The organism is Sphingobium sp. SA916 (genome assembly GCF_002894065.1).
Classification (GTDB): Bacteria; Pseudomonadota; Alphaproteobacteria; order Sphingomonadales; family Sphingomonadaceae; genus Sphingobium; species Sphingobium fuliginis.
In genome coordinates this window covers 57672-113070 of the sequence record NZ_LXYF01000023.1, presented here as the reverse complement: position 1 = coordinate 113070, position 55399 = coordinate 57672, and the positions used below count along the sequence as shown (strand labels likewise).

Here is a 55399-nt window from a genome sequence, read left to right as displayed (position 1 = left end):
CCTTCCTCCCGCGCGGCGCGGCGGGCGAATTCCTTGGCGTCGGCCGGATCGACCTGGATCACGCCGTCCAGCAACTGGGTGTGGAGGTTGGCGGGGATGAAGCCCGCGCCGATCCCCTGAATCGGGTGAGGACCGGGCTGGCCGCCGCTGATGACATGGGACAGGGTCGGTTCGACCGCATAGACCTTCAGATGGGGCCAGAGCTGCTTGAGCACCTGCGCGACGCCGGTGATGTGGCCGCCGGTGCCGACGCCGGTAATCAGCGCGTCAAGCGGCGAGTCGGCAAAGTCCGTGGCGATTTCCTGCGCCGTGGTGCGGACATGCACGTCGATATTGGCGGGGTTCTCGAACTGTTGCGGCATCCAGGAACCGGGGGTCTGCTCGACCAGTTCCAGCGCACGCTCGATCGCGCCCTTCATGCCCTTTTCGCGCGGCGTCAGGTCGAAGCTGGCGCCATAGGCCAGCATCAGCCGGCGGCGTTCCAGGCTCATGCTCTCGGGCATGACCAGGATCAGCCTGTAGCCCTTGACCGCCGCGACCATGGCCAGGCCGACGCCGGTATTGCCGGATGTCGGTTCGATGATGGTGCCGCCGGGCTTGAGATCGCCCGACGCCTCCGCCGCCTCGATCATCGACAGGGCGATTCGGTCCTTGATCGACCCGCCGGGGTTGGACCGTTCGGACTTGATCCACACCTCTGCATCACCGAACAGCCGGTTGACGCGGATATGCGGCGTGTTGCCGATGGTTTCCAAGATACTGGATGCCTTCATTGCACTTTCTCCTGCGTGGGCTCGGCCGCCCTTGTTTCGGGTGGGTCGAAGGTACGGGCAAGGCGGAGTTCTGGAAAGAGCTTCGCCCAGATAAGGGTTATCACGATGGCGCCGATCCCGCCGCCGATCACCGCCGCGACCGGCCCGACCAGCGCGGCGAGGAAGCCGGACTCCGCCTCGCCCAGTTCGTTGGAGGCGGAAATGGTGAGCTGCGACAGGCTGGATACGCGGCCGCGCATCTCGTCGGGGGTGTGAAGCTGGATCAGCGACTGGCGGACATAGACGGACACCATGTCGGCCGATCCCAGCAGGATCAGCGCGCCGATGCCGACTTCCGGCGCGATGGCGCGGGGCAGGAAGGCGGTCGAGCCGAAGACGATCGTGGCGATGCCGAAGAGGATGACGGCGCCCAGCATCTTGAGTCCGACTTCCGTCTTCATCGGCCGGAAGGAGAAGAAAAGGGCGGTGACCCCCGCGCCGATGCCGGGGGAAGCGGCGAGATGGCCGAGGCCGGCCGAACCCACATGCAATATGTCGCGGGCATAGACCGGCAGCAGCGCCGTCGCGCCCGCCAGCAGCACCGCGAACAGGTCGAGCGTGATGGTCGCCAGAACCAGCCGGTTGGTGCGGACATAGGTGAGGCCGTCGATCATCTGGCGCACCGGGTGCCGGCTGGTGTCGCGCGGCGGCTGAGGCACCGGGCCGATCAGCATCATGCAGAGCAGGGCGACCGTAAACAGGCCCGACGCCAGTGCGTAGGCCCCCCAGGGCTGCATCGCATAGGCATAGCCGCCCAGCGCCGGGCCCGCGATCATGCCCGCCTGCCACACGACGCTGGAAATGGCGATGGCGTTGGGCAGCAGTTCGCGCGGGACCAGATTGGGGGCGAGCGCGCTATAGGCCGGGCCATTGAATGCACGCGCGACGCCGACCAGGGCGGCGATGCCGAAGATCAGCGGCAGGCTGACCCAGCCCTCATAGGTGGCGAAGGCGAGGACGGCCGACGCCAGCACCAGCAGCAGCAGGGTGAAACGGGTGATCAGGCGCCGGTCGAAATGGTCGGCCACCCATCCCGTCACGGGCGTCAGGAAGAAGAGGGGCAGGAACTGCGCCAGCCCGATCAGGCCGAGCTGGGCCGAGGCGGCGGCGGTGCTCATCGTTTCGCGGGCGACATTATAGGCCTGCCAGCCCAATATGATCATCATGCTATATTGCGCCAGAACCGTCGCCAGCCGCCCCAGCAGATAGGCCCGGAAATTGCCGAAGCGCAGGGGATGGGCGGGAACCGGGGGGCTAAGCATGCGCCCTCCTTAGCGCCTGCACAATGATCCTCGCAACCGCGGCGGTAGAGAAAAGGCGCAGCAATATTTGGGGCGGTGATGGTCTGGCTTTAGAGGAGATCGGGCCTGTTCCCCATGCGCTTGGGCATGGCGGCTTTCGGCTGGGCAGGCTTTCCGTGTCGGTGGGGGCGAACCCTATCGATCCGGCTGCAACAGGATGCCGCTTACCGATCCATTGCGCACCGAGCAGACGAAGGGCACCGACCGCCGGCCGTCGAACGGACCGACTTCGCCTTCCACTTCCCAACCGGTGGACATGGTGCTGGCGGCGATCCGTCCCAGGACCTTCGCGCCCGGTCCTGCCTCTTCCCGCGCCTTGGCCGCGCAGGCATTGCGGGCTGCCGTGGCGGTCTGGATCGGGCCGTAGCCGGGCGACACATAGGGTTGACGCTTGGCATCGCGTTCGGCCTGACGGTCGCGGGCGATGTCGCTGGCGATGGCGGCGTCCGTGGCGCGGCGCAGGTCGCGATAATCCTGCGCATGGGTGGGCAGGGCAGGCGCCAGACCCAGGGTGCAGATGGCCAGGGTGAAGATGATCCTCTTTCGCATGGCATGTCTCCCCTCTTATTTGAACAGGCTGCCCAATATGCCGCGCACCAGTTGCCCCGCAATGCCGCCGGACCTGCGGCTGGACCCGCCGAAGACCGCCCGGCCGATTTCATTGGCGACCTGACGCCCGACGGACGAGGCGGCGGAGCGGGTCGCGGACTGGATCGCCTTGTCGAAGGAGGAGGGCCTCGCGGCTTCGCGGGCGGCGGCGGCTTCCTGCCGCGCCTGTTCCTTTAGCTGGGCCTCGCGCTGCTTGGCCTCTATTTTGGCCTGGGCGGCGGCCGCCTTGTCCGCTTCGGCCTGCGCCTTGGCGGCCTGCGCGGCGGCGGCGGCGGCCTGACCCCGGGCGGCGAGGATTTCCTCGGCCGACTCCCGATCGACGGTCGCGTCATATTTGCCCGCGCAGGGGGATATGGACTGGATGATCGCCCGTTCCCTGGCATCAAGCGGGCCCAGGCGCGACCGGGGCGGGGCGATCAACGTGCGCTGGACGATGCCGGGCGAGCCGTCCTCCTGCAGCAGCGACACCAGCGCCTCGCCCACCTTGAGTTCGGTGATCGCGGTTTCGACGTTCAGGTCCGGATTGACGCGGAAGGTTTCCGCCGCCGCCTTGATCGCCTTCTGGTCGCGGGGGGTGAAGGCGCGCAGGGCGTGCTGGACCCGATTGCCAAGCTGGCCCGCCACATCTTCCGGAATGTCGATCGGGTTCTGCGTCACGAAATAGACGCCGACGCCCTTGGAACGGATCAGTCGCACCACCTGTTCGATCTTGTCGGTCAGCGCCTTGGGCGCATCGTCGAAGAGGAGATGCGCCTCGTCGAAGAAGAAGACGAGGACCGGCTTGTCCGGGTCGCCCACCTCGGGCAGCGTCTCGAACAGTTCGGAGAGCAGCCAGAGCAGGAAGGTGGCGTAGAGCTTGGGGCTCTGCATCAGCCTGTCGGCGGCGAGGACGTTCACATAGCCGCGCCCCTTCTCATCGACCTTCAGCATGTCGTGAATGTCGAGCGCGGGTTCCCCGAAGAAATGGTCGCCGCCCTGGCTTTCGAGCTGGAGCAACTGCCGCTGGATCGCGCCGACGCTGGCCTTGGTCACATTGCCGTAGCGCGCGGACAGGCTGTCGGCATTTTCCGCGCAATAAGCCAGCATCGCCTGCAGGTCGCCCAGGTCGAGCAGCAGCAGCCCTTCCTCATCGGCATATTTGAAGGCGATGGAGAGCACGCCCTCCTGCGTTTCGTTGAGGTCCATCAGCCGGGAGAGCAGCAGCGGCCCCATCTCGCTGACGGTGGTGCGGACGGGATGGCCCTGCTCGCCATACAAGTCCCAGAAGATGGCGGGATTGTCGGCATAGCTGTAATTGTCGAGGCCGATCTCCCTGGCCCGCGCCACCAGCTTGTCCGCATTTTTGGCGGTGGGGGAGCCGGCCATGGCAATGCCCGCCAGGTCGCCCTTCACATCGGCGAGGAAGACGGGCACGCCCAGCGCGGAGAAGCTTTCGGCTATGCCCTGGAGCGTCACGGTCTTGCCCGTACCGGTCGCGCCGGCGATCAGGCCATGGCGATTGGCCCGGCGCAGGTTCAGCGTCTGGGGGATGCCGCCGTCCTTGTCGGGCGCGCCAAGGCCGATGAAAATGCCGTCGCTCATCTCGCGTCATTCTCCCAAAAAGGTGACGGGCCGCGCCCACCGGAGTCTGCCGACGCCTTTGTAGAGGCGAGGCAGGGCTTCCGGCAAGCGCGACCCGTAACGATCGGCTGGTTTTCAGCTCTGGGCCTGTCGTGCGGCGCGCGCGCTTATTTGTCGCGCAGCCGCACCGGCAGGAACACGGCGGGCTGGCCGCGCCGCAGCACCTGGAGCAGGATCGCGCTGCGGCCCTGCGCCGACACCGCCTTCACCTGCGCGTCGAGGTCCGCCTGGGTCGCGACGGGCCGGTTGTTCGCGGTGATGATGACGTCGCCGCGGCGCAGGCCCTTGGCGCCTGCATCGGTCGAGCCGTCGACGGCGGTGATCACGATACCCCGCGTATCGGCGGCGATGCCGAGCTGGCGGATGATGGTCGAGGTCAGCGGAATGGCCGAAATGCCCAGCGATTGCTGGCTGGCCTGGCCATTATTGGAGGGGTTCTCCTGCTGCTGGCTGAAATCCTCATCCTGGCTCTGGGCGAAGGCGTTGAGTTCGTCTTCGGACGGGCGTTCGCCCACGACGGCCGTCACCGTCTGTCGCTGCCCATTGCGCAGCAGCACGATCGGCACGCGTCCGCCGATCGGCTGGTTGGCGACGATGGACGAGAGATTCTGGTCCGGCGTCACTTCCTGGCCGGCGACGCTGACGATCACGTCGCCCGCCTTGATCCCGGCCTTGTCGGCGCCCTTGCCGGGCTCCACGCCCTGCACGAATTCGCCGCGATTCTTGGCGAGGCCAAGGGAATCGGCCAGATCCTCGCCCAGCGGGCTGATCTGGATGCCCAGATAGCCGCGCTTGACGGCCTGGCCCTTGCGCAGCGTGTCGACGATGGGCGCCGCCTGTTCCGACGGGATGGCGAAGCCGATGCCGACATTGCCGCCCGAGGGCGAAAGGATCTGGCTGTTGATGCCGATCACATTGCCGCGCATGTCGAACATCGGGCCGCCGCTATTGCCCTGGTTGATCGAGGCGTCGGTCTGGATGAACTTGTCGTAGGTGCCGCCGGTGCCGCGATGCACGGCGGAAATGATGCCGGCCGTCACCGTGCCGGACAGGGCGAAGGGATTGCCGATGGCGATCACCCAGTCGCCCACGCGCGCCTTGGTGCTGTCCCCGAACTTCACGAAGGGCAGGGCTTTCCTCGGCTCGATCTTGAGCACGGCGATGTCGGTGGCGGGATCGCGGCCCACCAGCTTGGCGGGATATTCCTCGCTATTGGTCAGCGTGACGGTGATGGAATCGACGCTGGCCCCTTCCGCGCCGGCGGACACCACATGGTTGTTGGTGACGATATAGCCGTCGGCGGAGATGATGAAGCCCGACCCCAGCGATTGCGCCTGACGGGTCTGCGGCCTTCCGCCCGGAGCGCCGAACAGGTCGCCAAAGGGCGTGCCGGCGAAGGGATTCTGCACCTGCACGCGCTGCTTGGTGGAAATGTTGACCACGGCCGGTTGCAGCTTCTCGACCATGTCGGCCAGGCTTGCCGGGGCGCCGGCGGGGGCGGCGGCCTGCATGCCTTCATTCTGCGCGACCTGCGCGCCGACATTGGAACTGGTCGTGACGGCGATGGCCGTGCCGCCGAGCAGCAGGGCGCCGGTAATGGCATAAGCGTAACGCACTCGTGACGGTCCTCTCATGAACTTGCGAAGGAAAGGCGGGACTCTGCGATGAGCGGGATGCGCCGTCTTGCCTTAACCCTCATTGAATGACGCTGGTTCCGTAATGAAATCAACGCCCCTGGAACTGCTTCAGGAAATCATTGTCGCGGGAGAGGACCATGGTGGTCGACCCCTGCCGGTCCGGAGCGAAAGTATAGCGATAGGCCTGCATGGCGCGATAGAAATCGTAGAACTGGGCGTCCTTGCCGAAGCTTTCCGAATAGATGCGGGCGGCGTTGGCGTCCGCCTCCGCGCGGATGATCTGCGCCTGCTTGGCGCCCTGAGCGCGGATGGTGAGCGCTTCCTGTTCCCGCGCCGTGCGCATGCGGGTGAAGGCGCTTTCCAGCGGCGCGCCGTCGGGCAGGTCGGCCCGCTTGATCCGCACATCGACGATCTGCGCGCCATATTGCCGGGCGACGCGGTTCAGGCCCGCCTCGATATTGTCCATCACTTGGCCCCGCTCGGGGGAGAGCAGCGCCGCGAAGGGCCGCTTGCCCAGTTCGTTGCGCAGCGCGGAGCCCAATATCGGGCGCAGGGCGTCCGACACCCGCTCCTCGCTGCCCGCCGCGATATACATGCGCAGCGGATCGACGATGCGGTAACGGGCGAAGGCGTCGACCTGAAGCCGGAGCTGGTCGGTGGACAGCACCTGCTGCCGCTCCATCTCCACCGACAGGACGCGCTTGTCGATCCAGACGATCTGGTCGATGAACGGCCAGCGCAGGATGATCCCCGCGCCCGTCTTGCCGAAATCCTCGTTGGGGCGATAGCGGTTGATGATCTTCTTGGGATCGCCGAAGCGCACGATCACACCCTGCTTGGTTTCAGGCACGATGGCGATGGTGCTGCCGATCAGCAGCAGCGCGGCGATGGCCAGCAGCGCCAGCGCGACGGGATGGCGGACGAGGTTCTGCATCACTGGCCCTCCACGGTCGCGCTGCCCTGCGCGGTGCCGCCCTGCGCCCGGCGTTTGAGTTCGGGAAGGGGCAGATAGGGCGTGACATTGCCGCTTTCGACGATGGTCTTGTCGACGTTCGACAGGACACCCTCCATGGTTTCATAATACATGCGGCGGCGGGTGACGTCGGGCGCGAGCCTGTACTGCTCATAGACCTTGTCGAAGGCGGCGGCTTCGCCCTGCGCCTTGGCGGTCACCTGCTGCGCGGCGGCGCGGGCTTCGTTGAGATAGGTCTGGGCCGTCTGCTGCGCCGCGGACACCGCCTTGAACGCATCGTTGACGGCGGTCGGCGGATCGGCCTGCTTGATGGCGACGCCCTGCACGCGGATGCCCGAGCGGTAGCCGTCCAATATCTCCTGCATCCGTTGTTCGACCTGCTGCTCGATCTCCGTGCGGCCGGCGCCCAGCGCATCCTCCAGGCTGACGCTGGCGACGACGGAGCGCATCGCGCTTTCGGCGACTTCGCGCACCGATGAGTCAGGGTCGGAAAGCTGGAACAGGTAGAGTTCCGGGCTGCGGATGTTCCAGCGCACGGAATAGGCGAGGTCGATGATGTTCTGGTCGCCGGTCAGGACCAGATTCTCGCTCTCCGCCCGCGTCGAGCCGATGTCGATGGTGCGGATTTCCTCGACGTCGACGGTCGTCACATTTTCCAGCGGGGCAGGCAGCGTCAGGCTGATGCCGGGGGAGAGGGTGCGGCTGTATTTGCCCAGCAGGGTGACGACGCCGCGTTCCTGCGGGCCGACGCGGTGGAAGCAGGTCAGGACCAGCCACAGCACCACCAATATGCCGATGGCGGCCGGCCACAGCGCCTTGCCGGATGGGCGGGGCGGCAGATTGCCGAAGCCGCCACCCCCCTGGCCAAAGCTTTCCTTGCTGCGGCGGAGCAGTTCCTCGATCGCGGAAGGGCCCTTGGCGCCGGGGCGTCCCGGCTGGGTCCACGGGTTGCGCGGCCCGTCGCTGCCCTTGCCTTCGCCGCCCTTGCCCTGGCCGTCATTGCCGTCCGGACCGTCGCTCTTGCCGCCCCACGGACCCTGGGCCATGGCGCTCGCTATGCCCGGCATCCACCCGAAAAATCTCTTCATGCCTTCTCTATAGGTAGGCTCTCCGGCGAAAAACAGTGCCCTTCGCAACGATTATTGTTTCGAATGATGTCGATGGCCAAGAAAAACGGCGGCCTGCCGGTTTCGCCGGACGGGGAAAGTCCCTAGATGGCCTGCCATGACCCAGCTTGAAGATTTCGCCGCTCGCCTCAAAACGCTGACCGACGGCCGCGCCAGCGCGCCGCGCCTCAAGGACGGGGTGATGTCGCTGGTGCTGGACGTGGCGGGCCTGTCGTCCGATCAGCGCGACGCCGTGGCCGCCGCGATCCGGGAGGGCGCGCTGACCGTGCCCGGGGTCGAGGATGTGCGCATCGCCATGACGGCCGAGCGCAGGCCGCTGAAGATCGTCGCCGTCGCATCGGGCAAGGGCGGGGTGGGCAAATCCACGCTGTCGGCCAATCTCGCCGTCGCGCTGCAAAGGCTGGGGGTGAAGGTCGGGCTGGTCGACGCCGATATTTACGGCCCGTCGCAGGCGCGGCTGATGGCCAGCGAGGACAGGAAGCCGCAGGCGAAGGACAAGCAGCTCATCCCGGTGCAGAGCCCCTTTGGCGTTCCGATGCTTTCCATGGGCCATCTGGTCGAGCCGGGCAAGGCGCTCGCCTGGCGCGGGCCGATGGCGGGCAATGCGCTGGCCCAGCTGATCGAGGCGGATTGGGGCGATGCGGAGCTGCTGATCGTCGACATGCCGCCGGGCACGGGCGACGTGCAGCTGTCGATGGTGCAGAAGCACAAGCCGGCCGGCACCGTCATCGTCTCCACGCCGCAGGACCTGGCGCTGATCGACGCGGTACGCGCGGTGAGCCTGTTCGAGCAGACGCAGGTGCCGATGATCGGCCTGGTCGAGAATATGGCGGGCTATGCCTGCCCCCATTGCGGGGAAGTGTCGGACCCCTTCGGTCAGGGCGGCGCGGAAGCGGCCGCCGGGGAAATGGGGATGCCCTTCCTTGGCCGGATACCGCTCGCCATCGACATTCGCCGCCGGTCCGATGCGGGCGATCCTCCGGCGGCGGGGGACGACGCGCATGGTGTGGCTTTCCGCACGATTGCGGAGAAGGTCGTTGCGTGGCTGCGGGGTGGGCGCTGACGTCTTCACCCTGTTCCTTCTTTCGTCGTCCGGGCGATAGCCGGACCTTGTGAGACTACTCCATGCCCTATCGCCTGAGATCCCGGCTTCCGTGGGGATGAAGGGGTTGGAGGGAACGGCTTGCGCCTCTCCAGCGTCCTTCCCATGTCTCGCGAATATGGAGGACCCCTCATGCCGCTTACCGATGCGCAGGATATAGCCGATCTGTTGAACGAAACCCGCACCATAGCGCTGGTCGGCATCTCCGACCGGCCCGACCGGCCGAGCTATGGCGTGATGAAGACCCTTCAGGATCACGGCTATCGCGTGCTGCCCGTCAATCCGCAGATCGCGGGCGAGCATGTCCATGGCGAATTCGTCTGGGCCAGCCTGTCCGACATCGGCGTGCCGATCGACATGGTCGACATCTTCCGCCGCAGCGACGCCGCGGGGGAGGTAGTGGACAATGCCATAGCGGCAGGGGCCAAGGCGGTCTGGATGCAGTTGGCCGTGGTCGATGAGGCCGCGGCGGCACGGGCCGAGGCGGCCGGGCTCAAGGTGGTGATGGATCGCTGCCCCGCCATCGAGATACGCCGGCTCCAGCTCAGGCCCGTCGCCTGAACCTTCGGGCGCAATAGGGCTTTGCAGAGCTTCCAAGCCTCTCTATCAGCAATGGCATGGGGCGCGCACCGCGGAAGCAGGGTCAGCAGACGAAAAAGGGTTTGGACCGGCGCACCCTGCTGGTCGGCGGGGGCGCCACGGTGGGGCTGCTGCTGGCATGGGCCATATGGCCGCGCTCCTATCGCGCCAGTCTCAACACCGCGCCGGGCGAGACCGCGTTCAACGCTTTCCTGAAGATCGACCGGTCTGGCCAGGTCGTCGTCATCGTGCCCCAGACCGAGATGGGGCAGGGGGTCACGACCCTTCTGCCGCAGATACTGGCCGACGAACTGGGCGCGGACTGGCGGACCGTCGGCGTGCAGAGCGCGCCGATCGGGCCGCTCTACGCCAATATCCTGCTGGCGCGCGAATGGCTGGCCAATGACTGGAGCCGGCTGGCGGGCGAGGCGGGCGAATGGACCATCGATCAATATGCGACCCGCCGCGCCCTGATGCTGACGGGCGCGGGCACGTCGGTGCCGATGTTCCACCAGCCCTATCGGGAGGCGGGCGCGGCGGCGCGGGTGCTGCTGTGCAAGGCGGCGGCGGCGCGCTGGGACGTCGCCTGGGAAAGCTGCGACATCCAGAACGGCATCATTTCCGACGGCGGGCAGCGCCGGTTGAAGCTGGGCGAGGTGGTGGAGGATGCCGCGACCTTCGACCTGCCCGAGATATTGCCCTTCCGCCAGGCGGAGGTGGACCGGCTGGCGGGGCAGGAGCTTCCCCGGCTGGACACCCCGTCCAAGATCGACGGCAGCCATAATTTCGCCGCCGACATCCGCCTGCCCGACATGGTCTTCGCCTCCATCCGGCAGGGGCCGATCGGGGATGCCGTGCTGAAAAGCGTCAACGAGGGCGCGGCGAAATCCGTCACCGGCTTCCTGAAGCTGGTGCGGCGGGACCGGTGGGTCGCGGCGGTCGCCAGCAACTGGTGGGCGGCGAACAAGGCGCTCGATCTGGCCGATCCGGTCTTTACGCTTTCCGGCAGGCCGGTGGACAGCGCCGGGATGGAGGCGGCGCTGGAGCAGGCCTTTTCCGGTTCCGGCGAACGGCTTTATGCGCAGGGCGATCTGCAGCCGCTGTTCGGGGATGCGACCATCCTTGCCAGCGAATATCGGGTGCGGCCGGGCCTGCATCTGGCGCTGGAGCCGATGTGCGCCACCGCCCGGATCGGCGAGGACAGCGCGGAAATATGGATGGCGACGCAGGCGCCCGGCCTGGCCCGCGCCGCCATCGCCCGCGCGCTGGGGCTGTCGGCGGAAGCGGTGACGCTCTACCCGCTGCACGCCGGCGGAGGCTATGGCCGCCGCATGGATTTCGAGGCCGGCGTGCAGGCCGCGCTCCTCTCCCGCGAGATGGGGCGGCCGGTGCAACTGCTCTGGTCGCGGCTGGAGGATGTGATCCAGGACAGGCCCGGCGCCCCCGCCCATGCGCGCATGGCGGGCAAGCTGGGCCGCAACGGCGCGATCGAAGGCTGGTCCGCGAAGGTCGCCGCCCCCTGCGCCCTGACCCAGACATGGGCGCGCATCGCCCATGGCAAGCTGCCGCACGAGGCCGGCGCCGATGCGTCAGGCACGTCCACCCGGCTGGCGGTGGCGGGCATGGAGCTGCCCTATGCGGTGCCCAACTGGGCGGTTGATCACTTCCCCGCCGATGTCGGCCTGCCGCTGGGGTTCGCACGTGGCAACGCGCATCTGCACGGCGCCTTCTTCACCGAAAGTTTCATGGACGAGTTGGCGCATCAGGCGCAGATGGAGGCGATGTCCTTTCGTATCCAGATGCTGGGCGGCAATCCCCGGCTAGCGCATTGCCTGACCACCGTCGGCGCCATGGGCGGCTGGCAGGGCGGCATAGAAGGAAGCGGGCAGGGACTGGCGGCGCATGTGATGAACGGCGCCTTCATCGCCGTCATGGTGGAGGCGGGCATGGCGGAGGGCAAGTTGCAGGTCTCACGGATCGTCGCCGCGGTGGACGGCGGGGATCAGGTCAATCCGGACATTGCCCGGCAGCAGGTCGAAAGCGGCCTGATCCATGGGCTGGCATTCGCCATGGGGGCATCCGTCCCCTATGCGAAGGGCATGCCGACGCGGGCGATGCTGGGCCGCATGGGCCTGCCGCGGCTGGGCGATGTCGGGGAAGTGACGGTCGAACTGATCCGTAGCACCGCGCCTCCCGCCGGGCTGACAGACCTGGGCGCGCCGCTGGTGGCGCCCGCCGTCGCCAATGCGCTGTTCACCACGGCGGGGCGGCGTTTCCGCACCCTGCCCCTGCTGATGGAAGGGTGAAATTCTTGGGCAAGATCGGCCTTCTCATCATCAATCTGGGCACGCCCGACGGTCCCGACCCGGCATCGGTGCGGCGCTATCTGGCCGAATTCCTTTCCGACCGGCGCGTCGTGGAAATTCCGCAACTGCTGTGGCAGCCGATCCTGCGCGGCCCGATCCTGCTCACCCGTCCGAAGAAATCCGCCCATGCCTATCGGCAGGTGTGGATGAAGGAGGGATCGCCGCTCGCCGTCTATACGCGCGACGCCGCCCGCGGGCTTCAGGAGCGGATGGGCGCTGGCGTTATGGTCGATTGGGCGATGCGCTATGGCAATCCGGCGATCGGCGCGCGGCTGGAGGCGATGGTCGCCGCAGGGTGCGACCGCATCCTGCTGGCTCCGCTCTATCCCCAATATTGCGCGGCGACGACGGCCACCGCGCTCGATGCCGCCTATGCGGCGCTGGCGAAGATGCGGGCGCAGCCGGCGATCCGCACGCTGCCGCCCTATCATGCCGATCCCGCCTATATCGAGGCGCTGCGCGCATCGACCCAGGCGCAGCTCGCCACGCTGGATTTCGCGCCGGACCTGCTGATCGCCAGTTTCCACGGCATGCCGGAGCGAACGCGGCAATTGGGCGATCCCTATCGCGACCAGTGCGTCGAAAGCGCAAGGCTGCTGGGCGAGGCGCTGGGGCGGGAGGTCCGGGTCACTTTCCAATCGCGTTTCGGCCCCGCGAAATGGCTGGGCCCGGCAACCGATGCGGTGCTGCGGCAGCTCCCTTCGGAAAATGTCCGGAATGTTGCCGTCCTGACCCCCGGCTTCTCGGCGGATTGCCTGGAAACCCTAGAGGAAATCGCCATTCGCGGCAAAGAGGATTTTATCGCTTCCGGTGGCAATAATTTTGTCCATTTGAGTTGTTTGAACGCCTCCCCGGACGCTATGAATCTGTACGAGACTCTGGCCCGTCGCGAACTGGCCGGCTGGTTGGAGAGGTAAGTTTCGTCCCGTCAATATTCTTTGAGGAGAGCCACTATGAGCAAGGTTGCAGTCGTCACGGGCGGAACGCGTGGAATTGGCGAGGCGATCAGCCTGGCGCTCAAGGAGATGGGGTTCACGGTCGCCGCCAACTATGCCGGCAACGACGCCAAGGCGCAGGCCTTTTCGGACAAGACGGGCATAGCGTCCTTCAAATGGGACGTGGGCGATCACCAGGCCTGTCTGGACGGTTGCGCGCAGGTGGCCGAGGCGCTGGGGCCGATCGACGTCGTCGTCAACAATGCGGGCATCACCCGCGACGGCGTGCTGGCGAAAATGAGCTTCGACGACTGGAACGAGGTGATGCGCATCAATCTGGGCGGTTGCTTCAACATGGCCAAGGCGACCTTCGGCGGGATGCGGGAGCGCGGCTGGGGCCGTTTCGTCAATATCGGATCGATCAACGGGCAGGCGGGCCAATATGGCCAGGTCAACTATGCGGCCGCCAAGTCCGGCATCCATGGCTTCACCAAGGCGCTGGCGCAGGAAGGCGCGAAATATGGCGTCACCGTCAATGCGATCGCGCCGGGCTATATCGACACCGACATGGTCGCGGCGGTGCCGCAGGCGGTGCTGGAAAAGATCGTCGCCAAGATCCCGGTCGGCCGTCTGGGCCATGCCGATGAGATCGCCCGCGGCGTCGCCTTCTTCTGCAGCGAGGAGGCGGGCTTCGTGACCGGCAGCACGCTGTCGATCAACGGCGGCCAGCATATGTACTGATGGAAGGCGAGGGGCCTTCCATTGACGCTTCGGCGCCGGCGGCATCGCCCTTCGCTCCGCCCGTCAAGCGCAGCGTGACGATTGCGGGCCATCAGACCGCGATCAGCCTGGAACCGATATTCTGGCAAGCCCTGCGCGCGGCCGCCCTGCGGGAGGGTTTGCCCGTCAACGCCTTGATCGCGCGCATTGATGTCGCGCGCATGGCGGCGGCCGATCCGCCCAATCTGGCGAGCGCGATAAGATGCTGGCTTTTCAACGATAATATACAATCATAAAATAATAATTACTCGCAATAGCGTTGACTCTGCGAACAAGTCGCAATAGCAGACCCCTCAAGGTTCAAGAAAGGGGTTCTGTTTCCATGTCCAAAGCACTGTCACGACCGTCCTTCCTGGCGCTGAGTTGCGTCGGCGCAATCGCCTTTGCCTCGTCCGCGCAGGCGCAGGCGCAGGATGCTGCGCAGGGCGCCAAGCTTGGCGGGATGACGGTCACCGACACGGCGATCGACGAATCGCCGATCAAGGTCGAAAAGGCAGAATCGCCCAAATATACCCGGCCGCTGCTCGATACGCCGCAGACCATCACGGTGATCGGCAAGGAAACCATCCAGCAGCAGAACCTGCTGACGCTGCGCGACGTGCTGTCGACCGTTCCCGGCATCACCTTCGGCGCGGGCGAGGGCGGCTTCGGCTATGGCGACCGCATCATCCTGCGCGGGCAGGACGCGAAGAACGACGTCACGGTCGACGGCGTGCGTTCCGGCGCGTTCCTGAACCGCAACGAAGTCTATAATATCGAGCAGGTCGAAGTCACCAACGGCGCCAATTCGGTCATGAACGGCGGCGGTTCGGTCGCTGGCACGATCAACCTGGTGACGAAGCGTCCGCTGGCCGAGGACAAGACGATCCTGAACGCCGGGATCGGCACGGACAATTATTATCGGGCGACCATCGACGCGAACAAGCGCGTCAACGACCTGATCGCCGTGCGCCTCAACGCCGTCTATCACCGCAACGATGTGCCGGGCCGCGATGTCGAGGATTATGAGCGCTGGGGCGTGGCGCCCGCGATCACCATCGGCATCGACAGCCCCACCAGTCTGACGCTGCAGGGCGAATATCTGGATGACAGGGCGATGCCGCAATATGGCATCCGCTACTTCCCGGCGCTGGGGGGCATCGTCGACCAGTTCGACCGGTCGGGCTATTACGGCTTCGCCAATCTCGACCGCCAGGACAGCAAGACCAAGTCGCTGCAGGCGATCTTCAGCCATGCCTTCAGCGATACGGTCAAGGTCCGCAACCTGACGCGGTACGAACATATCCGCCAGGATACGGTGACCAGCCAGCCGAACGGCGTCTTCTGCCTCGACAACGGAACGGCGGGCGGCTTCAATCCGGACACCGGCGGCGCATGCACCCAGCGCATCGGCACGACCGCCGCCGGCGAAACGCTCACCATTCCGGTCGGCTATTATCTGCCGATCGGCGGCCGCGGCAACCAGCGCTTCATCACCAATGAAACCGCCTATAACCAGATCGACCTCAGCGCCGATTTCGACACCGGCGGCATCGGCCATACGCTGGTCGTCGGCGGTTCGGCCCTGTGGGAGCGCTACGACCAGTTGCAGGGCAGCCTGGGCCGCAGCGCCAACGGCTTCGATCCCTATGCCGCGCCTTTCACCGCGCCTGCCACCGGCGCCGGCGCCGCCAATCCGGCCTATAATGCCGCCGCCAGCCTTGGTTTCTACCTGCCGCTGGTGAATATCGCCGATCCGTCGTCCGGCATCGTCGGCCCTGCGGCCACCACCGGCCTGGCCCGCGTCTATGGCAGCAACAATTATGTCGGGCCGGTCAACTTCATCCTGGGCACGCATAATGTCGGGGAACAGACCAGCTATGCCGCCTATCTGTTCGATACGATGAAGTTCACCGACTGGTTCGAGATCAACGGCGGCGTCCGCTATGAGAAGGTCAAGGGCTTCAACCGCACCTTCACCTACAACACGACGGGCGGTTCGGCGCAGCTTGGCCAGATCAGCACGGTCGGCACTCGGCTGGAGGTGGACGACAATCTCTTTTCCTTCCGCATCGGCGCGGTCGTGAAGCCGACGCCGGACACCAGCCTTTATGTCGCTTTCGGCAACTCCAAGCTGCCGTCCAAATCGTCGGTCGACGGAAGCTGCACCGCGGACAATGCCGCGGGCGGCAGCGGCACCTGCAATGTCAGGCCGGAAACCACGAAGAATTACGAGATCGGCGCCAAGGCCGACCTGTTCGACAAGCAGTTGCTGCTGACCCTGGCGCTGTTCCGCAACGACCGCAACCAGATCAAGGTGGTGTCGGGCGATCCGTTGCTGCGCGATCAGGCGACGGATGGCCGCCAGCGGGTGGAGGGCGTGTCCTTCGGCGCGTCGGGCAACATCACCAGCAACTGGACGATTTCCGCCAACTACATGTACCTCAAGAGCAAGATCAAGCAGGGCGTTTCCGACTATTGCCTCGCTCATCCGGGCGCGACGGACCCGGCCGCCGGCACATGCGCCAACAGCACGACCTTCCTTGATCCGACGGCTGGTTACGCGCTGACCAATACCCCGAAGCATTCGGGCAGTCTGTTCACGACCTACCGCTTCGGCTTCGGCCTGGAACTGGGCTATGGCCTGACCTATCAGGGCAGCTTCCTGCTGAACCAGCCGTCGCTCGCCCAACTGGTCGCCAACAGCTATGTCGGCTACCGGGTGCCAAGCTACACGATCCACCGTTTTATGGCCTCCTACCCGATCACGGAGAATCTGAAGGCGCAGGTGAATGTGCAGAACTTCACCAATGAGAAATATGTGACGACGGTGCGCAACAACATCAATAACAGCTGGGCGCAGCCTGCCCCGACCCGGTCGGCGGTGTTCAGCCTCAACTATATGTTCTGACCGATCCCTATCCCCCGGCGCTCGTCCCTTGCCGGGGGAAACGGGCGGGTGGCGATGCACTCCTATCCTCCTCGGGTCGCCACCCGTCTGGTCCCATGGTAAAGATGCGATTGAGTAGCATTAGGATTCGCGTTATGGACCGGTTTCGCCGGCAGGGCGGCAAAGGGGATCTGGCATGCTTCGCGTAGCAGATGGATATGTTGAAGAGGCGGCGGATGACGCGATCGTCCCATCCCCCGCCGTTCCGCTCTCCGTCCCCAGCGCACCCGTTCGATTCGAGACTGCTCCCGCCCGCTACGGCGCGCGGCGTGGGCCGAACGTTCCAGCCATTCTTGTCATCGTCCTGCTTCATGCCGTCCTTATCGCTGCGCTGGTCCAGGTCCGGCATCATGTGCAGCGCGTGCGGGAGGCGCGCCTGTCGGTCGTGAACCTCATGCCACCGCCTCCTCCGCCTCCATCCGCGGAGGCCCCGCCACCCCCGCCGCAGACCAAGATCGTCGCGCCGCCGCCACTGGTGAAAGTGCCCCTGCCGCCGGCGCCGGCCGTGGCGACCACGCCCGAGATCGTGCCGCCTGCGCCGCCTGCTCCTCCCGTCGCGCTTTCCTCACCCCCCGCGCCGCCCGCCGCATCCATGGGATCGAGCCTGGTCCAGGGCGGCGACCTGGGCGCGCAGATGATCGCCGGCAAGCCGCCCCGCTATCCGGTGGAGAGCCGTCGCAGGCGCGAACAGGGGACCGTCGTTCTGGCTCTGACGCTGGGTCTGGATGGCGCGGTGGAGAACCTCTCCATCGCGCAGAGCAGCGGTTTTCCCCGGCTCGACAATGCGGCGCGCGACGCGGTGCGCGGCTGGCGCTGGAAACCCGTGATGCGCGATGGCCAGGCCGTCCGGGTCAAGGGCGTGGTCGAAATTCCCTTCGTCCTGCGCGGCGGGGCGGAGTGACTGCAATGGGCCGCTTCCGCTTCATCCGTGCCTGTCCAGGTTCATCGGCATGCTGACCGTCATCCCCGAACTGCTGGATGGCCAGGCCGTCGCCCGGGTCCGCGCGCTGATCGACGCGGCGCAGTGGGTCGACGGCAATGTCACCTCCGGCCACCAGTCCGCGCTCGCCAAGCGCAACCTGCAACTGCCGGAGGATTGCGGCGAGGCGAAGCAGGCAGGGCAGATCGTGCTGGATGCTCTGGGCCGCTCGCCCCTGTTCATTGCCGCCGCGTTGCCGCTCAAGGTCTTCCCGCCGCTGTTCAACAGCTATGCGGGCGGTCAGGCCTTCGGCACCCATGTGGACAATGCAGTGCGGATGCAGGCCGGCACCGGCTTTCGCGTGCGCTCGGACCTGTCGATCACCGTCTTCCTGGAGGAGCCCGGCAGCTATGACGGCGGCGAACTGACGGTCGAGACCAATTTCGGCGTGCAGCAGGTGAAGCTGCCGGCCGGCCATGCGGTGCTCTATCCGTCATCGTCGCTGCATCGGGTGGAACCGGTGACGCGGGGGCGTCGGGTGGCCAGCTTCTTCTGGCTACAATCCATGGTGCGGGACGATGCCGCGCGGCAGATGCTCTTCGATCTCGACAGCAGCGTTCAGGCGCTGGCGGGCGAACTGGGCCATGACAATGCGCAGGTCATCCGGTTGACCGGCGTGTATCACAATCTGCTGCGGCGATGGGCCGACGCGTGATCTGGTGGGATGTTGGGCAATGGCGGACGTCAATGCTTCCCCTCCCCTTCAGGGGAGGGGACTGAGAGGTGGGGGCGTGCCCCACGGGAAAAGTTGACCTGTAAAGGCACGCCCCCACCCCAACCCCTCCCCTTAAGGGGAGGGGCTTAATGGCAAGAAACCACCCAACCCGTCTTTCACTCCCGCCCGGCGCGGATTGCCGCGCCGCCGGCAAAAGGGGTGATCGCGACCAGCAGCAGGGACGCTGCGCCCAGGAACTTGAGCGCTGCGCCGCTTCCGTCCCCCAGCGTCCCGGCGCCGAAGATCAGCAGCGGCACGGCGAGCGGCAGGGCCAGCAGTCCGGCGAGCGCCCCGCTGGAGCGCAGGCCTGCCGTCAGCGTCGCCACCAGCAGCCCCAGCGCCGCAAGGGCGGGCGTGCCGATCAGCAATCCGGCTTCCAGCAAGCCTATGGTCGCCCCGTCCAGCTTCAACAGTGCGGCGGCGGGCAGGGTGGCGATCATCAGCGCCGGGCCGAAGCCCAGCCAATGGGCGATCAGCCGGGCGAGCACGACCGTCTCCTCCCCGATCCCGCGCAGGGCTATCTGATCGAGAACGCCCGCATCCCGATCCGGCGCCACCAGCCGGTCCACGGGCAAAAGACTGGCCAGCAACGCCGCGATCCACAGCATGCCGCCGCCGCTCCGCTGCAGCAGCGCCGCGTCCGGCCCCACGGCAAAGGGATAGAGGCTGGCCACCAGCAACAGGAAGGCGACCGGCAGCCACAGCCCGGCGGATTGCCAGGACTGCCGCAAATCCCGCGCCGCGAGCGTCAGGAGGATGGTCATGCCTCCTCCTCCGCCCATGCATGGTCCTGCATCGCCACAATCACCGGCGTCGCCAGCGGCAGCGGCTGGTGCGACGCCGCCACGACGATCCCGCCCTTGGCCAGATGCCCCGCAACCGCCTTTCCGAGCAGGTCCAGTGCCGCTTCGTCCAGCCCGTTGCCCGGCTCGTCCAGCAGCCAGATCGGCGCGCCGCTGGCGATCACCCGAGCCAGCGCAGCCCGCTTGCGCTGCCCGGTCGACAGCATGCGCACCGGCACCTGGCGGAGGGGCTCCAGCGCCATTGCCGCCATCGCCGCGTCCAGCGCGTCCGACGCCGCTGCATCCAGCCGCGTCCAGAAACGGAGCGCCGCTTCGAGCGGTTGCTCCATGTCCAGCGCCAGCCGCTCGTCCGCCAGCGCGATCCGGCCATGGCGATCGACCGTCCCCGCCGTTGCCCGCAGCAGCCCGGCGCAAATCCGCATCAGGCTGGACTTGCCGATGCCGTTCGGCCCCTTCAGCAAGGCGCTGCCGCCCGGCTCCATCGCCAGGTCGACGCCGCGGAACAGCAGCCGCCCGCCGCGCGCGCAGGCGACGCCCGACAGGTGCAATCCCGCCCGGCTCATAGAGTGACCATGTCCTCCAGCACATGCATGTCGAGGTCGGACAGGCCGAAATGATGGCCGATCTCATGCACGACGACATGGGTGATCAGCATGTCGAGCGGCACGCCGGTTTCCACCCATTCGTCCAGCAGCGGGCGGCGGAAAAGATGGACCGTCGGCGGCAGGTCTCCGCTCTGCGCCGCTTCCCCGACGGGCCGGCCGGTGTAAAGGCCGGTCAGGCCGAAGGGATCGTCGATCTCCATTTCCTTGAGCACCTGCGGATCGGCAAATTCCTCGACAAACAGCACGACATTCGACAGGTGCGAACGAAACGGTTCCGGCAGGCGCGACAGGGCCGCCAGCGCCAGGCTTTCTATATCCTCGCGCGTCGGCGCAAATCGGGGCTGTTGACCGGCATCGTCCATGGGAGAGACATAAAGCATGTTCCGAATCGTCTGCAAACCGCCGACGCTTGGGAAAATGAGTTAACGCCGCCAGGAATCGGCCGGGCAAGGGACGGGAAAGACAGATGATCGCGAAACTGGATGGGGAGGAACGCGCGCTGGCGCTGAGGAATCTGCCGGAATGGGCGCCGGTGCAGGATCCGGACGGCATCCGCCGCCTTTTCACCTTCAAGGATTTCAACGCCGCCTTCGGCTTCATGACGCAGGTGGCGCTGCTTGCGGAAAAGGCGGATCATCATCCCGAATGGTCGAATGTCTACAACCGCGTCGACATCCTGCTCACCACCCATGATGCCGGCGGCCTGTCGCGCCGGGACATCGAACTCGCCGCCCAGATCGACGCCCTTTCATAAGGCCCTATTGCGACGCATTTCCTTCGATCCGGTCATCATAGCCGCTGAGCGCCGAGATGACCGCCGGGACATGGGCATAGCGGTGGCGCAGCAGCGCCAGCCGCGCATCGGTGCCGGTGCAGAGCGCCGCGATATTGTCCTGCAAATAGGCCAGCCGCTCCGGATCATAGGCTTCCTCGCCCCGGAAATGGTCGCAACTGTCGCGGTCGACCATGTAGCGCGTCACCTCATCGGGAAAGGGCTGGATGTCGGCCGCGCCGTCCGATGGCGGCAGGTCGGGGACATAGGGGGGCGGCGGGATGTTGACCACCGAAGGCTTCATCGGCAGCAGCCGCAATGGCACGGCGCTCGTCGGGCCGGCGTCCGCCTGCCGTCCGGCGCCTTTTCCGTCAGGGCGCGAAGGCGCGGCAGCGAGGGCGGAAGATGCGGGAAGCGTCTCCGCCGCCTCTTCCCGGCGCAAAGGCATGTCGGGTAGCGCGAGGGAACCGAGGGCGTCACGCGGCTCGCCGGGCCGTTCCCCCGCCTTTGCGCTCGTCTGTCCATCGGAGCCAGGAGAACAACCGGCGACCAGTGCCAGCACCAGCATCGGAAACAGCGTCTTGCCTGCGTTCACCCGATCTCCTCTCTCAAGCTGGCGATCAGGTCGGCGGCATGGTCCAGCCGCTCCTCCTCTTCATCCAGAATCGCCATGAAAGCGGTTCGCCTATATTGATGCACCGCTTCCTGGGAAAGACGGCTTGCCGCGGGACATGCAGAAATCACGATGTCCAGCAGCCGCTCCACCCCATGAAGCCGCCCCCACAGATAGTCGTTCTCCCGATAGGCGCGGCTGAAGAAAGCGCCGAAATTATTGAATTCTACGCCTTTCAGCGTCGCTTCCGCCCCGCCGGAGCGGATCGCGCTGCAATCCTCCGGCGAGATGCGGTCGACCTTGACCGGATCATATTCGTCCATCCCATGCCCTTGCAGCAGCGGCAGGGTGGCGATGTCGTAGAAGGGGAAGCCGAGATAGGCGAGCAGCATGGTCCGACGCGCCGCCCTGGGCAGCGCCGCCAGGGCATCGGCCAGCATCATGTCCGCCGCTTCGTCCCGTTCGCGAAGGCCGCGTAGCTGCGCCACCGCCTCCAGCGCTGCGCCGGGATCATTGGGGACTTCGCGCGCCGCCGCCTTGATTTCCCCATTGTAGAAGTCGGCGCCCTCGCATTCGGTATAGTGCGACAGGGCGGCGTAGATGGCGTCGTGCATCTTCTGGATGACGGCGTCGTCCGCGGCGCCCTCCACCTCCAGCGTTTCGGCCAGACGCCGGGCGAGGAAGCGCAGGCGGCGAATGCGGAAGGGCAGGTCATGCTGGCGAAAGAAGCCGACCGGGGCGGATGCGGGTCCGACATCCTCCGTCAACTGGTCCGCGCCGATCGACCTGACATGGCCCCATAGCGCCTGGCGGTAGCTTTCGCGCATCAGCGGGCTTTCCTCCCCGCTCAGGTGGAACAGCAGGTGGGCCAGGTCCTCGACGATGCCGGACAGCTTGAGGTGGCCGTAAGCGGGGAAGGCGAAGCCGGCGGAACTGGCGGCCCGTTGCTGGGCCTTGCTGCGCCAGGCGGACAGCCGCGCCGGCGTCGGTCGATCCAGGAACAGCATGCCGCCGATGGCGCTTTCGACCTCCGCCTCTATGCCGGGCCGCAGAGCGGTCAAGATGCGCGCCATGCGCCGGATGCGGGCGCTGTGCCGGTCTATGGCGTCCAGATTGTCGCGGATCGGCTGTTCGCGGGGAATGTCGCTGAGCGCGCCGAAAATGGTGCGGAAGAAGCCCGGCAGCGGCGCATCCTCGCCCGATGAGGCTTCCTCCGCCTCGCCGTGGCGGTTGAGCTGGATCGAGCGATGGCCGGGCTTGGGATCGATATAGACGAAGCGCCGGTCGACCTCCCGCCGGGAGGGGCGGTTCCTGAGCGCGCCGATGGCCTGGGCGAACGGGGCGTTGGCCAGCACCGAGCCGTCGATCAGCACCGCGTCCTCGGCGCGTCCGCGCGCCGCATGGCGGGGAAGGGCGCGCGCCAGAAAGCCGTCCCGCGTCGGCCAGGCGCGATGGCGGCGTTTCAGCACCCGGTCCAGCTCGCGCACGGTGAAGGGCGGAAAGGCGCCGGGAAAGCTGGCCGTGGCGCGGGCGGCGAAGACCAGTTCGGCGGGATCGGCAAGGTTGCGCTGTCCATGTCCGCGGGCGCGAAAGCCGATGGACAGCCGATGTTCCGTTTCCACCACCTGTGGGGGGCTGTTGAGGTTCAGGCTCTGCGGATGCCCTTCGAAATCCGTGACGGTGACGAACAGGTCCAGCGGATGGCCGGGCGGCAGCAGCGCCGGGCCGCGCCCGGTCGCCTCCATCGCGTCGAAGGCGTCCAGGATCATGGCCGTGAAGATTTCCCCGCCGAAGGGAGGCTCGAACCAGCGGGAGCGGATGAAGTGCGACAGCTTGTGCCGAACCTCCTCCCGCGTATCGGGGGCGACGGTGCGCTCGACCGTGTCTCCCGGATGCCGCGCCGCCATCCACACAAGCGGCGTCGCCCAGAATTTGGTGATCCGCCGGGCGGGGCGGGCATCGGGATCGAGCAGCTTTTCGACATCGGCATTGTCGAGCCACATATCGGTCAGCGGGTCCAGCGACTGGCCAGTCTCTATCGCCTGCGCCAGGAAGATGCCGTTGATGCCGCCGGCGCTGGCCCCTGCGATGATGTCGGGCATCACCCGCAATTTGACGCCGCAGGCCGTTTCCAGATCCTCCAGCAGCTTGCGATAGACCGCCTCGCTGCTGTTGCCGGACGGCACGCCGTCATGGAACGCCCGGCTGGCCCGGGCCAGATGCCAGATCTCCTTGGTGATGCCGTGCATGTAGACGGCCAGGCTGATCCCACCATAGCAGACCAGTGCGAGCCTGAGTTCCCGCTCTTTCATGGGGTTGAGAGTTGCAGAGCAAGGGGGGCTTGTCGAGGGGGCGCAGATGGACAGGCGCGTTTGCGCAAAGGGTTCGGTGCTCCCGCCCTCGCAGGAACATGATGGAGCTTCGCCGTCACCCCAGCTTGAATTCCGCCCAGATGGGCAGATGGTCGGACGCCTTTCGCGCCCCCGCGCTTTCATGCACGCCGCAATCGACCAGCTTCAACTGCCCGCAATGCATGATCCGGTCGAGCCGCGCCACAGGCCGTCGCGCATGGAAGGAACGGCCGCAGGGCGCGAAGCTGTAATGCCGCGCGAAATCCGCCAGGCACCCCCGTTCCGCGCTCCATTCGTTGAGGTCGCCCATCAGCACCGTCGGCATGGCGTCGCGCTGCCCTGCCGCGTGGATCACGGCGGCGGCCTGCTTGCGCCGCCAGAGCCCGGACAGGTCCAGATGCATGCCGAAGATGCGAAGATGCGTCTTGCCCAACCTGACCTCCGCCATGGTCGCGCCGCGCGGCTCCAGGCAGGGGAGGTGCAGAACGTCGTGCGCGCCGATCTCCACATCCTTGCGCACCAATATGGCGTTGCCGTGCCAGCCCATCGAATCGACCTGCACGTTGAGCGGCACCGGCTTATAGGGGCTGATGCTCTCCAGCAGCCAGGGCGGCAGCGCCGCCGAGCGGACGCCGAAGCGCCGGTCGGCCTCCTGCAGGGCGATGATGTCGGAGTCCAGTTCGTTCAGCACGTCGATCACCCGCTCGGGAACCCGGCGGCGGTCGGTGCCTATGGCCTTGCGGATATTGTAGCTCGCGACGCGAATGGTCTTCATGGCGAAACAATGCGCCACAGCGCGCCCGGTTTCCATGGCAAGATGCAAAGAGGATTTGTGTTCCGCATATGTTCTGATATGCGTGCCGCATGGCCAAGGCAAAGCGAAAATTCGTCTGTCAGCAATGCGGCACCGTTTCGGGCCGGTGGCAGGGGCAGTGCGACGATTGCGGCGAATGGAACAGCATTGTCGAGGAAGCGGCCGAAACGGTCTTTTCCGCCCGCCACGACCTGCATAGCGGCGGCAGGGCGCTGACGCTGGTGGGGCTGGACGACAAGGTCGAACTGCCGCCCCGCACCACCACCGGCATTGCGGAGTTCGATCGGGCGCTGGGCGGCGGCATCGTATCCGGTTCCGCCACGCTGATCGGCGGCGATCCGGGCATAGGCAAGTCGACCCTGCTGTTGCAGGCGGCCGCGCGCATTGCGTCGGCCGGGCACAGCGTCGCCTATATCAGCGGCGAGGAAGCGTCGGATCAGGTGCGCCTGCGCGCGCAGCGGCTGGGGCTTGGCAATGCGCCCGTGCAGCTTGCCAGCGCCACTTCCGTGCGCGACATACTGACGACGCTGGGGGAGGGCGCGCCGCCCGCGCTGCTGATCATCGATTCGATCCAGACGATGCACAGCGACCTGATCGAGGGCGCGCCCGGCACGGTGAGCCAGGTGCGCGCGTCCAGCCAGGAACTGATCCGCTTCGCCAAGCAGCGCGGCACCGCCCTGATCCTTGTCGGCCATGTGACCAAGGACGGCAGCATCGCGGGGCCCCGCGTGCTGGAGCATATGGTCGATACGGTGCTGAGCTTCGAGGGAGAGCGCAGCCACCAATATCGCATCCTGCGCGCGATCAAGAACCGCTTCGGCGGCACGGACGAGATCGGCGTGTTCGCGATGGTGGCCGAGGGGCTGGAGGAGGTCGCCAATCCGTCCGCCCTGTTCCTGACCCATCGCGACGAGAATGTGACCGGCGCCACCGTCTTTCCGGCGCTGGAAGGGACGCGCCCGGTGCTGGTGGAGATCCAGGCGCTGGTCGTCCGCCTTTCGAGCGGGGCCACGCCCCGCCGGGCTGTCGTGGGTTGGGACAGCGGGCGGCTGGCCATGGTGCTGGCCGTGCTGGAGGCGCGCTGCGGCCTCAGCTTTTCGACCTGCGAAGTCTATCTGAACGTCGCGGGCGGCTATCGCCTGTCGGACCCGGCGGCCGACTTGGCGGTCGCGGCCGCGCTGATGTCGGCGTTGTCGGAGCGGCCGGTGCCCCCCGATGTCGTCCTGTTCGGGGAAATCGCCTTGTCCGGCGAAATCCGCCCGGTGGCCCATGCCCCGTTGCGGTTGCGCGAGGCGGCCAAGCTCGGTTTCAACCGCGCTTTCGTTCCCGCCGCCGTGGCCGATGGGGTCAAGGGCATTTCGGTCAGCGGTTATCGCGCCCTTGCGCAACTTGTTGACCAGATGCTCGGCCGCGGATAGCCAACAGCGCGATGAACGCGATCGACATTCTCGTCCTGCTGCTGATCGGCGGCTGCGCCATTTTCGGCCTGATGCGCGGTTTCGTGCAGGAAACCCTGTCGCTGATCGCCTGGGTGCTGGCGATTTTCGCGATCCGCCTTTTCCACGCTTCGGCAACGGAACTGGCGGCGCCCTTCGTCGGCAGCACCAGCGGCGCGGCGGTGCTTGCCTTCGCCTTGGTGTTCGGCATCACCTTCGGCGCGGGCAAGCTGCTGGCTCACGCCATCGGCCGGCGCACGCGGCAGTCGGTGCTGGGGCCCGTCGATCGGGTGCTGGGCGCGGGCTTCGGCGCGGTCAAGGGGCTGATCGGCGCGACGCTGGTCTTTCTGGCGTTCAGCCTGGTTTACGACACCTTCTACGGCAGCGGCGCGCGGCGGCCGGATTGGCTGTCCGATGCGCGGACCTATCCGCTGCTGAACGCCAGCGGTCAGGCGATCAGCGAATTCGTGGCGGAACGGCGGGCGCGCAAGCCGTCCGAGACGGACTAGCGGGCGATCCCCCGACTCCGCCTGTCACCCTGTTTCCTCTTTCCGTCCGTTCCGCCTGCGTATTGGAGGCAACTTTCGGTTCTGCCCATCCGTTTAGCGGGCAACAGCAACTGAAGGAGACAACCGATGGGCGAGATGACCGACAAGGTGAAGGCGGCCGGCAACAAGGCGGCCGGTGCGATCAAGGAAGCGGCTGGGCGCAACCAGCGCGATCCCGATCTGGTCGCGGAAGGCAAGGCGCAGAAGGCCAAGGGCACGGCGCAGGACGTCAAGGGTTCGGTCAAGGGCGCCCTTGGCGACAAGATCTGAGCCCAAGTCCAAGAAGCTTCCATAGAATGGCCTCGCCTTTTTGGCGGGGCCTTTTACTGTATTATTGACATCATACGCCTCTTGCTGTTCCAATCCTTTCAGCAAGGGAGTTCAGGGACATGTGGGATCGACGGTCGATAATCGCGGGCGGGACGGCTTCGTTCCTGTGCGCCGCCGGGTTGCGGGCGCAGGTCCTGCCGCCGCAGGGCTTTGCGACGCCTTCGGGCACCGTTCCCTTTGCGCCCGACGTGTTTCGCGAGCGCCGCCGCCGGGTGATGGAGGCGTTGAAGGACGGCGTCGCCGTCGTCCATGGCGCGGGGCCGGTGGAAAGCAGCGCGGCGGTGGCGCCGCCCTTCGTGCAGGATGGCGATTTCGCGTGGCTCACCGGCATTGTCGACGAGCCGGACGCCGTGCTTGTCATGGCGCCCGCCGAACGCACGGTCAGGGAATGGCTGCTGCTGCCGTCGCGCGATGTGGAGTCGGAGCGGTGGGAGGTCGAGCGCCTGCCGCTGGGCACCGAAGTGGAGCGGCGCACGGGCTTTTCCCGGGTGGCGCGCACCGGCGGGCTGGGGAGCCTTGTCACCGCTTTGGCAGAGCGGTCCAAGACGCTGCATTTCCTGGGGCCGATCGTCAGCGCGTCCGCGCCCGTGCCCAAGGCGCTGGAGCTTTACGGCAAGGTGATGCAGCGGGTGCCGGGCGTATCCCTGAAGGACGACAGCGGCCTTCTGCCCGCGCTGCGCATCGTCAAGGAGGCGCGCGAACTGGAGCTGATGCGCAAGGCGATGGCGGCGACGGCGCGCGGCCATCTCGCCGCGATGAAGCAGGTGCGGCCCGGCATGACCGAAAGGCAGTTGAAGGCGATATTGGAGGATGGTTTCCGCGCCGGGGGCGGCGACGGGCTGGCCTATGACAGCATCGTCGCCACCGGGCGCAACGCGGCGTCGCTGCACTATACCGGCGGCGGCGGGGTGATCGGGGAGAAGGACCTGATCCTGATCGACGCGGCGGCCTCCGTCGGGGGATATGCCTGCGACGTGACGCGCACCTTCCCCGCCGGCGGCAGGTTCACCGACGAACAGCGGGCATCCTATGAACTGGTCCTCGCGGCGCAGGCGGCGGCCGTCGCCAGGCTGAAGGCCGGGGTCTATTATGAGGATCTGGTCGAGGCGGCGAAGGACGTGTTCCGCAAGGCCGGGCGGGTGGACGACTTCACCCATGGGCTGGGGCATCTGGTCGGGCTGGACGTCCATGATGTGGGCGACATGTCGAAGCCGCTGCCGGCGGGCGCGGTGATCACCGTGGAGCCGGGGCTGTACGTCCAGTCCGCCAATTACGGCATCCGGATCGAGGATCTGTACCTGATCACGCCGACCGGTTCGCAGCGGCTGAGCGAAGCCGTGCCGCGCACCGTCGCGGAGATCGAGGCGATGGGGCGTTAGGCTTGCTTTCCGGGCGGATGGAATCATCTGCTGACTTGGAAAAGGCGACAAAACGGAAACTTGGAGCAGTCGAGCCGATGCAGTCGGATTGGAATCTGCTCTGGGGTGTGGGCAAGTTCAAGACCTTCCTTCTCCCTTGAGGGAAGGATGGGAAGCGTTGGCGACGGAGGAGCCGGGGCGGGGTTGGATGAGGGGGGCGGGCCTGCGGCCCGCGCGATCCCTTGGATCGCGACCCCCTCACCCGGCTGCGACTAGGCAGCGAGCTGCCAAGTCTGCGCAGCCCTCTCCCTCGAGGGAGAGGGGTAAGGTGGGTGTCCGATTACCACCCACATCATGCGGGCTGGCGAGATTTGAATTTGTCCGTGCAGGAGCGCGGCTTGCTGAAATCGATCCTAGTCCTCTTCGGGCGCGGCGAGATAGGTCCGCACGTCGCGTCGCAGTTCGCCCGCGCAGAGGTAGAGGGCGATGACATTGGGGATCGCCATCAGGAAGAAGCTGCTGTCGACGATGCCGACCACGCGGCCGAGGTCGATGGCGGCGGCGGGGGGCAAGGCGACGATATAGAGGATCTTGTAGGTCCATTGCGCCCGGGGACCGTTGCCGAACAGATAGCCCCAGGCCTGAAGCCCGTAAAAGCCCCATGCCACCAGCGTCGAATAGGCGAACAGCACCACGACCACCGCCAGCAGCCAGGGGAAGGAGGGCGAAACCTGCGCGAAGGCGGCGGAGGTGATGGCGATCCCCTCCAGCCCGCCATTCCATGTGCCCGCCACGACCAGCGCCAGCCCGCCCAGCGCGCAGACGATCATCGTGCCGAGCAGCGGTTCCAGCAGGGCGACCAGCCCCTCCGACACGGGATGCCGCACCCGCGCCAGGCTGTGCGCCATCACCGCCGATCCCACGCCCGCCTCGCTGGCGAAGACGGCGCGCCGCATGCCCGCGACGAAGGCGCCCACCGCGCCGCCGGTCGCGGCCTGTCCGTTCCATGCGCCGTGCCAGATGTCCGCCAGCGCCCCCGGAATGGCGGCGGCGTGGAGGATCAGCACGGTCGCGACGCCGATCAGATAGACCGCGACCTTGAGCGGCGTCAGCCGCTTCGCCACCTCGCCCAGCCAGGCCGCGCCGCCCAGCGTCACCAGCGCCACCGCGCCGGCCAGCATCGTGCCATAGGCCCAGCCATTGGCGAAGCCGGTCACCACCTTCACCTGTGCGAAGCTCTGGTTGACCTGCACCATGGGGATCGCCCCGAACAGCGCGAAAAAGGCGTAGAAGCCGCCCAATATCAGCCCGATCTTCGGCCAGCCGCGCGCCGCGCCCACCGCCTTCAGCACATACATCGGCCCGCCATGCACATGGCCCTGCGCGTCGAAGACGCGATATTTGAGGCCCAGCGTCACTTCCGCCATCTTCACCGTCATGGCGAACCAGCCGATGATGAACATCCAGAGGATCGCGCCCGGCCCGCCCATCGTCAGCGCGACCGCGACGCCCGCGATATTGCCGAGGCCGATGGTGCCCGACAGCGCCGTCGACAGCGCGCCCCACTGGCTGACGTCGCCCTTCGCCTCGCCCGCATGCGGCTGCGCCCTGAGGATGCGGAGCGCCCGGCCCACCGCGGTCAGGTTGGGAAAGCCGAGCCAGAGGGTGAAGAACAGCATCGGCAGCGCCAGATAGAGCACGATCAGCTCGATCTGCGCGCCGAGCACCGGCACCTTCATGAAGACCGCGCCGGAAAGGGCGTCGACCGCTGCATTGAATCCGTCCATTCGCAAGGGGATGGCCGGTCCTTGCTGGAAAGTCGAACAAAGATTGCTATGGGAAGCATGAGAGCTTCACCGCGGGGCGGGCAGGGACGATGAGCAGGAAATATTTCGGTACGGACGGCATTCGCGGGCGCACCAACCAATGGCCGATGACCGCCGAACTGGCGATGAAGGTCGGCATGGCGGCGGGCAAGCATTTCCAGCGCGGCACCCATCGCCACCGCGTGGTGATCGGCAAGGATACGCGGCTGTCGGGCTATATGGTCGAAAATGCGCTGGTCGCCGGGTTCACGGCGGTCGGCATGGACGTGGTGCAGTTCGGGCCGATCCCGACGCCCGCCGTGGCGTTGCTGGCCCATTCGATGCGCGCCGACCTGGGCGTGATGATTTCGGCCAGCCACAATCCCTATTTCGACAATGGCATAAAATTATTCGGTCCGGACGGCTACAAGCTGTCGGACGAGGATGAGCTGAAGATCGAGGCGATGCTGGACCAGCAGATCCCGCTGGCCGCGTCGCAGGACATCGGCCGCGCCCGCCGCGTGGAGGATGCGCGCGGCCGCTATATCCATGCGGTCAAGTCCAGCTTTCCCGCCGATCTGCGGCTGGACGGGCTGAAGATCGTGGTCGATTGCGCCAATGGCGCGGCCTATCAGGTCGCCCCTTCCGCCCTGTGGGAATTGGGGGCGGAGGTGGTGGCGATCGGCGTCACGCCCAACGGCATCAACATCAACGACCAGTGCGGATCGACCGCGCCGCTGCTGTTGCAGGAAACGGTGGTGTCGTCGGGCGCCGACATCGGCATCGCGCTGGACGGCGATGCCGACCGGCTGATCGTGGTGGACGAGCATGGCGCGATTGTCGACGGCGACCAGATCATGGCCCTGATCGCGGGCAATTTCGCGAAGGCGGGGATGCTGCGCGGCGGCGGGCTGGTGGCGACGGTGATGTCGAACCTGGGGCTGGAGCGGTTTCTGGCCGGGCAGGGCATGGCGCTGGAGCGGACTAAGGTGGGCGACCGTTATGTGCTGGAGCGGATGCGCGAGGGCGGCTTCAATGTCGGGGGCGAGCAGTCGGGGCACATGATCCTGTCCGACTATGCGACGACCGGCGACGGCACGATGGCGGCGCTGCAGGTGCTGGCGGCGCTGGTGCGGTCCGGCAAGCCGGCGAGCGAGGTGCTGCACCAGTTCGATCCGGTGCCGCAATTGCTGAAGAATGTGCGCTTTTCCGGCGGCAGGCCGCTGGAGCATGAGGATGTGCGGAAGGTGATCGCGCAGGCGGAGGCGGAGCTGAACGGGTGCGGGCGGCTGGTGATCCGTCCGTCCGGCACGGAGCCGGTGATCCGGGTGATGGCGGAAGGCGACCGCGAGGAACAGGTCAGGGACGTGGTGGAGCGCATCTGCGACGCCGTGGCGAAGGCGGCGGCGTGACGGCGTTGCGTTGCGGTTGTCCTTGCCGATATGGCGCTGCCTTTCCGGCGCGTCCGGGCCGGGGGAGGCGGCGGGAGATGGGTTCCCGCCTGCGCGGGAACGGCGGACGGAGGGCGATCGTCCATGCTTGAGATGCGGCCCGATTGCGAACGCTGCGGCGTCGATCTGCCCGCCGACGAGCCGGGGGCGTTCATCTGTTCCTTCGAATGCAGCTTTTGCGCGCCCTGCGCGGAGGCGCTGGACGACCGCTGCCCCAATTGCGGCGGGGAGTTGATGGACCGGCCGACGCGGGTGGGGGATGCGTTGAAGCGGCATCCGGCTTCGGCGGAGCGGCGTTTCGGGGGATGAGCGTCGCCCGCATCCTGATCGTCGCCGGGTCCGACAGCGGCGGCGGGGCCGGCATCCAGGCCGACATCCGCACCGTGACGCTGTTGGGCGGCCATGCCATGACGGCGATCACCGCGATCACCGCGCAAAACACGCTGGGCGTGCAGGGCGTCCATCCGGTGCCGGCCGACATGGTGATCGCGCAGATGGAAAGCGTGATCGGCGACATCGGGGTCGACGCGGTGAAGATCGGCATGATCGGATCGGCGGAGACGGCGGCGGCGGTGGCCGAGCGGCTGGCGGCGCTGGAAGGCGTGCCCATCGTCTTCGATCCGGTGATGGTGGCGACCAGCGGTTCGGCGCTGGCCGATGAGGCGACGGTGGCGGCGTTCGAGCGGCTGATGGCGCTGGCGGTGCTGGTGACGCCCAATATTCCGGAGCTGGAGGCGCTGGGCGGGGAGGAGATCGCGGTCCGCTTCGCGACGCATGTGCTGGCCAAGGGCGGCCATGGCGAGGGGCCGATGCTGACCGACCGGCTGATCGGGCCGGGCGGCGTGGTGAAGGCCTGGAGCAATGCGCGGATCGACACGCGGCACAGCCATGGCACGGGCTGCACGCTGGCCAGCGCGATCGCGACCGGGCTGGGGCAGGGATGGGACATGATCGACGCGATCGAGCGGGCGCGCAAATATGTGCGGGAGGCGCTGGCGCTGGCGCCCGGCCTTGGCGGCGGACATGGGCCGATGGGCGCGCCGTTCGGATTTCATGACCATGCCTGATTTCGCCCATGAATTGCGGCATCATCCGGGGCTGGTCGCCGGGGTGGACGAGGCCGGGCGGGGGCCGCTGGCCGGGCCGGTGGTGGCGGCTGCGGTGATCCTGCGGCGGGAGGATTGCCCGGACGGGCTCAACGACAGCAAGCAGCTCAGCGCGGCGAAGCGGGCCGTGCTGGAGGGGGAGATCAAGGCGCGGGCGCTGTGCTGGGGCCTGGGGGTCGCTTCGGTCGAGGAGATCGACAGCCTCAACATCCTCTGGGCGACGATGCTGGCGATGACGCGGGCGGTGGAGGCGCTGACCCATGACTGCGCCCATGTGCTGGTGGATGGCAATCGCTGTCCGCAATGGCGCTGGGCCTCGACGGCGGTGGTCGAGGGCGACGCCAAATGCCTGTCGATCGCGGCGGCATCCATATTGGCGAAGGAGGCGCGCGACCGGATGATGATCGAGGCGGCGGCGGCGCACCCGCATTACGGCTGGGAAAGCAACAAGGGCTATGGCAGCGCCCGGCATCTGGCCGCGCTGCGCGAGCATGGGCCGACGCCGCTGCACCGCAGGAGCTTTGCGCCGGTCGCGCAGTTGAGCCTGCTTTAGGGACGCGCCGGGGCGGCGACCGTCCCGATCCGATACCGATGTGAGTCCGCCGGGGGCTGGCGCTGCGCCGTCTTATGGTTAAGAAGGTGTTTATGCGCGCCTTTCTGACCTTCCTGCTGTTGCTGACCTGTGCGGTGGCGCCGCCGGCCGGGGCGCAGGAGGCGCTGGGGCCGGGGGGCTATCGCTGGCTGGAGGAGGGGCCCTTTGCCGGGCCGCTCTATCTGGTCATCAGCATCGAGCGGCAGAGGGTGCATGTCTATGACGGCGACCGGCTGGTCGGGGTCGCCAGCGTGTCGACCGGCATGAAGGGGCATCGCACGCCCACCGGCGAGTTTCCGGTGTTGCAGAAGCGGGAATGGCATCGGTCGAACCTCTATTCCAACGCGCCCATGCCCTTCATGCAGCGGCTGACCTGGGACGGGATCGCGCTGCATGCCGGGCATAATCCCGGCTATCCGGCGAGCCATGGGTGCATTCGCCTGCCCCAGGTCTTTGCCCGCAAGCTGTTCGGGATGACGCAGATCGGCACGCTGGTCAGCGTGACGTCGGACCGGCTGAGCCCCGCGCTGATGGTGGATGCGCTGGTGGTGGGCGATCCGGGGAGCGCGGTCGCCACCTTCACGCCGCAGGCGCCGGTCGTGCTGGCGCAGCGCGACGATGCGGGGGTGGGAGCGGGCGCGCCGATGCTGGAGGTCGATCCGGGGATATTCCGGCTGAGGTTGATGCGGCGTTAGGGGCCCTTCGGACGGGGCAGGAAGGCGGCGGGTTCCTGCGAGACCCCGCCGCCTTCCTGATTCCCGGCATTCCGATCAGGCCGCTTCCGCGGTTTCCTCCGTCGCGGGGAGGCGGATGAGATAGTCGAAGGCGGACAGCGCCGCCGTCGATCCGGCTCCCATGGCGATCACGATCTGCTTGTAGGGCACGGTCGTGCAGTCGCCTGCCGCGAAGATGCCCGGCTGGCTGGTTTCGCCGCGCGCGTCGATCTCTATCTCTCCGCGCGGGGAGAGGGCGATCGCGTCCTTCAGCCATTCGGTGTTGGGGACGAGGCCGATCTGGACGAAAATGCCCTCCAGCTCGACATCATGCTCCGTGCCGCTGTTGCGGTCCTTGTAGCTGAGGCCGGTCACTTTCTCGCCATTGCCGTCGACCCTGGTCGTCAGGGCCGAGGTGATGATCCTGACATTGGGCAGGCTGGCGAGCTTGCGCTGGAGCACGGCGTCGGCGCGGAGCTGGCTGTCATATTCGATCAGCGTCACATGGGCGACGATGCCGGCGAGGTCGATCGCCGCCTCCACGCCGCTGTTGCCGCCGCCGATCACCGCGACGCGCTTGCCCTTGAACAGCGGACCGTCGCAATGGGGGCAATAGGCGACGCCCTTGTTGCGATATTCATCCTCGCCGGGCACGCCCATCTGCCGCCAGCGGGCGCCGGTGGAGAGGATGACGGTGCGGCCCTTGAGCGACGCGCCATTTTCGAGGACGACTTCGTGATAGCCGCCTTCGGCCTTGGCCGGGATCAGTTTCGCCGCCTTCTGGAGGTTCATGATCTCGACATCATAGTCCTTCACATGCGCTTCCAGCGCGGAGGCGAGCTTGGGCCCTTCGGTGCGGCTGACCGAGATGAAATTCTCTATGTCCATGGTGTCGAGCACCTGGCCGCCGAAGCGTTCCGCCGCGACGCCGGTGCGGATGCCCTTGCGCGCCGCATAGATGGCCGCCGCCGCGCCGGCGGGGCCGCCGCCCACCACCAGCACCTCGAACGGGTCCTGGGCCTTGATCTTCTCCGCCGCGCGGGCCGCCGCGCCGCTGTCGATCTTCGCGACGATCTGCTCCAGCTCCATGCGGCCGCTGGCGAAGGGTTCGCCGTTCAGGAAGACGGTGGGGACGGCCATGACCTTGCGCGCGTCGACCTCTTCCTTGAACAGCGCGCCGTCGATGGCGGTGTGGCTGATGCGCGGGTTGAGCACGCTCATCAGGTTCAGCGCCTGCACCACGTCGGGGCAGTTCTGGCAGGAGAGCGAGAAATAGGTTTCGAAGGCGAAGTCGCCGTCAATATCCCTGATCTGCTGGATCAGGTCCTGCGCGGCCTTCGACGGATGGCCGCCGACCTGGAGCAGCGCCAGCACGAGCGAGGTGAATTCATGCCCCATGGGCAGGCCGGCGAAGGTGACGCCGATGTCCGTGCCGGTGCGGCGGATCATGAAGCTGGGGACGCGGCTGGCGTTACCGGCGGCGATCGTCACCTTGTCCGACAGTTCGGCGATCTCATCCAGCAGCGTCTTGAGTTCGCGGCTCTTGGGGCTGTCGTCCAGCGATGCGACCAGCTCGATCGGCTGGGTGATGTTCGCCATATAGGCCTTGAGCTGGGCCTTCAGATTTGCGTCCAACATCTTCGGTCTCCTTGGGTTGGGCGCGCCTATCCGGGGCGCGGCTACATGTTCGCCGGAACGGTGCGACCCGAAGGCCCGGCGGTGTTTGCGATGATGCGATTTGACTTCGTCGTGCTCCTGCGAAGGCAGGAGCACGCGGCATGCAGAGGCCCTGCCGGATCAGGGAGGAACTCGACCCGATCCGGCAGACGCCCTTTCAGGTCTTCAGATCTTGCCGACGAGGTCGAGCGACGGAGCAAGGGTCGCTTCGCCTTCTTCCCACTTGGCCGGGCAGACTTCGCCGGGGTTGGCGGCGACATATTGCGCGGCCTTGACCTTGCGGAGCAGTTCGGTCGCGTTGCGGCCGACGCCTTCCGAGGTGATTTCCATGAACTGGATCACGCCTTCGGGATCGACCAGGAAGGTCGCGCGGTCGGCGAGGCCCACGCCCGGGCGCATCACGTCGAAATTATTGGTGATCTGGCCCGATTGGTCGCCCAGCATATAATAGTTGATCTTGCCGATGGCCGGCGAGGTGTCGTGCCAGGCCTTGTGGCTGAAATGCGTGTCGGTCGACACCGAGTACACCTCTACGTTCAGCTTCTGCAGCGTCGGGTAGATGTCGGCCAGATCCTCCAGCTCCGTCGGGCAGACGAAGGTGAAGTCGGCGGGGTAGAAGAAGAAGACGGCCCACTTGCCCTTCACGTCGGCGTCGGTCACGTCGACGAACTTGCCTTCCTTGTAAGCGGTGGCCTTGAACGGCTTGATGGTCGTGTTGATAAGCGCCATGGGCTTTCCAGTTCCTTTTTAGGGGGTTGCTGTTGCCCGACCCATGTAGGGAAAGCGCAGGGCGCCGTGAAATTGGTTTTATCGACAAGGTTGATTGATAAAAACGATCACCGCCAGCTTCATTGATCGATCTAGCCGTTTCTCGGCTTTTGCAGGACGTAGTTCATCGCCTCCTCCAGCATGCCCAGCGCTTCCTCTATGGTGAAGGTGGAGGAGTCGAGGCACAGTTCCAGCCACAGGCCGTCGATCATCGCGGTAAGCCCGATGGCGGCGATGCGCGCGTCGGGACGGGGAATCTGGGGCGCCGCCTCGCGCAGCAGCACCTCCATGCGTTCGCGCCCGCCGCCATAGGTTTCCGCATGGGTGGCGGCGATGGCGGGATTGGTCTTGTTGAGGCTCCAGAAGGAAATCCAGGTCGCCAGCAGATCGGGGTCCAGCACGGGCGGCTGGAAGTTGGAGCGCAGATAGGCCCAAAGCCGCGCGCGGGGGCAGGAGCCGGCCTCCGCCACGGCGCGTTCCATGGCGGCGGCGACCTTTTCACCGACATCGCGATAGGTGGCCAGGATCAGCGCGTCGACGCCGTCGAAATAATGGGTGAGCAAACCGGCCGAAACCCCGGCATAGGCGCAGATCGCGCGGACGGAGGTGCCGCCCACGCCCTTTTCCGAAAGACAGCGCGCCGTCGCCTCGATCAGGGCCTGCCGCCGGACATCGGCGGATTCGCGAACGAACCGCGCCCTTTCCGGGCGCCCCTCAACCTTGTTCTCCATCTCTTTTCCCCGCCCATGATCCTGCCTTCCCGCCGCAGCCGCTGGCAAGCGGCTCCGCCCCCTGTCGGGAAATGGATCGAAGCCCCGCGTTCAGCGGTTTATCGGGTCAATTGCAAGGAGAAAGATGGATGAATCGTCGCAATCTGGGCCTGATTCTCCCGCTGATGGCGATGGGAGCGCTAACTTCCGGTTGCGCCAGGAGCGCCGACGAGGGCGGGGCCGCGAACAATGCCGCGCAGCCCGCCGATGTGGAGGCGATTGCCGAGCCGGATGCCGTCAATGCCGCCGCCAACGGGGCGGCGGGCCTGCCCACCGACGACTGGGTCGGGCGGTGGAATGGGCCGGAGGGGCTGTTCCTGGACATCCAGCCGTCGCCCGATGGCCGGCCCGGACATTATGCCATCGCCAATCAGGACAATCTGGACCGGCAGGGGGACTATCCCGGCGTGGCCGAAGGGGCGACGATCCGCTTCGTGCGCGACGGCAGGGACCTGAGCATTCGTCCGGGCACGGGCGCGGAAACCGGGTTCAAGGACCTTGCCGGCCGGCAGGATTGCCTGATCGTGCTGCCGGGCCGGGAGGGCTATTGCCGCTGATCCGGTCAGGAACCCGCCCGCTCGCTTGCGCATTTATGCCGCCGGGTGGCGTGAAGACGAGGAGGATTTCTATGGCGGATTATCAGGATCGTCCGGCGACGACCACGATCATCGAGAAGCGTGGCGGCGGCGGAACCATGGTGGCGGTTCTCCTGCTGGTCGTGGTCGTGGCGATTGCCGCCTTCTTCCTGATCAGCAGCCAGAGCCGGAAGGACAGCGCGGTCGAGAGCGCGGCCACGCAGGTCGGCCAGGCGGCGAGCGATGTCGGAGATGCGGCGAAGGACGCGGCGGGCGCTGCGAAGGGCGAATAGGCCCGGCGCCGCACCGGCGGTCTCCCGCCGTTCGTCCGGTTGGATTGCAAAAAAAGGGCGCCCTGTTCGGGGCGCCCTTAATTCAGGCCTGCCGTTGTCGGCTCAGCCGGATGTCGTCAGCCTTCCACCTTCGCATGCCGGGGTGCGGCTTCGTTGAGGATGCGCAGGATCTTCTTGAGCGCGCTCGGCTCGTCCGTTTCCTCCATCGCCGCGAGTTCGCGGGCGAGGCGGCTGGACGCGGCTTCGAAGATCTGCCGTTCGGAATAGCTCTGTTCCGGCTGATCGTCGGCGCGGAACAGGTCGCGGGTCACTTCGGCGATCGACACCAGATCGCCCGAATTGATCTTCGCTTCATATTCCTGCGCGCGGCGCGACCACATGGTGCGCTTCACCTTGGGCTTGCCCTTCAGGGTTTCGACCGCTTCCTCCAGCGTCTTGTTGGAGGACAGCTTGCGCATGCCGACGCCCTCGGCCTTGTTCGTGGGCACGCGGAGCGTCATCCGCTCCTTTTCGAAGCGCAGGACATAGAGTTCCAGCTCCATGCCCGCAATCTGCTCCTTCTGCAGTTCTATGACGCGGCCAACGCCATGCTTGGGGTAAACAACATAATCACCTACGTCAAAGGACAGCGCCTTGGCAGCCATTTGAAACCTTTCCATGTCTTCGGGGGAGCGGTGGCATTCGCGTTGCAGGTGCGAAAAGGTGCACGAGCCAGGGGAAGCGCGGCGCCACCATCATAACATCAGGCATTTGTCTCCGTAGTGGACGCGACCATGTCCACCTGTTGGCGCCTATTTAGCAGATTCGTAACAAAATTGCCACCCCCGGACACAAAATCCGGGAGTGGCGGTGCAAATTAAACGCAACAGCTAGTCTTCATGAGGATGCCGGCGGCGGTTCGCGACAGCCTTGGGGCGTGGCGCTTCAGCTGCCCGCGCCGGGCTCCGGCGAGAAGAATTTCTCCAGCTTGTTTTCGATGCCCTTCATCTCGTCGGCGTCGGCGGGGGCTTCGCCCTTGACGGTGATATTGGGCCATTCGGCGGAGAATTTCGTGTTCAGCTCCAGCCATTTTTCCAGGCCGTTCTCCGTATCGGGCAGAATCGCCTCGGCAGGGCATTCCGGTTCGCACACGCCGCAGTCGATGCACTCGTTCGGATTGATGACCAGCATGTTCTCGCCCTCGTAGAAACAGTCCACGGGGCAAACCTCGACGCAATCCATATATTTGCAGCGGATGCAGTTATCGGTCACGACATAGGTCATGGGTCAGCACTCTTGGTAGGGAGACAATCGGCGCCCTGCTATGCGCGGTCGGCGCGAAGGTCAATGAGGATATTGTTGGGGCGCGGGTAGTGGGCTTTTTCCTGTCATTCCTGTGGAGACGGGGATTCATCTCCCCTGCCGATGAGCTGGGGGCCATGTTGGGAGATGGGTTCCCGCCTTCGCGGGAACGACAAAGGGGGGGGTCAGGCGCCGACCGTCAGTTCCTCATAGCAGGACTGGGCTTCGGGGGCGGGGCCTCGGCGGCCGGGGAGCTGGAGGATGCGGACGACCCGGACGCCGCTGGGATGGGGAAAGGTGATGAGGTCGCCGGCCCGCACCGGCGCGTGCGAGCGTTCGATGCGGCGGCCGTTGAGGCGGATATGGCCGTCCTCCGCCATTTTCTGGGCGACCGAACGGCTCTTTGCGAGGCGCGCGAACCAGAGGAACTTGTCGATGCGCAGGCTGGGGCCGTGGGCCGCGACCAGGCCCGCGTCAGCCATTGCGGCCCAGCAGTTCGGCAAGGCCCGCAAAGGCATGGTTGCCGGTGGGGGCAGGGCCGGACGAGGCGGCGGGGCGCGGCCCCCGGTCGTTGCGGGGCTTGCCCTGGGCGGGCGCGCCGCGCTTTTCGCGGCCCGGATGCTGCTGGTGCGTCCGCGCCTTCTGCCGGCCACGGAAGGCCCAATTGGGTCCGCCCTCCGCAGGCGCCTCCACGGCGCGGAAGCCCGCGAGGCGCATCAGTTGCAGGAAGGCGTCCTCCGACAGGCCGAGCGAGACGATCTGCGGGCTCTGCGCGGTGAAGGCCTCGTTCCTGGCGATGGCCTCATGCGCGGTGCGGGCCATGCGTTCGGCCATGTCGATGCGCAGCATCTGTTCGCCAAAGCCGCGGAAGCCGGCGATGCGGGCGCCCATCTGCTCAGGCTTTTCGCCGGCCGGGATCAGGGTGAGGCCGGGGCCGGGCAGGGGCAGGCAGGGCTTGCCCAGGCGCGCGGCCAGCAGGGCGGCGCGCCAGCGGGCGGCGCCGGGCTTCAGCAGGCCGGGATGATAGATGTCGAGCACGCCGATGTCGATGCCGGCGCGGCGCAGCAGATGGCGCTGGTCCTTGTCGAGATGGCCGAGCGCCGAATCGAGTTCGGTGCGCGCGATGACGCCGCCGGCATCGGCAAGCTGGGCGAAGACGGCGCGGACGACGGCGGGCACTTCGGGGTCGGCGCTGCTGCCCACCATCCTGGTGAGGGGCAGCAGATGCTTTTCCTTCTGCGCGTCCATCCATGCGGCAAGGCGGGCCGCCACCTGCTTCTGCACATCCTGTCCCATTGCGAGGAGCGCGCGATCCAGACGGATTTCCGGGGTCAGCAGCGCGGGGCCGCCGTGCAGCGTCGCCACCGGATCGCCCTTCCAGCTTATGCCGGGGGCCTGCCCTGCTTCGTCCATGAGCGCGAAATCGGTATCGGGTGCGCCCAGCAATTCGTCAGCCTTCACTCGCAATATCCTTCCAAGGCGCCGTTCAGCGGCCGCCAGCAGCATCTTCCTGTCCTGATGCCGGGTAGCGGGATCGACCGAGAAACGAAATCCGTCAAGTCGCCCGATCGTCTCGCCATCGACGCAGACTGTCCCGTCCTGTTCGATTTCGACCGGCAGATTGGCCGCGCTTTGGCCGATGTCCCTTAGCAGAACGGTGGTGCGCCGGTCCACGAAACGCTGCGTCAGCGCGGCGTGGAGCGCGTCGGAGAGCTTTTCTTCGAGGGCGCGGGTGCGCTCCGCCATTTCCGCCGGATGGGCGAGCCAGTCGGCGCGATGGGCGATGTAGGACCAGGTGCGGGCGGCGGCGATCCGGCCGGAAAGGGTGTCGATGTCGCCCTGAACCGAATCGAGTCGCGCAATCTGCTGGGCGAACCAGTCGCGGGGGATGTGGCCCGTCCCTTCGGACAGGAAGCGCCAGATGCGGCTGACGGCGCGGGCATGATGTTCGGCGCCCAGTTTCTGGAAATCGGGCAGGCCGCAGGCGGCCCAGAGCCGTTCGACCTGCTTCCTGCCGCGTGCCCGATCGATCACCAGCGGGTCGTCGGCGAGCCGCCTGAGCACGGCGAGGTCGACCGCTTCGGGCGCGGCGCGCAGTTCGGGGCGTTCGGGCTTCTGCTCCAGATCGGAGATGAGGTGATCCAGCCGGTCGGTGCGCGGCGTGCCGTTGCGCCAGAAAAGCTGCTCCACCGGCGGAAACCGGTGCGCCTCTATCGCCTCTATCTCCTCCGGCGTGAAGGCGGCGTCGCCATCCTCATGGCCCAGGCTGCCGAAGGTGCCGTCCTGGTGGTGGCGGCCGGCGCGCCCGGCGATCTGCGCCATTTCCGCGACGGTCAGGCGGCGGGTGCGGCGGCCGTCATATTTGCGCAGCGAGGCGAAGGCGACATGCGCGACGTCGAGGTTGAGGCCCATGCCGATCGCGTCGGTGGCGACCAGATAGTCGACCTCTCCGTTCAGGAACATCTGCACCTGCGCATTGCGGGTGCGGGGCGAGAGCGCGCCCATCACCACCGCCGCGCCGCCCCGGAAGCGGCGGAGCATTTCCGCCACGGCATAGACCTCCTCGGCGGAGAAGGCGACGATGGCGGAACGCTTGGGCAGGCGGGAGAGCTTCTTCGCGCCTGCATAGCTGAGCGTCGAGAAACGCGGGCGGCCGATGATCTCCGCATCGGGGACCAGCGCCTTCACCACCCGGCCGATGCTGGCCGAGCCGAGGATCATCGTTTCCTCCCGGCCCCTGGCGCGCAGGAGGCGGTCGGTGAAGACATGGCCGCGTTCCGGATCGGCGCCGAGCTGGGCTTCGTCCAGGGCGACGAAGGCGTAATCCGCCAGCCCTTCGTTCGCGGTCCCGGCCTGCCGACCGATCGGCATGGATTCCGCGGTGCAGAGGAAATAGCGGGCGCCGGGGGGCACGATCTTTTCCTCGCCGGTGATGAGGGCGACCTGCGCCGGGCCCTTCATGCCGGCCACCCGGTCATAGACTTCCCGCGCCAGCAGGCGCAGCGGGAAGCCCATCATCCCGGAGCTATGGCCGCACATGCGTTCGACGGCGAGGTGGGTCTTGCCGGTGTTGGTGGGGCCCAGGACGGCGGTGAGGGGCGATCGGGCGAACTGGGCCATGGTCCCTGCTATGTCGGGCATGGATCGGGGAAGGGCAAGGGGAAAGGCCCGGGCGGGAGGTCGAATTGGGGTGCGCGGGTCTTGCGGGTGGGCCGCCGGCCTTGCGGCGGGGGTGGGGGTGGGAGATGGATCCCCGCCTTCGCGGGGATGACGGGGAGGGGGCGGGGATGAACGGAGGAGGCGGGGGTGACGGGGAGAGGCGAGGATGAGGGAGGAGAGGCGAGGATGAGGGGACGAGCGGCGGGGATTGGTCCGCCGGTCCTTTGCGGGGCACGGCCGGTCGCGGAAAAAGGGTTAAAAAAGGCGTGTTTATTTGACTTTAACCTTGTGCTTTTACAAAATTGCGGATGAACGCGCGGCGGGGGTCGGGCGATATTTGCCCCGGGGGCGTGTTTTACCGTGTTTCATGATGGTCAGATCAATGCCCAGCAGGGTGGCGCTTCCGCGTCCCTGTGGCTGACTGACTCGATCCGCAGGGCGGGACCGGCCGAGGATCGGCGCGACTGGCGGGAGAAGCTGCGCGACTGGGCCGAGGATGTGGAACTGGTTCCCGACCTTGGCCAGCGGGTGGGAAGTTTCACCTGGTTCCGGGGACTTGCGACCTGTTTCGGGCTGTGCGCGGCGGCGCTTTATCTGTCGCCGGGCTTTCATGCGCTGCCCGGCGCGCCGCAGCCGCTGATGCCGGCGAGGCAATTCGACGAAGTGCGCAGCCAGATGATCATGCCGCTTGCCCTGGGCGCGGACAGCGGGCGGCGCATGGGGCCGACCGACGCGGTGCAGCCGCTGCGCGAGACGCCGGAGCGGCCGCAGATCGAATTGCGCGCGCAGATCGGCGGCAGCGATTCGCTGGGCCGGGCGCTGGCGCGGGCGGGCGTGAGCGGCGGCGACGTGGCGACGGTGACGAGCCTGGTGGCGGGCGACACCGGCGCGGGATTGAAGCCGGGCACGCCGCTGGACATCGTGCTGGGCCGCCGGCCGAGCCGGGACGTGCCGCGGCCGCTGGACCGGCTGAGCTTCCGGGCGCGGCTCGATCTGGGGATCGAGATCGCGCGGGCCGGCGGGGTCCTGCAGGCGCAGCGGACGGCGATCCATGTGGACGAGACGCCGCTGCGCATCCAGGGCGTGGTGGGCGAGAGCCTCTATCGTTCGGCGCGGGCGGCGGGCGCGCCGCCCAAGGCGATCCAGAGTTTCCTGCGCGTCGTTGCGCAGCAGGTCGATCTCGGATCGATCTCGGCGGGGGACCGCTATGACATCGTCACCGAATATCGGCGGGCCGACACGGGCGACGTGGAGGTGGGCGACCTGCTGTTCGCCGGGCTGCACCGGGCGAGCGGGCGCGGCATCGACATGCTGAAATGGACGCAGGACGGGCGGACCCAGTGGTTCGAGGCGTCGGGCGTCGGCCAGCGGCGCGGCGTGCTGTCGGCGCCGGTGGCGGGGCGCATGTCGTCCAGCTTCGGCATGCGGCGCCATCCGATCCTGGGTTATACCCGCATGCATGCGGGGATCGATTTTGCCGCCCATTACGGGTCGCCCATCTATGCGGCGACGGACGGCGTGGTGTCCTATGCCGGGCGGCATGGCGGGCACGGCAATTATGTGCGGCTGGAGCATGGCAACGGCCTTGCCACCGGCTATGCGCATATGAGCCGCATCGCCGCGTCGCCGGGGCAGCGGGTGCGGCAGGGGCAGGTGATCGGCTATGTCGGATCGTCGGGCCTGTCGACCGGGCCGCATCTGCATTATGAGCTGTACCGGAACGGACGGACCATCAATCCGCTGTCGGTGCGGTTCACCACGACATCGCAACTGGCGGGCAGGGAACTGGCGGCTTTCCGGCAGCGGCTGGTGCAGTTGAAGAGCCTGCGCATCGGCCTGCCCGTGCAGGTGGCGCAGAAGACCGCGGCGCCGGCCGCGGCCGGGAAATAGCTTTTCGCGGGCGATTCCCTCCGCTAACGGGCGGGAATGAACGCAGCGGCTTCCGACATCACCGCGATCCTGCTGGCCGGGGCGCGGCCGATCCCCGATCCCCTGGCGGCGGCGGCCGGCGTGGCGGTCAAGCCGCTGGTGCCGGTGGCGGGGGAGCCGATGATCAACCGGCCGGCCCGCGCCCTGCTGGCGCATCCGGCGGTCGGGCGGCTGGTCGTGCTGACCCAGGCGCCGGAACTGTTCGCCGCCGATCCGGCGACCGCCTGGCTGGCGGAGCATCCCGAAGTGCGGTTCGAAAGGAGCGGGCGCGGAATCGCTTCCTCCCTCATCGCCTTGCTGGACCGGGGGGACCTGCCCTTTCCCCTGCTGATGACGACGGCGGATCATGTGCTGCTGGACGGGGCCATGCTGGACCAGATGGTGCGCGAGGCATCCGGCGCGGACATCGCCGTGGCGATGGTCGAGCGCAGGACATTGCTGGCGCGCTATCCAGGGTCGCGGCGGACCTGGCTCAAATTTCGCGACGGCGGGTGGTCGGGGGCGAATCTCTTCTGGTTCGGCAGCGGCAAGGCGCGGCCGGTGGTCGCGCTGTGGCAGGAGGTCGAGCAGGACCGGAAGAAGGGGTGGAAGATTCTGTCCGCCTTCGGACCGCTGGCCCTGCTGGGCGCGATGCTGCGGATTTCGACGCTGCGGGGCGGGATCGCGCGGGTGGGGCGGCGCTTCGGGATCGTGGCGCGCCTGGTGGCGATGGAGAAGGCGGAGGCCTGCATCGACGCGGACAAGCCGGACGACGTGGCGCTGATCGAGGCGATCCTGGCGGGGTCTGTGCGATAGAAGCGGCGTGTTCCTGCCTGCGCAGGAGCACCTAATTCCATTTCCGCATGTTGTTCCATGTTCGAAAGTCAGTAGGCGTCCAGTTCCTCCAGCGCGGTGAATCGCTGCGACCAGAGCGCGCCATAAACCGCCATCCACTGCACGACGGGCGCAAGGCCCTTGGCGCGGGCGGAATAATAGGTTTCGCGCCCGGCGCGGCGGGCCGTCACGAGGCTGGCGCGTTTCAGCTTGCCGAGATGGCGGGACACCATGGGTTGCGATACGCCGGAAATGGCGGTGAGGGCGTGGACGCTCTGTTCCCCTTCGCGCACCAGATATTCCAGCAGCGCGCGCCGGGTGCCGTCCGACAGGGCCTTGAACAGTTCGTCGCAGGAGGTCGATCGATCCCCCCTTAAAATATGGTCGGTCATGGACCCATTCATAATCATCGGGTTATGGGTGGGTCAAGGTGAAGGCGGTTTTTACCCTTCCCGGCGGCGTTAACCAAAAAAACTTTGGGCCTGTTCTCCGCTGAGTCTTTTGAGTCACACTAGCCGATCTTGAGTCTTTCGAGTCGCTGTCGACTCAATATCTAGTGGCTACCCGGTTCGTTCTCCGTCATGTTAACCATTATGTGAGGCTTGAACCCTAAGTTGCTGATCTTGACGGCTGACTCCGGAGGACTCATCGCTGGGCCTCAGAAGGAAACGGGGGTCACGAAATGGGTGTCATGGAACGCGTCGCGCCGCGGCGGAAAAAGGCGGTTGCGCCCGTGGAGGTCGAGGCCAACCGCCTGCTGCGCGGCGACTGCATCGCGGAAATGGCGAAGCTGCCCGATGCGTGCATCGACATGATCTTCGCGGACCCGCCCTATAATCTCCAGCTTGGCGGCGACCTGTTCCGGCCCGAGGGTAGCCGGGTGGACGCGGTCGACAACGACTGGGACAAGTTCGATACGCTGGGTTCCTACGACCGCTTCACCAAGGCCTGGCTGCGGGAAGCGCGGCGTATATTGAAGCCGAACGGCACCATCTGGGTGATCGGCAGCTACCACAATATCTTCCGCGTCGGCACGGCGTTGCAGGACGAGGGCTTCTGGATCCTCAACGACATCATCTGGCGCAAGTCCAATCCCATGCCCAATTTCAAGGGCACGCGCTTCACCAACGCGCATGAGACGCTGATCTGGGCGAGCCAGGGCGAGGATGCGCGATATACGTTCAACTACAAGGCGATGAAGACGCTGAACGACGAGTTGCAGATGCGGTCCGACTGGGTGCTGCCGATCTGCGGCGGGCAGGAACGGCTGAAGCGCAACGGCACCAAGGCGCATCCGACGCAGAAGCCGGAGGCCCTGCTCTACCGCGTGCTGCTGGCCTGTACGAAGCCGGGCGACGTGGTGCTCGATCCCTTTTTCGGCACCGGGACGACGGGCGCGGTGGCCAAGCGCCTGGGCCGCAGGTGGATCGGCATCGAGCGCGAGGACGATTATATCGAGGTCGCGCTGGAGCGGATCGAGGCGGCGCTGCCGCTGGACGAAAGCGCGCTGACCATCATGCAGACGGCGCGGCAGCAGCCCAAGGTGGCGTTCGGCACGCTGGTCGAGACGGGCTATCTGCAGCCCGGCGCGGTGCTGACGGATTCGAAGCGGCGCTGGCAGGCGGTGGTGCGGGCGGACGGTTCGCTGTCGGTGGGGGCGGATACCGGCTCGATCCACAAGATGGGCGCGACCCTGCAGGGTGCGCCGAGTTGCAATGGCTGGACCTTCTGGCATTGCGAGGTGGAAGGCGTGCTGAAGCCGATCGATGCGCTGCGGCAGACCTATTTGCTGGCGAACGAGCCTTAACGATCCCGGATTTCCTTTCGGGCTCTGGGCGACGGAGTTTGAAGATGTTGCCACAGCTTCCTGCCGATGCGCGGCTTTACCTGCGCCCCATCTGGTTCGTGCCGTCGCCCGTCGGTCTGGCCGACGGGTCGGCGGCGCGGATGGGCAATGGGTTGCTGTGGTTCCAGGCTTATGAGCTGACGGCGCGGAAGGACGGGCGGCGCGTGGCGCGGGCGACGGTGCCGGTCGCGGAATTTGCCGACGCCATTGCGGGGCTGCCCGATGCGCTGGCGGAGCGGGCGCAGCGGTTGGCGGCCAATATCTCTGCGCAGCGTCCGCCCCTGGTGCTGGGGGAACGCACCATCCGTTTCGACGCGCCGCAGGTGATGGCGATCCTGAACATCACGCCGGACAGCTTTTCCGACGGCGGCAGGCATATGGACGATCCGCAGGCGGCGGCCGATGCGGGCTTCGCCATGGCGGCGGCGGGGGCGGCGCTGATCGATGTGGGCGGCGAATCCACCCGACCCAGGGCGCCGCGCCTGTGGGAAGGGGATGAGATCGCCCGCGTCGTGCCGGTGATTGAAAGGCTGGCGGCGGCGGGGATTCCCATGTCCATCGACACCCGCAAGGCGGCGGTGATGGAAGCCGCGCTGGCGGCGGGAGCGGCGGTCGTCAATGATGTGAGCGCGCTGCGGCATGATCCCCGTGCCATGGAAGTGGCGGTTGCGGCGGGGTGCCCCGTCATCCTGATGCATGCGCCGTCGGCCGGGGACGATCCGCACGACAATGCCGGGGGTTATGGCGATGTCGTGGCCGATGTGTTCGACATGCTGGAGGCGCGGGTGGACGCCTGTCTGGCGGCGGGGGTGCCGCGCGGGAAGATCATGGTCGATCCGGGATTGGGATTCGGCAAGTCGCTGGGCGACAATCTGGCGCTGGTGAACGGGCTGGCGACGTTGCAGGGGCTGGGCGTGCCGCTGCTGTTCGCGGGCAGCCGCAAGCGCCTGATCGGGGCGCTGTCGAACGAAGCGCCGGCGGCGGAGCGGCTGGGCGGATCGGTGGCCCTGGTCTTTCGCGCCGCTGAACTGGGCGCGCAGATGGTGCGGGTGCATGATGTCGCGGAAAGCGTTCAGGCGCTGCACCTTTGGCGCGGTCTGGCGGATGCGGGCTTGGGCGCGGTTTAGAGCATCGTGCGGAGAAAGGGGAGGCGGTTTAGGCCTTGCCGGGAGAGTCCCCGTTCAGGCCGTGGCGGAGGCCGTGCCGCTTATCGCAGCCAGCCTTTCGCCCGATAGGCTTCGGCAGTGGCCTTCAATCCCTCTTCCGTCGGCACCCGGGGCACCCACAGCTTTTTGGGCGGTTGCCTGCGCTTCGTCACGACCCAGTCGGGGTGGCAGAAATAGCTGACCCGGTCGGGCGTCAGCCTGGCGTTCCTGCCGCGCACCAGCCGGTCGAGCCGCGCGCCCATGCCCAGCAGCCAGGCGGGCGTCGCGAAGGTTCGCACCGCCCTCTCTCCAGGCCGTCCGACGGCGCGTCCGATCGCCTGCGCGAAGTCCATATGGTCCCAGCCGCCGGGCGTGCCGTCATCGACCTCATAGACATGGGTCAGGCTCTTCATGTCCTTTTCGACCGCCAGCGTCAGGAACAGACGGGCGAGGTCGCCGACCTCGATCACCGACAGGCGTCCGCCGGGCGGCATCAGCATGATCCCGCGCCGGGCCATGCGGAACAGTTCCAGCATCTCCCGGTCGCCGGGGCCGTAGATGGCGGGCGGGCGGATGATCGTCCAGTCGAGGCCGCTCGCCTTCACATGCCGCTCCGCCAGTTCCTTCGACCAGCCATAGTCCGACAGTTCCGGTTCCCGCGCCGAAAGCGAGGAGACGTGGATCAGCCGCTTGACCCCGCGATGCCGCATCGCGTCGACCACCGCCATGGTGCCGCGCGCATTGCCCGTTTCGAAGCCTTCGCGGTCGGGCGCGTTCACCACGCCGGCGATGTGGATCACCACATCGGCGTCGCGCACCAGCGTGTTGAGCGCCGCCCGGTCATCCAGCGCGCCGGGCACCCATTTGAGATGGGCGCGCGGCGGCTGCGCCCGGCGGGTGATGGCGCTGACATGATGTCCCGCCGCCAGAGCCTGATGGAGCGTTTCGGCGCCGACGAAACCCGTCGCGCCCGTCATCGCAATGCGCAGGGACATGGGATCAGACCATCGCCATATGATCGCGGTGGACCAGCACCGAGCGGGGCAGATGCCCCAGCAGCGCGGCGATGTCCTCGCTGCGCTTGCCGGCGATGCGGGAGGCTTCCTCGCTGTCATATTCGATGAGGCCGCGGGCGATCACCCGACCATCCTCAGCCAATATGTCGACCACGTCGCCGCGGGCGAAGATGCCATCGACCCGCGCCACGCCGGCCGGGAGCAGGCTGTTGCCGCGGCCCAGAGCCGCCTCCGCCCCCGCATCGACCACGATCCGACCGCGCACGGTGAGGCGGCCGGCGAGCCAGCCCTTGCGCGCGCCCCTGGCCTGTGCGGCGAGGAAGATCGAGCCCTTGCCGCCATCGGTCCAGTGCGACAGCGGCGAGTCCACCTTGCCGGAGATGATCGCCAGATGCGCGCCGGCCCCGGTCGCGATCCGCGCCGCCTCGATCTTGGAGGTCATGCCCCCCGATCCCATGCCCGAGGCGGAGCCGCCGTCCGCCATCCCGGCGATGCGCGCATCGATGCGCTCGATTGTCTCTATCAGCATGGCGTCCGCATCGACATGCGGGTTGGCGGTGTAAAGCCCGTCGACGTCCGACAGCAGCACAACTGCGTCAGCCCGTGCCGCCTGTCCGATGCGCGCCGCCAGCCGGTCATTGTCGCCGAAGCGGATTTCCGCCGTGGCGACGCTGTCATTCTCGTTCACGACCGGCACGACGTCGAGCGCCATCAGCCGTTCCAGCGTGGCCGACGCATTGAGATAGCGGCGGCGGTTTTCCAGATCGTCCAGCGTCACCAGCATCTGCGCGGCGGTGATGCCCCTTTCGTGGAGCAGGCTGGCCCAGCATTGCGACAGCGCGATCTGGCCGGTGGCGGCGGCCGCCTGCGCGTCTTCGAGCGAGCCGCGTCCGCCCTTGGGCAGTTTCAGCCGCCGGGCCCCCAGGGCGATGGCGCCGGAGGAGACGATGATGATCTGCTGGCCCGCAGCCTTGCGCGCCGCGATGTCGGCCACCAGCGTGCGCAGCCAGGATTCGCGCACCTCGCCCTCCGGATCGACGAGCAGGGCGGAGCCGATCTTGATGACCAGGCGGCGGATTTGCGAAGGAGGGAAGCCGGAGAGGGAAGAAGTCATGAAGCGGTCCGAATGCGCTCCTCCCCTGCAGGGGAGGGGTTGGGGTGAGGAGGCAAGGCGGGGGAAGCCCTATCCGGCCAGCCCCCATCCCCGACCCGTCCCCTGAAGGGGAGGGGAGGAGTTACAGTGGCGACCACGGCTTCTCGTCTTCTTCTGTCCCATCCTCATCATCCTCGTCGGGCTGGTCCAGCAGCGGCAGCACCGCGTCCAGCAGGGCGGGCACGCCTTCGCCGGTCGCGCCGGAGATGATGAACACATCGTCCACCCCGGCCTCGTCCCGAAGCTGGCCGGCAATGTCCTCCATCAGTTCCGGCCCCAGCAGGTCGCCCTTGTTGAGCGCCACGATCTGCGGCTTTTCGTCCAGCCCGCCGCCATAGGCCGCGAGTTCATCCTGCACGATGCGGAACTGTTCGACCGGGTCGTCGCCGGTCGCGTCGATCAGGTGCAGCAGCACCCGGCAGCGTTCGACATGGCCCAGGAAGCGGTCGCCGATCCCCGCGCCCTCGGCCGCGCCCTCGATCAGGCCCGGAATGTCGGCCAGCACGAATTCCCGGTCGCGATGCAGCACCACGCCCAGTTGCGGCTTGGTGGTGGTGAAGGCATAGGCGCCGACCTTCGCCTTGGTGTTGGTGACCTGGTTGATGAAGGTCGACTTGCCCGCATTGGGCATGCCCACAAGGCCCACATCGGCCAGCAGCTTCAGCCGCAGCCACACCCACATTTCCTGCCCCGGCCAGCCCGTGCCATGCTGGCGCGGGGCGCGGTTGGTGCTGGTCTTGTAGGACAGGTTGCCGCGCCCGCCGTCGCCGCCGCGCAGCAGCACGATGCGTTGCCCGACCTGCGTGAAGTCGGCCAGCAGTTCCTGTTCATATTCCATCGTTCCGTCCTCATCCTCCGTACCGTCGACGGGCGTGGGATCGGACAGGATCTGCGTGCCCACCGGCACCTTGATGACGAGGTCTTCGCCGCCGGCGCCATAGCGGTTCTTGCCCGCGCCGGGCATGCCGCGCTGCGCCTTGAAATGCTGGGTGTAGCGGAAGTCGATCAGGGTGTTCAGCCCGGCCACCGCCTCGAAGATGATGTCGCCGCCCTTGCCGCCGTTGCCGCCGTCGGGACCGCCATATTCGACATATTTTTCGCGCCGGAAACTGACCGCGCCGGGACCGCCCCAGCCGGACTTGATGAAAATCTTCGCTTGATCAAGAAAATGCATCGCGCGCCCATAGCGGTTTATGCGGCGGAATTAAACAGGCGCGCGGCAAAAGCGGCCGCTTGCCCGAAAAGCGGCCGGCGCCGGAGAAGGCGGCGCCGTGCCGCCATCCCCGGCAGCAGGGATCAGGCCGCCAGCGCGGGCAGCGAATCCCCGTAGAGATCGGTCGACGAATCCGTCATCATGGGGCTGGCGCCCGCCTGTCCGGAGGCGCCTTCCTCGAAGACCAGGCAATCCGCCGCCGCGCCCCGGCCCAGGCTGAAGCGCCTTTCCATCCGGCCGGCATAGCGGAAGCCGAGCTTGCGCAGGACGTTGCCGGATGCCGGATTGTCCACGAAATGGGCGGCGCGCACATCGCGGACGCCCGAGGCGCGGGCCATGTGCATGACGGCGCTGGCCGCTTCGGTCGCGAAACCGAGTCCCCAATAGGGGCGGGCGATCCAATAGCCCAGCTCCACCCTGCCATCCGCCGCCGCATGGAGGCCGCAGCCGCCGACAAGGCGCGGCGCGCCCTTGGTGCGGGTGAAGGCAAGCAGGCTGGGCAGGCGCGGGTCCTGCGGCTGGGCCAGGAACGCCTGCGCATCGGCCTGGCTGTAGGCGGCCGGTGCGCGGGTCAGGTTGCGCAGGACGGCCGCATCGCCGATCGCTTCGGCAAGGGCCGGCGCATCTTCCATCCAGCCGGGCCGCAGCAACAGGCGGGGGGTACGGGCGAACATCGAAAGTCTCCTAATCTCCGGCGCGCCAATGACCGCGAAAAGTTACGGCTTGACGACTATCTTCTCTGGCTGGGCCCCGCCCGCACGACGCGCGAGAAAGCGAGGGGTTCCAGAGAGTTGAGGGAAATTCAGGGGAGACGCCCGTCGACACGAAAAAGGGGCGCTCCCGGATGGGGCGCCCCTTGTTTCCCTCGAACTCTGGCGGTGTGACCAAAGTCGTTCCGCCAGGAGGATCGCCCCGATTGCGAGGGACGATCCGTCATCGATCGTCCGTTATTCGGCTGCTTCGGCCAGTGCGTCGACCGACACATATTTGCGGCCGAGCTTGCCGGTGTGGAATACCACGCGGCCTTCACCCAGCGCGAACAGCGTGTGGTCCTTGCCCATGCCGACATTGCGGCCCGGATAGACGCGGGTGCCGCGCTGGCGAATGATGATGTTGCCGCCGATCACTTCCTGACCGCCGAACTTCTTCACGCCAAGGCGCTTCGATTCCGAATCGCGACCGTTGCGCGACGAACCGCCAGCTTTCTTATGTGCCATGACTTAAACTCCTCGTGACTTTGCTGCGGCTCAGGCGATCGACACGATCTTGAGGATCGTGTGATTCTGGCGGTGGCCGTTGCGACGACGGTAGTTGTGCCGGCGGCGCTTCTTGAAAACGATGACCTTCTCGCCCTTCGCCTGCGCGACGATTTCGGCGGCGACGGTCAGCTTGGCTGCGTCCTTCACGTCGCTGCCTTCGCCGGCGAACAGGACGTCATCCAGGGTCACCTTGTCGCCAGCCTCACCGGCCAGCTTCTCGACGACGATCTTGTCTCCGGCGGCGACGCGATACTGCTTGCCGCCCGTGCGCACGACTGCGAACATGGCTCTTCTCTTCTCGTTCAAATCTGCTTTACGCAGATCGTCGAGGGACAATGCCCTGTTGGACCCGCGCGGGAATGTGGCCCGCTACTGGAATGACTCGCCCATGTCAACCGGCAAGCGCGGCATTCGGGGCTGGTTTTTGACCTTGCGCGTCCCTATCTTGGCGCGGCGAAAGGATAGCATCACGCATGACGCCAGCGCCATACAGGAATGAAGCACTGGCCGCCCGGCTGCTGTTCATCCTGACCCTGTGGCTGTCGATCGGCGTGGCCCTGCTGAGCGCGCTCGCGCCACTGGGGCCGCCATCCAGCCGGTTCACCGGCTCCGCCTTCAACCCGGCCACCACCGCCGTGGTGTTGAAGGCCCGCGCCCATGCGACCCCTGTCGCCGCGCAGGCCATCGAGCCGGATGGCGACGGGCGGGCGCCGTTTCCGGCGTTCGCCATGAGCGGGCCGATGGCCATCGCGATGCTGCCGGGCGTCGTCCTGCTGCGCGCCGGCGACCGATTCTCTCCCGCCTTCGTTTCTTTCCCGTCCTTCCACCTGCATTCCCCCCGGCGGGCGCGGGCGCCCCCGGTCCTTTCCTGACGCATCGCCCTCAGGGCGGCCGTTCCAGGCCGCCATCAGGAAAAAGGAGCCTCTTCATGACCCGCAGAAGATCGAGACGCGGCAGCACGGGGTCGTCCCGCCGCCGTCCGCCATGGTGGTTCATGCCGGCCGTCATGGCGGGACTGGGCGCGGCCGGCGCGCTGTTGTCGGCGGCGATGCTGACCGTCGCTGAATGAATATGATATGCCGCCGATGGAGGGTGTTCCTCCATCGGCGGTCAGGGAAAGACACTCCATGCCCCATCACACGCCCCTGATCGGAACGATCGTCGCGGGCCTTGTCGTCGCCTTCGTCATGGGCGCCATCGCCCATCGCCTGAAATTGTCGCCGCTTGTCGGCTATCTGATCGCCGGGATCATGGTCGGGCCGTTCACGCCGGGCTTCGTCGCCAATGCCAGCCTGGCCAATGAACTGGCGGAGATCGGCGTCATCCTGCTGATGTTCGGCGTCGGCCTGCATTTCTCCCTGCGCGACCTTCTGTCGGTGAAGAACATCGCGGTGCCCGGCGCGCTGGGCCAGATCGCGGTGGCGACGCTGATGGGCATGGGCCTGGCGCATGTCATGGGCTGGCCGCTGCTGGGCGGGCTGGTCTTCGGCCTGGCGCTGTCGGTGGCGAGCACCGTCGTGCTGCTGCGCGCCCTGCAGGGGGCGGACCTGGTGGAAACGCGCCGGGGCCGGATCGCCGTCGGATGGCTGATCGTCGAGGATCTGGTGATGGTGCTGGCGCTGGTGCTGCTCCCCGCGCTTGCCGGGGTCATGAACAATGCCGATGCGGCGGGCGGGGCCAATGCGGGGGCCTTGCTGGCGCCGCTGCTGGGCACGCTGCTGAAGGTCGCGGGCTTCGTCGCGCTGATGCTGGTGGTCGGCCGCCGCGTCATTCCCTGGGCGTTGCACTGGGTCGTGCATAGCGGATCGCGCGAGCTGTTCCGCCTGGCCGTGCTGGCGATAGCGCTGGGCGTCGCGTTCGGCGCGGCGGTCGCCTTCGACGTGTCCTTCGCGCTGGGCGCGTTCTTCGCCGGCATGATCTTGGGCGAGACGCCGCTCAGCCGCCGCGCGACGGAGGAGACGCTGCCGCTGCGCGATGCCTTCGCCGTGCTCTTCTTCGTTTCCGTCGGCATGCTGTTCAATCCGGCGGTGCTGGTCGAGCAGCCGCTGCCGTTGCTGGCCACGGTGGCGATCATCATCGTCGGCAAGTCGATCGCCGCCTTCGCCATCGTCCGCGCCTTCGGCCATCCGGGCGACACGGCGCTCACCATCGCGGCGAGCCTGGCGCAGATCGGGGAATTCTCCTTCATCCTCGCCTCCTTGGGGACGGGACTGGGGGTCTTGCCGGCCGAGGCGCGCGACCTGATCCTTGCGGGCGCGATCGTTTCGATCTTCCTCAATCCGCTGATCTTCTCCCTGATCGTGCGCGGGCACAAGCAGGAGGAGGTCGAGGAAGAGGCGCAGGCCCAGAAGGCGAAGGCCAAGCCGCGCATCGGCCATGTCATCCTGGTCGGCTATGGCCGGGTGGGGAAGCTGATCGCGGATCGGCTGGCCGAGAAGGGCGCGCATTTCGTGGTGATCGAAGCCGATTCCGACCGGGCGGAAGAGGCGGAGGAGGCCGGCCTTACCGTGGTGCGGGGCAGCGCGCTGGAGGACCGGCATCTGCGGGCGGCCGGCATAAACGAGGCGCGGCGGCTGCTGATCGCCGTGCCCGAAGGGTTCGAGGGCGGCGCGATCCACGAACATGCGCGCCACCTCAATCCCCATCTTCAGGTCATCGCCCGCGCCCATTCCGATGCGGAGGTCAGGCATCTGGAGGGGCTGGGCGTGCCCCATGTGGTGATGGGGGAGCGGGAACTGGCG

Annotated in this window: 56 protein-coding genes (2 of these 56 only partly in view); 28 read left to right on the top strand and 28 right to left on the bottom strand. The window is 67.0% G+C overall.

The features are described from left to right. From cysK to hflK, 7 genes are all read right to left on the bottom strand, one after another. Positions 1–773: the 5' portion of a cysteine synthase A gene (gene cysK, locus A8G00_RS04965; RefSeq protein WP_044661642.1), read on the bottom strand. It extends 145 nt beyond the left edge of the window; 773 of the gene's 918 nt are visible here — the first part of the coding sequence; it begins with the start codon at positions 771–773; its stop codon lies off the left edge, out of view. Further along, positions 770–2074: an MFS transporter gene (locus A8G00_RS04960; protein ID WP_044661643.1), complete on the bottom strand. Its 1305-nt coding sequence runs from the start codon at positions 2072–2074 to the stop codon at positions 770–772. The genes cysK and A8G00_RS04960 overlap by 4 nt, the downstream gene beginning before the upstream one ends. Before the next feature lie 174 nt (positions 2075–2248). Then, a complete protein-coding gene (locus A8G00_RS04955) occupies positions 2249–2662 on the bottom strand; it encodes a hypothetical protein (RefSeq protein ID WP_103000211.1) in 414 nt (137 codons plus the stop codon). A gap of 15 nt (positions 2663–2677) precedes the next feature. Further along, positions 2678–4303: a helicase HerA-like domain-containing protein gene (locus A8G00_RS04950; RefSeq protein ID WP_103000210.1), complete on the bottom strand. Its 1626-nt coding sequence runs from the start codon at positions 4301–4303 to the stop codon at positions 2678–2680. 146 nt (positions 4304–4449) lie between these two features. Next, positions 4450–5958, bottom strand: coding sequence for a Do family serine endopeptidase (locus A8G00_RS04945; RefSeq protein WP_025548759.1), 1509 nt, complete (start codon positions 5956–5958; stop codon positions 4450–4452). Between the two features lie 109 nt (positions 5959–6067). After that, positions 6068–6913 carry a protease modulator HflC gene (hflC, locus tag A8G00_RS04940; RefSeq protein ID WP_025548757.1) on the bottom strand — a complete coding sequence of 282 codons (846 nt, stop codon included), beginning with the start codon at positions 6911–6913 and terminating at the stop codon, positions 6068–6070. Continuing rightward, a complete protein-coding gene (gene hflK / locus A8G00_RS04935) occupies positions 6913–8040 on the bottom strand; it encodes an FtsH protease activity modulator HflK (RefSeq protein ID WP_025548756.1) in 1128 nt (375 codons plus the stop codon). The genes hflC and hflK overlap by 1 nt, the downstream gene beginning before the upstream one ends. 136 nt (positions 8041–8176) lie before the next feature. On the opposite strand from hflK, the gene A8G00_RS04930 reads away from it, so the two are divergent. The 9 genes from A8G00_RS04930 to A8G00_RS04890 all read left to right on the top strand — a co-directional run bounded on the left by A8G00_RS04930 (position 8177) and on the right by A8G00_RS04890 (position 18404). Next, entirely contained in the window at positions 8177–9142 is a 966-nt protein-coding gene (locus A8G00_RS04930; protein ID WP_103000209.1) for an Mrp/NBP35 family ATP-binding protein, read from the top strand. Between the two features lie 171 nt (positions 9143–9313). Then, a complete protein-coding gene (locus tag A8G00_RS04925) occupies positions 9314–9742 on the top strand; it encodes a CoA-binding protein (RefSeq protein ID WP_103000208.1) in 429 nt (142 codons plus the stop codon). A gap of 56 nt (positions 9743–9798) precedes the next feature. Continuing rightward, positions 9799–12066 (top strand): molybdopterin cofactor-binding domain-containing protein, encoded by a 2268-nt coding sequence (locus A8G00_RS04920; protein ID WP_103000207.1) that lies wholly within the window; start codon positions 9799–9801, stop codon positions 12064–12066. 5 nt (positions 12067–12071) lie between these two features. Further along, positions 12072–13043, top strand: coding sequence for a ferrochelatase (hemH, locus tag A8G00_RS04915; protein ID WP_103000206.1), 972 nt, complete (start codon positions 12072–12074; stop codon positions 13041–13043). A gap of 36 nt (positions 13044–13079) precedes the next feature. Beyond that, positions 13080–13802 (top strand): acetoacetyl-CoA reductase, encoded by a 723-nt coding sequence (gene phbB, locus A8G00_RS04910; RefSeq protein ID WP_025548750.1) that lies wholly within the window; start codon positions 13080–13082, stop codon positions 13800–13802. Next, positions 13802–14077: a ribbon-helix-helix domain-containing protein gene (locus tag A8G00_RS04905; RefSeq protein WP_025548748.1), complete on the top strand. Its 276-nt coding sequence runs from the start codon at positions 13802–13804 to the stop codon at positions 14075–14077. Before phbB ends, A8G00_RS04905 begins: the two co-directional genes overlap by 1 nt. 86 nt (positions 14078–14163) lie before the next feature. Next, positions 14164–16731 carry a TonB-dependent siderophore receptor gene (locus A8G00_RS04900; protein WP_103000205.1) on the top strand — a complete coding sequence of 856 codons (2568 nt, stop codon included), beginning with the start codon at positions 14164–14166 and terminating at the stop codon, positions 16729–16731. A 175-nt stretch (positions 16732–16906) separates the two neighbouring features. Further along, the gene (locus A8G00_RS04895) at positions 16907–17671 is read left to right on the top strand and encodes an energy transducer TonB (RefSeq protein ID WP_103000204.1); all 765 of its coding nucleotides are present in this window, start codon (positions 16907–16909) and stop codon (positions 17669–17671) included. Between the two features lie 49 nt (positions 17672–17720). Beyond that, positions 17721–18404 carry a Fe2+-dependent dioxygenase gene (locus A8G00_RS04890; RefSeq protein ID WP_025548744.1) on the top strand — a complete coding sequence of 228 codons (684 nt, stop codon included), beginning with the start codon at positions 17721–17723 and terminating at the stop codon, positions 18402–18404. Between the two features lie 176 nt (positions 18405–18580). On the opposite strand, the gene A8G00_RS04885 is transcribed toward A8G00_RS04890, so the two are convergent. From A8G00_RS04885 to A8G00_RS04875, 3 genes are read right to left on the bottom strand one after another with little or no spacing between them, the layout of a single operon-like run. After that, positions 18581–19228, bottom strand: coding sequence for a heme exporter protein CcmB (locus tag A8G00_RS04885; protein ID WP_048577144.1), 648 nt, complete (start codon positions 19226–19228; stop codon positions 18581–18583). After that, entirely contained in the window at positions 19225–19830 is a 606-nt protein-coding gene (gene ccmA / locus A8G00_RS04880) for a heme ABC exporter ATP-binding protein CcmA (RefSeq protein WP_103000203.1), read from the bottom strand. Before ccmA ends, A8G00_RS04885 begins: the two co-directional genes overlap by 4 nt. Further along, positions 19827–20252 carry a metallopeptidase family protein gene (locus tag A8G00_RS04875; protein WP_044663047.1) on the bottom strand — a complete coding sequence of 142 codons (426 nt, stop codon included), beginning with the start codon at positions 20250–20252 and terminating at the stop codon, positions 19827–19829. Before A8G00_RS04875 ends, ccmA begins: the two co-directional genes overlap by 4 nt. An 86-nt stretch (positions 20253–20338) precedes the next feature. Here A8G00_RS04875 and A8G00_RS04870 point away from each other — a divergent pair, with 86 nt between their 5' ends. Continuing rightward, positions 20339–20626 (top strand): 4a-hydroxytetrahydrobiopterin dehydratase, encoded by a 288-nt coding sequence (locus A8G00_RS04870; protein ID WP_048577142.1) that lies wholly within the window; start codon positions 20339–20341, stop codon positions 20624–20626. Between the two features lie 4 nt (positions 20627–20630). Here the strand turns inward: A8G00_RS04870 and A8G00_RS04865 are convergent, their stop codons facing one another. From A8G00_RS04865 to A8G00_RS04855, 3 genes are all read right to left on the bottom strand, one after another. Further along, on the bottom strand, positions 20631–21239 hold the full coding sequence (locus A8G00_RS04865) for a hypothetical protein (protein ID WP_103000202.1): 609 nt from the start codon (positions 21237–21239) through the stop codon (positions 20631–20633). Then, positions 21236–23569, bottom strand: coding sequence for a patatin-like protein (locus A8G00_RS04860; RefSeq protein WP_103000201.1), 2334 nt, complete (start codon positions 23567–23569; stop codon positions 21236–21238). The genes A8G00_RS04865 and A8G00_RS04860 overlap by 4 nt, the downstream gene beginning before the upstream one ends. Before the next feature lie 115 nt (positions 23570–23684). Next, the gene (locus tag A8G00_RS04855; protein WP_172451787.1) at positions 23685–24383 is read right to left on the bottom strand and encodes an endonuclease/exonuclease/phosphatase family protein; all 699 of its coding nucleotides are present in this window, start codon (positions 24381–24383) and stop codon (positions 23685–23687) included. Between the two features lie 89 nt (positions 24384–24472). On the opposite strand from A8G00_RS04855, the gene radA reads away from it, so the two are divergent. The 4 genes from radA to A8G00_RS04835 all read left to right on the top strand — a co-directional run bounded on the left by radA (position 24473) and on the right by A8G00_RS04835 (position 28115). Next, positions 24473–25840 carry a DNA repair protein RadA gene (radA, locus tag A8G00_RS04850; RefSeq protein WP_103000199.1) on the top strand — a complete coding sequence of 456 codons (1368 nt, stop codon included), beginning with the start codon at positions 24473–24475 and terminating at the stop codon, positions 25838–25840. 11 nt (positions 25841–25851) lie between these two features. Further along, positions 25852–26367 (top strand): CvpA family protein, encoded by a 516-nt coding sequence (locus tag A8G00_RS04845; RefSeq protein ID WP_044661661.1) that lies wholly within the window; start codon positions 25852–25854, stop codon positions 26365–26367. Between the two features lie 126 nt (positions 26368–26493). Beyond that, the gene (locus A8G00_RS04840; RefSeq protein ID WP_025551144.1) at positions 26494–26676 is read left to right on the top strand and encodes a general stress protein CsbD; all 183 of its coding nucleotides are present in this window, start codon (positions 26494–26496) and stop codon (positions 26674–26676) included. Between the two features lie 119 nt (positions 26677–26795). After that, positions 26796–28115 carry an aminopeptidase P family protein gene (locus tag A8G00_RS04835; protein ID WP_103000198.1) on the top strand — a complete coding sequence of 440 codons (1320 nt, stop codon included), beginning with the start codon at positions 26796–26798 and terminating at the stop codon, positions 28113–28115. A 392-nt stretch (positions 28116–28507) separates the two neighbouring features. On the opposite strand, the gene A8G00_RS04830 is transcribed toward A8G00_RS04835, so the two are convergent. Beyond that, on the bottom strand, positions 28508–29881 hold the full coding sequence (locus tag A8G00_RS04830) for a sodium:alanine symporter family protein (protein WP_061940241.1): 1374 nt from the start codon (positions 29879–29881) through the stop codon (positions 28508–28510). Positions 29882–29970: 89 nt separating this feature from the next. Between A8G00_RS04830 and glmM the strand changes: the two genes are divergently transcribed. The 5 genes from glmM (at position 29971) to A8G00_RS04805 (ending at position 33743) form a co-directional block, all read left to right on the top strand. Further along, the gene (gene glmM, locus A8G00_RS04825; protein WP_025551139.1) at positions 29971–31311 is read left to right on the top strand and encodes a phosphoglucosamine mutase; all 1341 of its coding nucleotides are present in this window, start codon (positions 29971–29973) and stop codon (positions 31309–31311) included. A 123-nt stretch (positions 31312–31434) separates the two neighbouring features. Continuing rightward, positions 31435–31659, top strand: coding sequence for a DUF1272 domain-containing protein (locus A8G00_RS04820; protein ID WP_103000197.1), 225 nt, complete (start codon positions 31435–31437; stop codon positions 31657–31659). Continuing rightward, positions 31656–32417, top strand: coding sequence for a bifunctional hydroxymethylpyrimidine kinase/phosphomethylpyrimidine kinase (gene thiD / locus A8G00_RS04815; protein WP_103000196.1), 762 nt, complete (start codon positions 31656–31658; stop codon positions 32415–32417). Before A8G00_RS04820 ends, thiD begins: the two co-directional genes overlap by 4 nt. Next, positions 32410–33009: a ribonuclease HII gene (locus A8G00_RS04810; protein WP_025551133.1), complete on the top strand. Its 600-nt coding sequence runs from the start codon at positions 32410–32412 to the stop codon at positions 33007–33009. Before thiD ends, A8G00_RS04810 begins: the two co-directional genes overlap by 8 nt. Before the next feature lie 92 nt (positions 33010–33101). After that, the gene (locus tag A8G00_RS04805) at positions 33102–33743 is read left to right on the top strand and encodes a L,D-transpeptidase family protein (protein WP_226870464.1); all 642 of its coding nucleotides are present in this window, start codon (positions 33102–33104) and stop codon (positions 33741–33743) included. A 75-nt stretch (positions 33744–33818) separates the two neighbouring features. Here the strand turns inward: A8G00_RS04805 and ahpF are convergent, their stop codons facing one another. From ahpF to betI, 3 genes are all read right to left on the bottom strand, one after another. Further along, positions 33819–35399: an alkyl hydroperoxide reductase subunit F gene (gene ahpF, locus A8G00_RS04800; RefSeq protein ID WP_103000195.1), complete on the bottom strand. Its 1581-nt coding sequence runs from the start codon at positions 35397–35399 to the stop codon at positions 33819–33821. A 204-nt stretch (positions 35400–35603) separates the two neighbouring features. Continuing rightward, positions 35604–36167, bottom strand: a complete 564-nt coding sequence (ahpC, locus tag A8G00_RS04795; protein WP_013040906.1) for an alkyl hydroperoxide reductase subunit C — start codon at positions 36165–36167, stop codon at positions 35604–35606. A 131-nt stretch (positions 36168–36298) separates the two neighbouring features. Beyond that, positions 36299–36937, bottom strand: a complete 639-nt coding sequence (betI, locus tag A8G00_RS04790) for a transcriptional regulator BetI (protein WP_048577133.1) — start codon at positions 36935–36937, stop codon at positions 36299–36301. 128 nt (positions 36938–37065) lie between these two features. On the opposite strand from betI, the gene A8G00_RS04785 reads away from it, so the two are divergent. Both A8G00_RS04785 and A8G00_RS04780 read left to right on the top strand, forming a co-directional pair. Next, a complete protein-coding gene (locus A8G00_RS04785) occupies positions 37066–37533 on the top strand; it encodes a hypothetical protein (protein ID WP_044661668.1) in 468 nt (155 codons plus the stop codon). Between the two features lie 71 nt (positions 37534–37604). After that, the gene (locus A8G00_RS04780; RefSeq protein ID WP_025551125.1) at positions 37605–37844 is read left to right on the top strand and encodes a hypothetical protein; all 240 of its coding nucleotides are present in this window, start codon (positions 37605–37607) and stop codon (positions 37842–37844) included. A gap of 116 nt (positions 37845–37960) precedes the next feature. On the opposite strand, the gene A8G00_RS04775 is transcribed toward A8G00_RS04780, so the two are convergent. From A8G00_RS04775 to A8G00_RS04760, 4 genes are all read right to left on the bottom strand, one after another. Next, positions 37961–38488, bottom strand: coding sequence for a CarD family transcriptional regulator (locus A8G00_RS04775; protein WP_025551124.1), 528 nt, complete (start codon positions 38486–38488; stop codon positions 37961–37963). A gap of 280 nt (positions 38489–38768) precedes the next feature. Next, complete coding sequence (gene fdxA / locus A8G00_RS04770; protein WP_025551122.1) at positions 38769–39107, bottom strand: ferredoxin FdxA; 339 nt, start codon at positions 39105–39107, stop codon at positions 38769–38771. A gap of 203 nt (positions 39108–39310) precedes the next feature. Beyond that, positions 39311–39607, bottom strand: coding sequence for an RNA-binding S4 domain-containing protein (locus tag A8G00_RS04765; RefSeq protein ID WP_044661669.1), 297 nt, complete (start codon positions 39605–39607; stop codon positions 39311–39313). Continuing rightward, positions 39600–42266: a helicase-related protein gene (locus tag A8G00_RS04760; RefSeq protein ID WP_061940233.1), complete on the bottom strand. Its 2667-nt coding sequence runs from the start codon at positions 42264–42266 to the stop codon at positions 39600–39602. The genes A8G00_RS04765 and A8G00_RS04760 overlap by 8 nt, the downstream gene beginning before the upstream one ends. A gap of 378 nt (positions 42267–42644) precedes the next feature. On the opposite strand from A8G00_RS04760, the gene A8G00_RS04755 reads away from it, so the two are divergent. Both A8G00_RS04755 and A8G00_RS04750 read left to right on the top strand, forming a co-directional pair. Next, on the top strand, positions 42645–44174 hold the full coding sequence (locus A8G00_RS04755) for a M23 family metallopeptidase (protein ID WP_103000194.1): 1530 nt from the start codon (positions 42645–42647) through the stop codon (positions 44172–44174). 36 nt (positions 44175–44210) lie between these two features. After that, the gene (locus A8G00_RS04750; protein ID WP_103000193.1) at positions 44211–45008 is read left to right on the top strand and encodes a nucleotidyltransferase family protein; all 798 of its coding nucleotides are present in this window, start codon (positions 44211–44213) and stop codon (positions 45006–45008) included. A gap of 68 nt (positions 45009–45076) precedes the next feature. On the opposite strand, the gene A8G00_RS04745 is transcribed toward A8G00_RS04750, so the two are convergent. Further along, a complete protein-coding gene (locus A8G00_RS04745; protein WP_103000192.1) occupies positions 45077–45418 on the bottom strand; it encodes a helix-turn-helix transcriptional regulator in 342 nt (113 codons plus the stop codon). Between the two features lie 290 nt (positions 45419–45708). Here A8G00_RS04745 and A8G00_RS04740 point away from each other — a divergent pair, with 290 nt between their 5' ends. Both A8G00_RS04740 and folP read left to right on the top strand, forming a co-directional pair. Further along, a complete protein-coding gene (locus A8G00_RS04740) occupies positions 45709–46833 on the top strand; it encodes a site-specific DNA-methyltransferase (RefSeq protein ID WP_103000191.1) in 1125 nt (374 codons plus the stop codon). A 44-nt stretch (positions 46834–46877) separates the two neighbouring features. Next, positions 46878–47999: a dihydropteroate synthase gene (gene folP, locus A8G00_RS04735; RefSeq protein WP_103000190.1), complete on the top strand. Its 1122-nt coding sequence runs from the start codon at positions 46878–46880 to the stop codon at positions 47997–47999. Positions 48000–48079: 80 nt separating this feature from the next. Here folP and A8G00_RS04730 read toward each other — a convergent pair whose 3' ends face one another. The 6 genes from A8G00_RS04730 to rplU form a co-directional block, all read right to left on the bottom strand. Next, entirely contained in the window at positions 48080–49012 is a 933-nt protein-coding gene (locus A8G00_RS04730) for an NAD(P)-dependent oxidoreductase (protein WP_172451785.1), read from the bottom strand. 4 nt (positions 49013–49016) lie between these two features. Further along, complete coding sequence (gene proB / locus A8G00_RS04725) at positions 49017–50147, bottom strand: glutamate 5-kinase (protein WP_103000189.1); 1131 nt, start codon at positions 50145–50147, stop codon at positions 49017–49019. Between the two features lie 121 nt (positions 50148–50268). After that, positions 50269–51360 (bottom strand): GTPase ObgE, encoded by a 1092-nt coding sequence (gene obgE / locus A8G00_RS04720; protein ID WP_103000188.1) that lies wholly within the window; start codon positions 51358–51360, stop codon positions 50269–50271. A 122-nt stretch (positions 51361–51482) separates the two neighbouring features. Further along, positions 51483–52073 (bottom strand): GNAT family N-acetyltransferase, encoded by a 591-nt coding sequence (locus tag A8G00_RS04715; RefSeq protein ID WP_103000187.1) that lies wholly within the window; start codon positions 52071–52073, stop codon positions 51483–51485. Positions 52074–52346: 273 nt separating this feature from the next. Continuing rightward, complete coding sequence (gene rpmA / locus A8G00_RS04710) at positions 52347–52616, bottom strand: 50S ribosomal protein L27 (RefSeq protein ID WP_022683124.1); 270 nt, start codon at positions 52614–52616, stop codon at positions 52347–52349. Positions 52617–52646: 30 nt separating this feature from the next. Then, positions 52647–52943, bottom strand: coding sequence for a 50S ribosomal protein L21 (gene rplU / locus A8G00_RS04705; protein ID WP_007683601.1), 297 nt, complete (start codon positions 52941–52943; stop codon positions 52647–52649). Positions 52944–53131: 188 nt separating this feature from the next. Here rplU and A8G00_RS04700 point away from each other — a divergent pair, with 188 nt between their 5' ends. The 3 genes in view from A8G00_RS04700 to ybaL are tightly spaced (at most 58 nt apart) and all read left to right on the top strand, a layout consistent with a single transcriptional unit that may run on beyond the window. Then, positions 53132–53530: a hypothetical protein gene (locus A8G00_RS04700; RefSeq protein ID WP_044661675.1), complete on the top strand. Its 399-nt coding sequence runs from the start codon at positions 53132–53134 to the stop codon at positions 53528–53530. A 56-nt stretch (positions 53531–53586) separates the two neighbouring features. Continuing rightward, positions 53587–53727, top strand: coding sequence for a hypothetical protein (locus tag A8G00_RS25025; protein WP_165363323.1), 141 nt, complete (start codon positions 53587–53589; stop codon positions 53725–53727). 58 nt (positions 53728–53785) lie between these two features. Beyond that, a protein-coding gene (gene ybaL, locus A8G00_RS04695) for a YbaL family putative K(+) efflux transporter (protein ID WP_025551612.1) crosses the window boundary here: on the top strand, positions 53786–55399 show its 5' portion. Its footprint extends 33 nt past the window's final position; the window shows 1614 of its 1647 coding nt (coding positions 1–1614); it begins with the start codon at positions 53786–53788; the stop codon falls past the right edge of the window.

Excerpts from the sequence above, each read along its gene's own strand:
- A8G00_RS04960 (WP_044661643.1), bottom strand. The coding sequence starts at position 2,074 with ATGCTTAGCCCCCCGGTTCCCGCCCATCCCCTGCGCTTCGGCAATTTC.
- A8G00_RS04955 (WP_103000211.1), bottom strand. The coding sequence starts at position 2,662 with ATGCGAAAGAGGATCATCTTCACCCTGGCCATCTGCACCCTGGGTCTG.
- A8G00_RS04950 (WP_103000210.1), bottom strand. The coding sequence starts at position 4,303 with ATGAGCGACGGCATTTTCATCGGCCTTGGCGCGCCCGACAAGGACGGC.
- hflC (WP_025548757.1), bottom strand. The coding sequence starts at position 6,913 with ATGCAGAACCTCGTCCGCCATCCCGTCGCGCTGGCGCTGCTGGCCATC.
- hflK (WP_025548756.1), bottom strand. The coding sequence starts at position 8,040 with ATGAAGAGATTTTTCGGGTGGATGCCGGGCATAGCGAGCGCCATGGCC.
- A8G00_RS04930 (WP_103000209.1), top strand. The coding sequence starts at position 8,177 with ATGACCCAGCTTGAAGATTTCGCCGCTCGCCTCAAAACGCTGACCGAC.
- A8G00_RS04925 (WP_103000208.1), top strand. The coding sequence starts at position 9,314 with ATGCCGCTTACCGATGCGCAGGATATAGCCGATCTGTTGAACGAAACC.
- A8G00_RS04920 (WP_103000207.1), top strand. The coding sequence starts at position 9,799 with ATGGGGCGCGCACCGCGGAAGCAGGGTCAGCAGACGAAAAAGGGTTTG.
- phbB (WP_025548750.1), top strand. The coding sequence starts at position 13,080 with ATGAGCAAGGTTGCAGTCGTCACGGGCGGAACGCGTGGAATTGGCGAG.
- A8G00_RS04905 (WP_025548748.1), top strand. The coding sequence starts at position 13,802 with ATGGAAGGCGAGGGGCCTTCCATTGACGCTTCGGCGCCGGCGGCATCG.
- A8G00_RS04900 (WP_103000205.1), top strand. The coding sequence starts at position 14,164 with ATGTCCAAAGCACTGTCACGACCGTCCTTCCTGGCGCTGAGTTGCGTC.
- A8G00_RS04895 (WP_103000204.1), top strand. The coding sequence starts at position 16,907 with ATGCTTCGCGTAGCAGATGGATATGTTGAAGAGGCGGCGGATGACGCG.
- A8G00_RS04890 (WP_025548744.1), top strand. The coding sequence starts at position 17,721 with ATGCTGACCGTCATCCCCGAACTGCTGGATGGCCAGGCCGTCGCCCGG.
- A8G00_RS04885 (WP_048577144.1), bottom strand. The coding sequence starts at position 19,228 with ATGACCATCCTCCTGACGCTCGCGGCGCGGGATTTGCGGCAGTCCTGG.
- ccmA (WP_103000203.1), bottom strand. The coding sequence starts at position 19,830 with ATGAGCCGGGCGGGATTGCACCTGTCGGGCGTCGCCTGCGCGCGCGGC.
- A8G00_RS04875 (WP_044663047.1), bottom strand. The coding sequence starts at position 20,252 with ATGCTTTATGTCTCTCCCATGGACGATGCCGGTCAACAGCCCCGATTT.
- A8G00_RS04870 (WP_048577142.1), top strand. The coding sequence starts at position 20,339 with ATGATCGCGAAACTGGATGGGGAGGAACGCGCGCTGGCGCTGAGGAAT.
- A8G00_RS04860 (WP_103000201.1), bottom strand. The coding sequence starts at position 23,569 with ATGAAAGAGCGGGAACTCAGGCTCGCACTGGTCTGCTATGGTGGGATC.
- A8G00_RS04855 (WP_172451787.1), bottom strand. The coding sequence starts at position 24,383 with ATGAAGACCATTCGCGTCGCGAGCTACAATATCCGCAAGGCCATAGGC.
- radA (WP_103000199.1), top strand. The coding sequence starts at position 24,473 with ATGGCCAAGGCAAAGCGAAAATTCGTCTGTCAGCAATGCGGCACCGTT.
- A8G00_RS04845 (WP_044661661.1), top strand. The coding sequence starts at position 25,852 with ATGAACGCGATCGACATTCTCGTCCTGCTGCTGATCGGCGGCTGCGCC.
- A8G00_RS04840 (WP_025551144.1), top strand. The coding sequence starts at position 26,494 with ATGGGCGAGATGACCGACAAGGTGAAGGCGGCCGGCAACAAGGCGGCC.
- A8G00_RS04835 (WP_103000198.1), top strand. The coding sequence starts at position 26,796 with ATGTGGGATCGACGGTCGATAATCGCGGGCGGGACGGCTTCGTTCCTG.
- A8G00_RS04830 (WP_061940241.1), bottom strand. The coding sequence starts at position 29,881 with ATGGACGGATTCAATGCAGCGGTCGACGCCCTTTCCGGCGCGGTCTTC.
- glmM (WP_025551139.1), top strand. The coding sequence starts at position 29,971 with ATGAGCAGGAAATATTTCGGTACGGACGGCATTCGCGGGCGCACCAAC.
- A8G00_RS04820 (WP_103000197.1), top strand. The coding sequence starts at position 31,435 with ATGCTTGAGATGCGGCCCGATTGCGAACGCTGCGGCGTCGATCTGCCC.
- thiD (WP_103000196.1), top strand. The coding sequence starts at position 31,656 with ATGAGCGTCGCCCGCATCCTGATCGTCGCCGGGTCCGACAGCGGCGGC.
- A8G00_RS04810 (WP_025551133.1), top strand. The coding sequence starts at position 32,410 with ATGCCTGATTTCGCCCATGAATTGCGGCATCATCCGGGGCTGGTCGCC.
- A8G00_RS04805 (WP_226870464.1), top strand. The coding sequence starts at position 33,102 with ATGCGCGCCTTTCTGACCTTCCTGCTGTTGCTGACCTGTGCGGTGGCG.
- ahpF (WP_103000195.1), bottom strand. The coding sequence starts at position 35,399 with ATGTTGGACGCAAATCTGAAGGCCCAGCTCAAGGCCTATATGGCGAAC.
- ahpC (WP_013040906.1), bottom strand. The coding sequence starts at position 36,167 with ATGGCGCTTATCAACACGACCATCAAGCCGTTCAAGGCCACCGCTTAC.
- betI (WP_048577133.1), bottom strand. The coding sequence starts at position 36,937 with ATGGAGAACAAGGTTGAGGGGCGCCCGGAAAGGGCGCGGTTCGTTCGC.
- A8G00_RS04785 (WP_044661668.1), top strand. The coding sequence starts at position 37,066 with ATGAATCGTCGCAATCTGGGCCTGATTCTCCCGCTGATGGCGATGGGA.
- A8G00_RS04780 (WP_025551125.1), top strand. The coding sequence starts at position 37,605 with ATGGCGGATTATCAGGATCGTCCGGCGACGACCACGATCATCGAGAAG.
- A8G00_RS04775 (WP_025551124.1), bottom strand. The coding sequence starts at position 38,488 with ATGGCTGCCAAGGCGCTGTCCTTTGACGTAGGTGATTATGTTGTTTAC.
- fdxA (WP_025551122.1), bottom strand. The coding sequence starts at position 39,107 with ATGACCTATGTCGTGACCGATAACTGCATCCGCTGCAAATATATGGAT.
- A8G00_RS04765 (WP_044661669.1), bottom strand. The coding sequence starts at position 39,607 with ATGGCTGACGCGGGCCTGGTCGCGGCCCACGGCCCCAGCCTGCGCATC.
- A8G00_RS04760 (WP_061940233.1), bottom strand. The coding sequence starts at position 42,266 with ATGCCCGACATAGCAGGGACCATGGCCCAGTTCGCCCGATCGCCCCTC.
- A8G00_RS04750 (WP_103000193.1), top strand. The coding sequence starts at position 44,211 with ATGAACGCAGCGGCTTCCGACATCACCGCGATCCTGCTGGCCGGGGCG.
- A8G00_RS04745 (WP_103000192.1), bottom strand. The coding sequence starts at position 45,418 with ATGACCGACCATATTTTAAGGGGGGATCGATCGACCTCCTGCGACGAA.
- A8G00_RS04740 (WP_103000191.1), top strand. The coding sequence starts at position 45,709 with ATGGGTGTCATGGAACGCGTCGCGCCGCGGCGGAAAAAGGCGGTTGCG.
- folP (WP_103000190.1), top strand. The coding sequence starts at position 46,878 with ATGTTGCCACAGCTTCCTGCCGATGCGCGGCTTTACCTGCGCCCCATC.
- A8G00_RS04730 (WP_172451785.1), bottom strand. The coding sequence starts at position 49,012 with ATGTCCCTGCGCATTGCGATGACGGGCGCGACGGGTTTCGTCGGCGCC.
- proB (WP_103000189.1), bottom strand. The coding sequence starts at position 50,147 with ATGACTTCTTCCCTCTCCGGCTTCCCTCCTTCGCAAATCCGCCGCCTG.
- obgE (WP_103000188.1), bottom strand. The coding sequence starts at position 51,360 with ATGCATTTTCTTGATCAAGCGAAGATTTTCATCAAGTCCGGCTGGGGC.
- A8G00_RS04715 (WP_103000187.1), bottom strand. The coding sequence starts at position 52,073 with ATGTTCGCCCGTACCCCCCGCCTGTTGCTGCGGCCCGGCTGGATGGAA.
- rpmA (WP_022683124.1), bottom strand. The coding sequence starts at position 52,616 with ATGGCACATAAGAAAGCTGGCGGTTCGTCGCGCAACGGTCGCGATTCG.
- rplU (WP_007683601.1), bottom strand. The coding sequence starts at position 52,943 with ATGTTCGCAGTCGTGCGCACGGGCGGCAAGCAGTATCGCGTCGCCGCC.
- A8G00_RS04700 (WP_044661675.1), top strand. The coding sequence starts at position 53,132 with ATGACGCCAGCGCCATACAGGAATGAAGCACTGGCCGCCCGGCTGCTG.
- A8G00_RS25025 (WP_165363323.1), top strand. The coding sequence starts at position 53,587 with ATGACCCGCAGAAGATCGAGACGCGGCAGCACGGGGTCGTCCCGCCGC.